Raw genomic sequence first — 57671 nt, 5'->3', positions numbered from 1 at the left:
GCGCTTCTTGAATGCCGAGGAATTGATGGGCGCGCGAGCGCAGCATCGTGATCGCCTCGCGGGCGATCACCTGCTCGGCCCGCCATGCCTTTGCTTCAGCCGGAACGCTCTTCTCGTTGACCCAATAGCTTTGCGTGTATCCCCCCGCTGGTCCGCGCGCCTCGCATTGCGCCATGAGTGCTGAGTCGCGCGCCGCATCCGGCAGCATGACTTTCCCGTGTGGAAGCGTGGTGCGCGAGCAGGGAACATCATGAACGAGTATTTCGTACGTGCTGGGCTCGAGGGTCTCCAGCGCCCACATCGTGATGCCTGGAAACGGTAGCCCGAGCTCGTCTTGCAGCGAAGCGCGCTCCGTATCGAACGCCTTGTCCAAATGCGGCGTGGACAACCGCGCGATCAAATCGGGCGCGACGCGTACGCCGACCGGCGCCGTGAACTGCGGTGCGCGCGGCAAAATGGACGGGGCGTCGCCCTTGGCCCCGGCGCGCTGAAACGCACCGACGGGTGCGCCTTTCGTGCCCGTCGTGCGCGCGCCCGTGCCTTTCTTGCTCAACCGATAGCCGGCGAAGGCCAAAACCCCTGCGAGCAAAACGAACAACGGCGCGGGAAAGCCCGGCACCACAGCGAAGCCGAGCAGCAGCATCGCGGCGAAGAACAACGGGCGCGCATTGCCCGCGAGCTGACCGAAGATGTCGGAACCGAGCGAGCGTTCGGCGTCTTGCTTGCCGTCCTCGACGCGCGTGATGATGACGCCCGCCGCAACCGAAATGAACAACGAAGGGATTTGCGACACCATCGCGTCGCCGATCGAAAGAATCGAGAAGCGATTCGCGGCCTCGCCGGCTGTCATGCCGTGGTACGCCACGCCCACGGCGATGCCCCCCAGGATGTTGATCAGCGTGATGATGAGCCCCGCGATGGCATCGCCCTTGACGAACTTCATCGCGCCGTCCATACCGCCGTGCAACTGGCTTTCCATAGCCAGTTGAAGACGTTTCTTGCGTGCGTCCTCGGGAGAGAGCACGTTTGCGCGCAGTTCGGCGTCGATGCTCATTTGCTTGCCGGGCATGGCGTCCAGCGTGAAGCGCGCGCCCACCTCGGCGACGCGTTCGGAGCCTTTGGCGATGACGATGAATTGCACCGTGGAAATGATGATGAAGACGACCAGCCCGACGACGAGATTGCCGCCGACGACGAGTTCGCCGAAGCTCTCGATGATGTGCCCCGCATCGGCATGCAGCAGAATAGACTTGGTCGATGCGATGTTCAGCGAGAGCCGATAGAGCGTCGTGAACAGCAGCATCGACGGAAAAGCGGACAGCGACACGATGCTGCCGACATACATCGTCACCATCAGCAGCGTGACGCTCAACGTGATGTTGAGCGCAAGCAGGACGTCGATGATTTCGGGCGGAAGCGGGAGAATCATCAGCGACACGATCGCGACGACGAGCATCGCGATGCCGATTTCTCCCGCACCCGGAATGCGCAGCGATTTGAACATGGTCAGGCTCCTAGGCGTGGCGCGCCGACGCTGTCGACCCAACGCAGGATCGCCGCAACCACTTCGAACATCGCTTCGGGAATGGGCGCGTCGTGCTCGACGCGGTAGAGCGCGCGCGCAACCGGCGGATTGGCGACAACGGGTATGCCGGCCTCGGTCGCATAGCGGCGCACGAGCGCCGCTTGCTGATCGACGCCCTTGGCGACGACGACAGGCAGCGGGTCTGCGCCGGGGCGGTAACGAATCGCGACCGCGTAGTGGGTCGGATTCGTGACGACGACGTTGGCGCCTTCCACGGCCGGTTTGTCCGGCCCCTTGTTGATCAGTTCGCGGCCCAGTTTTCGGCGCTCACGTTTGATGCGAGGGTCGCCGTCTTGCTGCTTGCGCTCGCGCTTGATTTCGTCTTTCGTCATGCGCAGTTGCCGCGTCATGAGCCACTTTTGGATCTTGAAGTCGGCGAAGCCGATGATGAGGTAGGCGACGAAAGCCGTCGTCAGCAGACTGAGCAAGGCGTGCCAGAGGACCTTCATGAGCGGGCCCAGCGGCTGATAGGCAGCGTTCGACAGCAGCGGCAGCATGTTCTTGATCGACATCCACATCACGGGCACGAGCACGGCGAGCTTGATCACGCGTTTGCCGACATCGATCGCGGCGCGCATCGAAAAGATGCGTTTGAGCCCCGTACCCGGGTTGACAGCCTGAAGCTTGGGCATGACGGGATCGAAGGACACAGCCAGGCCCGCTTGCGCGGCGGCGCCGACCGCGGCCGCCAAGGCGCCCGCGCCGGCGATGGGCAGCAGCACGATGACGGCGGCGGCAAGCACGTGATATAGCGTGTGCAACAAGTTCTGCAGCGAGTGATCGCCGGCGACGAACGTGATCGTCTGCATGACGATGCTGCGCAGGGTATCGGAGAACATCCGTTCACCCATCATCAGCACGCCGACGACACCGAGCATGCAGACGGTCTCCGTCAAGTCGGGGCTCTTGGCGACCTGACCTTTCTCGCGGGCATCCTCGAGCCGTTTCTGGGTGGGCTTTTCGGTCTTATCGCTCATCGGGTTCGTCCATCCGGTGCGCCGACGCGGACGCGATCGACGATGCTGCGCACGATAGACGCGGCGCACCGGCGCGCACCCGAGCGGGGCGAAGGCGAGGGATGAATTCCGAAGGAGGCGGTTGAGCCGACCGACGTACCGCTTGCCGGCGATGCGGCGCGGATGCCGATTCACACGCGAAGCCCAATGCCGCCGACACGCGGCACCTTCGTAAATGTACGGTTCGCTTCGCGTCGAACGGCGGTAGATCTAACCTTGCTTGCTAATTTTCGTTGCGTGGACCGCTACCGGTCACGCATCTTGGGGAATCGACATGAGCGAATTGGCGGATTACGTGGATTGTGGCGACGAGGTCTTGCGCGGCCTCGTCGAAGTGCTGAACCTGGCGTTGATCGACAAATTCCCGCGCACGCGTGTCGATCACGACGAGCTGGATCATTTGTTCGCGGCGCTGCGGCTACTGTGTAAGCCTGCGCCCGAGCTCGACATGATCGCCGGCCGCATGCTGATCGTGCGCGGCGATTGGATTGCGGCCGCGCAAGCGTTCGGCGCGATCGCCGAGAACGGTCATTGCCTGCCGAATAGCCGCGCAATGCAGATCTATTGCATGAGCGAGAACAACGACCGCGATTGGCGGGTGGAAGCGCATCGGCTGCTTCAGGATGCCGTGTCCCCCGATGCAATGCGCCTCGTTCGAGCGGTTGTTGCGCGCAACGACTTGAACAGCGCGCTTGCGGCTTTCAAGGCAAGCGGAGAGTTCGAACTTCCGGAATCGTTGAAGGCGCTCATCGCCGAAAGGCAGCAGCGTCAAACGAAGGAAGCGGCCGAGGCGCAGCCCGTGCCGACGGCCATCGATCCGTCGCTGATGATGAGCAATCAATACATGCGCTTATAAGGCGGGGTCATCATGATGCACGTATCGATGCAACTGCAGCAGGTGCTGGCGAACGAAGCCGCGGGCAACATGGGCGGCGCGCAATCGACGCAGCAATTGGCCGACAAGTTTCAAGCGTTGTACGAGCGCGGGCATATGACGGCGCCGGCGGCGCAGGGAATGGACACCGAGACGATGATCTCGAAGATCGTTCGCGATCAGGATCTCGCCACGCAAGCGGTCAGCAACGACGCGCTGCACATGATCCGATCGATTCCGGAGCTGACCACGCAGCAAGCCTTCGCCGCGGAGACGCAAGTGATGATGGAGACGGCGGGATTGCAGTGCGATCTGCAGGTGAAGCTGGCCGTCGTGACTTCGTCGAAGGACGCCATCGGCACGCTGATGAGGAATCAATGATGAAAACCGCAGGGTGGCTGGCGCCGTTCGTTTTCGTGCGTCGCAGGCGCTGGATGAGGCTTGCTTGCGTGGCGCTCCTGCTCACGCTGACCGCGTGTCACAAGGAGCTGTACGGCGGCTTGAGCGAGCGCGACGCGAACGAGATCGACGTCGCGCTGCTGGAGGAGGGGGTCGATGCACAAAAGAGCAGCGCCGATGGCGGCAAGACCTGGTCCGTCGAGGTCGACGAAAAGCAGATGGTCCGCGCGATGCAAGTGCTGCGCGCGCGCGGATTGCCGGAGCGCAAGTACGACGATCTCGGCGACTTGTTCAAGAAGGACGGGCTGGTGTCGACGCCCACCGAAGAGCGTGTTCGGTTCATCTACGGCGTCTCGCAAGAGCTGTCCGACACGTTGTCGAAAATCGACGGCGTCGTCGTCGCCCGCGTGCATATCGTGTTGCCGAACAACGACCCGCTCGCGGCGACGATCAAGCCCTCGTCCGCCTCGGTGTTCATCAAGTATCGGCCGAACGCGAACCTCGAGACGCTCACGCCGCAAATCAAGAACCTCGTCGTGCATAGCGTGGAGGGCCTAACGTACGACCAGGTCAGCGTGGCGTCGGTGCCCGCGGACCCGGTCGACTTCGCCCAGACGCAGACGCAAAGGAGCAATTGGCTCGTGATCGCGGCACTATGCGCGTTCTTCCTTTGCGGCGGGGCCTTGCTGGTTTTGCTCAAGCGTCAAGCGTTGCTCGAGGGGCCAGCGGGTCAATGGATCGCTCGCTTGAAAGCGCGGCGCGGTGACGACCATGCGCGCGCGGCAGCGGATGCGTAGTGAAATGCAGATGCCGATGTCGACGCCGGTGCAATGAGTGGACGGCAGCGGCATCGGTGGGCTGGAGAACGCGATGCAGCGCGATATGACTGAGCAAGGCCCGGCGGCCCGCGCGGCGGCTTGGCTGGCGCAATACGAGCGCAATCGAGCCGCGGCGAGCGCATGGATTGACCGGTCTTGGTTGCCTTCGTGGTGGCCGCAGGCCGCATCGACGTGCGACGCGTTGTCGGCGCCCGATAGCGTGGAAGCTCTGATGCGCACGCTGTCGGTACCGGCGCCCGACATGGAGCTCGTGTTCGACTGCGCCGAGCGGCAGCAAGGGACAAGCCCTGATTGCCGCGGCAGCGGCAAAGCGGCGATGCCGGCGCTGGCGTTGACATGGCTCTCGGTGCCCGAGCAACTTCGGATGCTGCGTTTGCGCGCATTCGTGTTTCGACGCGGCGAGGTGCGCCGCGTGGTCGACTTAGAGCGGCGAGCCCGGCTGGCCGCGTGGCTCGGCGATCAAGGCGGCGCGCAGCTGCGTTGGCTGCAAGGGCTGGAAGGTGCGCCCGAGATGTCCGTCCTGACGCGCATGTACGGCGCGCCGCACCTCGATGCGCTCGACGCGACGGCGCTCGCTTGGGAGGGGTATTGCTTGTTCCAGCGTGACGGCGTGTTGCGGGCGGGCGATGCGACCGCGCAGCTGTTGCGCTTAGGGTTGCCGCGCGCGCTCGACACGCCCGCATGGCTCGCCCGGTGCCCGCGCGACACCGATGCCGATGGCAGCGAGCGTGTCCTTAGGCGCTTGCCTATCTTGTTTCCGGAGCATGCATGGTCATTTGGCTGCGAAATCCCACCATCGAACTGAGCGGCGACGCGCGTTCGTCGGCCGATCTCGGTATAGACGCGGAAGGCGACATCCTTCGACGCGAAGGCTACGCGCATGTGGTCTCGCTCGATGAAGCGGCCGAGGCGTGCCGTATTCGACATCGCGAGATTCTCGCCGATGCCGAGCGGCGCGCCCAGGCCATCATTGCGCGCGCCGAAGAGCAAGCGGTGATGCTGGCCGAGCAGGCCCGGCAAAGCTACGCCGAAGCCGAACAACGCGGGTACGAAGCGGGCAAGACCCAGGCGATCGGCGAGTGGTACGCGCGTTTCGCGCAGCATGCCGCCGAACAGCGCGACGTGCACGAGCGGTTGCGCGAGCGGCTGGCCGAGCTCGTCGTCGTCGCGGTCGAGCAGATCGTGCGTAGCGAGGATAGCAGCGCGTTGTTCGCACGCTCGGCCAGTGCACTCGATCGCATTGCCGAAGGATGCAGCTATCTGAAAGTCCGCGTGCATCCGGGTGACTACGAGGCCGCGTCGCGGGCGTTCGATCGCTTCGCCGAGGACATGCGCGAGCGCGGCCGTAGCGCGCCGATCACCGTGACGGCCGATCGGGAACTGGCACCGGGCGCATGCGTGTGCGAATCGGATCTCGGGATGGTCGACGCCAGCCTAGCCACGCAGCTCGCGGCGATACGCGCCGCCGTCGAGCGCGCGTTGGCGCCGATCGAGATGGCTGAGGAGGCGACATGAGCGAAGTCATCGCCCCTGCGACGCAGACCTTGGCCACGATCGACGGGCTGTACGACTTGACCGAGGCCATCGAGCGGGAACTGCGCGCACGCCCCCGGTTGGAAACGCGCGGGAAGGTGCTCGAAGTGATCGGCACGCTCGTGCGCGTGACGGGCCTCGAGGTCAAGCTCGGCGAGCTTTGCGAACTGCGCAGCCCGGCGGGTGCATTGCTGCAGAACGCGGAAGTCGTCGGATTTTCGCGGGGCGTCGCCATTCTCTCGCCGTTTGGGCGGCTGAGCGACATCTCGCGCGAGACGCAGGTGATCGGCTTGAAACGGCCGCTGTCGGTGCCGGTCGGCGATGCGCTGTTGGGGCGTGTCATCGATAGCTTGGGCGCGCCGATCGACGACGGCGGACCGCTCGAATGCCACGACTACCGCCCGATCTTCGCCGATCCTCCGAACCCGATGAGCCGCCCGCTGCTCGACAAGAGCCTGCCGACAGGCGTACGGATCGTCGACGGCTTGATGACGCTGGGCGAGGGGCAGCGCATGGGCATCTTCGCGCCGGCGGGCGTCGGTAAAAGTACGCTGATGGGCATGTTCGCCCGAGGCGCCCGCTGCGACATCAACGTCATCGCCTTGATCGGCGAGCGCGGCCGCGAAGTGCGCGAATTCGTCGAGCAGATTCTCGGCCCGGACGGAATGGCGCGCTCGGTCGTGGTGTGCGCGACATCCGACCGTTCCTCGATCGAACGCGCGAAAGCCGCCTATGTCGCCACGGCCGTGGCGGAGTATTTTCGCGATCGTGGGATGAGCGTGCTGTTGATGATGGATTCTCTGACGCGGTTCGCCCGCGCCCAGCGCGAGATCGGCCTTGCCGCGGGCGAGCCGCCGACGCGGCGTGGCTTTCCACCGTCGATCTTCGCCGAGTTGCCGCGCCTGCTCGAACGTGCCGGCTTGTCGAAGGACGGATCCATCACGGCGCTGTACACGGTGCTGGCCGAAGACGAATCGAACGGCGATCCGATCGCCGAGGAAGTGAGGGGGATTCTCGACGGTCACATGATCCTCTCGCGCGAGATCGCCGCGCGCAATCAATATCCAGCCATCGACGTGCTCGGCAGCTTGTCGCGCGTCATGCCGCAGGTGACGTCGCGCGAGCATATGGATCGCGCGGGCCACGTGAGGCGTCTCTTGGCGAAGTACAAGGAGATCGAGACGTTGTTGCAGGTGGGCGAATACAAGGAAGGCAGCGACCCGTTGGCCGACGAGGCGATCGCGAAGATGGAGGCGATCCGCGCTTTCCTGAATCAACGGACCGACGAGTTCGCCGAACCGTCCGCGACGTTCGCTGCCCTTGCTCAACTTCGTGGTTGATGAACGCTCGATGCCGCTGCCATGAAAGATCGACGCGTAGCAACGTTCGAGGTCATGCTTGGACGCAGGCGTCGGCTGGACGAGGCGCTGCGCGGCGAGCTAGCCGCTCAACGCGAGGCGCACGCGGCGCTGCACGAACAAGAGGCGCAGGCGAAGCGCACCCTCGACGACGAGGCGGCTCAACTCGCCGAATACGATCGACGCATGACGGCGATGCTGTCGAGCCACGCACCGCTGAATATTCCGCTGTTTACGCACTGCGGCGAGTACCGCGGCGTCGTTGCCGAGCGACACGCGGCGGCCCGAACCGAATGGACGAAAGCGCGAAAAGCGACGGAAAAGAAGGAGTCCGAGATGATCGAAACGCGCCGAAAGATCCTTCGCAACGAAGGTCAGATCGAGGTCTACGAGCGCCGCATTGCGCAACTTATGCGCGCGGCCGAGCAAGCGGTCGAAGATGCGCAAGATGAGGAGGTCGAGGAAAGCATGGCCGCGCGCGCATTGCGCGGGCGTCGCGCCGAAGCGGGAACGACGATAACGAAAGCGACGGCGCCAGGGCCCATGGAGAACCGATGAGCGATTTAGGCTTGCAGCTGATCGGCTCGTCGCTCGATCAGCTGGCGATTCTGTTGGGGCTGTGCAGCGTGCGGTTGCTGACCGTCATGATCGTGCTGCCGCCCACCGATCAATCGCTGATCCACGGCCCCATACGCAACGGCCTCGCGCTGCTGTGGAGCAGCGTCGTCGCGTACGGGCAGCAAGCATTGATCCCGCAGCTGCACGGCTTTTTCCTCGTGGAGGTAGCGGTCAAGGAAGCCGTGATCGGCCTGGTGATCGGCTACGCGGCTTCGACCATTTTCTGGACCGCCGAAGCGGTCGGCCAATACGTGGACGACGTGGCGGGCTACAACAACGTGCAGTTGACGAACCCGACGAGCGGCCAACAAACGACGTTGACTTCGACGCTGCTGCTCCAATGCGTGACGGCGGCGTTTTGGCTCCTAGGCGGAATGTCGTTTCTGTTGGGGGCGATCTACGAATCGTATCGATGGTGGCCGCTGGCGAGCGCGACGCCGATCGCCGGCAACGTCTTGGAATCGTTCGTCATGCACGAAACCGATTCGATGATGCAGACTACGGCGAAGCTGATGGCGCCGATCGTGATGATTCTGATCCTCGTGGACATCGGCTTCGGCGTCGTCGGCAAGGCCGCGCAACGGCTCGACATCGCTTCGATCGCGCATGCGGTGAAGGGCGCGCTGGCGGTTTTGCTCGTGGCCGTGCTGATCGGCGTGGTCATCAACCAAGTGCACAGTCAACTGGCCTTAACCGATATCGCGGCGCATATGCGCGGCTTGCTCGGGATTAAACCGTAGTTTTCTTTTGACCGATCGATACGGGTGCGGGTGGAAGTACGGAAACGCATGAAATCAGCGCGGAAAAAGCGGCCTACAATTTCCGGTTCGCCCACCACCGAACCGGAGGCGCCATGAGCGCGACCCACGTCAAGGCTATTCCCGAGGGCTTTCATACCGTCACGCCGTATATCACGGCATCCGACGCGAATGCCGTGATCGAATTTTTGCAACGCGCATTCGACGCGACGCTCGTCGAACGGATCGACGACGAGAAGGGCCGCATTCGCCATGCGCAAGTGAAGGTTGGCGATTCGTTCGTCATGCTGACCGACGGCAACGACGACTGCACACCCGCGCCGGCGTCGTTCTATCTTTATCTGAACGATGTGGATGCCGCTTACGCGCGCGCGCTGCGCGCCGGCGGCGAATCGATCATGGAGCCGGCCGACCAGTTTTACGGCGATCGCAACGCCGGCGTGCGCGATGCGAGCGGCAATACATGGTGGCTCGCGACGCATATCGAGGACGTCCCTAGCGAGGAAATCGCTCGACGTGCGCGGGCCGCCGGCAACACGTAGGTAGCGCATGGCGAGCGCCGCGCTCGCAATCCGCGGGCGGGCCCGGCGCGGCGCGGCGTTGCGAGATGCGAAGAGGGATGCTAGTTTAGGCGGTCACACGTACGCACCCTCGTAGGGGCATCACAGCGCTATGGATACGGTCCAACGGGTCGTCCTGATGGTCGACAGAATTCGGGTATTGATGAGGCAGCAAGGCCTCTCCGATGCCGACCTGGCCCGTAGAACCGGCATCTCGCCGGCCACGTTGAGCCGCGTACTGTCGATGGCCACCGAGGATCCTCGTATCAGCACGGTATTGGCTATCGCGGAGGCACTCGGTTCGACGGTCGGCTATCTCCTGCATAGCGAGCGCGCCTACCCCGTGCCGATTCTCGAGTGGGACGAGATGATGGAATTCGCCCGTGGCAAGCGCCATGTGGCGGGCAAGACGCAGTGGCTGTCGGTCGACACGCCGCGCAGGCCCGGTGCGTTCGCCGCGCGTACGACGCCGGCGATGGCGCCTCGCTTCCGCGAAGGCTCGGTCGTGCTGATCGAACCGGGTATCGCCTTGCGCGACGCCCAGGTGGTGGCGGCAGCCGTGGACCGCGCTCGCCCGACGTTGATGCGTGTCCTCATGGACGGCGAGGTGGCCTGGCTCAAGCCGCTCAAGCCGCTCACCCCGCACCACCCGTCACGGGTGGACATGATCAATGCGCAGGCGCGTGGCGTGACGATCCTGGGCGTCGTGACCGAGTCGCGCCTCGTCAATCCCTGAACGAGAACGGATTGAAGTTCGTGTGGTAATCGTAGTAGTCGATCTTGTCTATTTGCTTCAGATGCTTGGACACCGTAGTGACGAGCGGCAACAGCAAGAGCTCATAGATGAGTTTGACCGTAATTTGAATGCCGATCATCGTCAGCACCACGGGCTTGGGCAGCCTGCCCCAAAACAAGATCGTGCAAAACAGGACGCTGTCGATCACGATGGCGACGAACGTGCTCGATATCACACGCGCCCATAAGTGGTGGCCCGCGGTGGCGATCTTGAGCTTTGCCAGAAACGTCGTGTTGATGAATTCGCCGCAGAAGTAGGCGACGGTCGATGCGACGAACGTGCGCGCGAATTCGAGTGCGAGCGCCGGGTACGCCGCGGCCAGCGTGGGATTGCGCGCTTCCCAGCTGGGCAGGCCAGGCGGAAGCGACAGCAGCCAGGTGCCGATCACGAACATCAGATTCACGGCCAAGCCGCCCCAGATGACCATGCGGCTGACGCGATACCCGTAGACTTCCGTGATGATCGTGCTGAACGCGTACGTCATGGGAAACGCGATCAACGCAGCGGGAATGCCGACTGTAACGCCCGACAGAAACGGAAGCCAATCGAGCTTCAGCTCGATGACGCGCGCGCCCGTGACGTTCGACAGCATCAAAAAGCCGACGTAGACGATCGCCAACAGCAAGACGGCCGGCGTCAGCTGATGCTTGCGCGTGGGGAAGTACGAAAGCGGCACGAGCTGGTCCGTGTAAGTGGCGGCATTGAGAAAGCCGATATGCGCGACGTCTTCCCGCGAAAATTTGTCGAGCCAGGTTTTCTTGTTCAACTCGCGCGGCGACATTCTGAACGTTGCGCCGGAATCGCGCACGCGCACCAGCACGAGCGGTTCGTTGTTTTCGATCGAAGGCTCGATGACGGCTTCGATTTCATGAGAAGCGTGTTCCATGATCGATGGCCCGTGTCCTGTCATTGACGCACCAAGCGCGTGTTCGGCGTGATTTGCAGCGGCTCGCTGCTGCGAATCGGATTGATGTCGAGGCCTCCGCGGCGCGTATAGCGCGCGGAAACGGTGAGCCGGGTGGGGGCGCACCGATCTTGGATATCCTTGAAGATCCGCTCGACGCACTGCTCGTGAAACTCTTCGTGATTGCGAAACGATACGACGTATCGAAGCAGCGCTTCGCGGTCGATACGCTTGCCCTCGTATGAGACGCAAACGGTGCCCCAGTCGGGCTGGCCGGTCACGAGGCAGTTCGATTTCAACAGGTTTGAATAGAGCGTTTCGCTAGCGGTTTCTTCATGCGTCGCCAACAGGGTTCGATCCACGCTGAACGTATCGATCGCGATGTCCTGCTCGTCGATCGAGATGCCCTCCGGCGCCGCTATCGTCGTGACCGATGCGCGTTCGAGCGGTTCGAGCGTGACAGAAACAGGCGCTCCGGCACAGCGCGACAAGTCGCGTGCGGTGGTTCGTTCGACTTCGCCCCGATCGGCAAAGGACGTGTTGTTGAACGTGTTGAAGTACAGCTTCATCGACTTGGACTCGATCACGTTGGCCGAGGCGCAAGGCACGACGATCGTCGCGACGGCCACGCGAGGCAGGCCGCGCGGCGTCAACCAAGACACTTCATAGTGATTCCAGACGTCGACCCCGTGGAAAGGCAGCGGATAGGCGATGCCGATTTCATCGCGCTTGATCGAGCGTGGAATGGGGAATAGTTTGTCGGGATTGTAGGTCGACTCGTATTTGGATTGTTTCCCGAGTTCCATGAGGCTATCGTTTACCGTCGCATGGGTCATATGTCGAATTCATCGATATTCGGCTAGGTTGGCATGATACCGCATGGCGAAGGTATGCATGTGATCGAGAAAGGACTGCATAGTTAAAGCGCATAGGTCTGCGCACCGCATTCTCTAAATTTAAAGATGAAAATGATGATCCGCCGCAACTTGGCCTATCAGATCTGGTAGTTTTACATCTCGCTCGATTTTGGCATTCTGATTATTCGACATCGGTCTTGCATTCTTGCAACGATTAAATCGGATTTAAGACACTCCGCGCGGATTTTCCGGGCATCCCCTCTCTCGAGACGCGGAGCGTTAGAGCCGTGTCCCGCCTGCGCCGCACATGCCCGTTCGGCCCAGCATGCAGGCGGTCTTGCCGCGCCCCTCGTTCCCTTCGACGGGGCGCGGCGTCTTTTATTTCGGCGCGGCGTCGCCGGATGGCCGGCCACGCTTGATAAGCGTTCGCGCCGAGCGACGTGTCTTCGCGTCGCGTGCGTTGCCGAAGGCGGCGCGGGTTAACGTGTCGTCCAAGGGCCGTCCTCGAACGGCAAGACAAGTGGGGCGCGGGAGGCACGCATGAACGTGGCAGCGATCGCGGCGCGCGATTGCATCGACGAGATTTCCTGTGCGCTCGACCGGCTTGCGGCGCGGGCGGCGCAGTATTATTCGCCGCGCGCGCAAGCCGCGCGGATTCTCGTGGTAGTGAAAGATTCACTAGGCGAGCACGCGCGCATGGTCTGGCTCGGGGCGAGTGTCGAAGCGCAGGCGAGTGCCGATGCAGGAGCGGCCGCGGACGCCGTCATCACGGTGACGCACGAGACGCTGGAGGCGATACTCGCATCGCCGACGACCTTCGATGCACGGAGCCGGCAGTTCGACGGCCTGATCGCCATGACCGGCGATACGCAAGCGGCGCAGCATCTGCTGCAACTGCTCAAGCGTCCATCGGAAGGGGCGATGGCTCGACTTGCTCGCGCCAGAGCGCATGCGCCCGAACGGTTGCCGCGGGTGCCTGAGCTCTCCGGGGCGAATGTCGATGCCCGTACCGTGCTCGACGCTGTTCTCGCCAGCCGGCCGCTGGTGGTTCGAAGCGCTCTGGATTGGCCCGCGTGCGGTTGGTCACTCGACGAATTCGCGTCTCGCTATGGCGATGCGCAGCTCGCGGGCGGCGACGACGGGCGTGTCGTGTCGATGCGCGGCTTCATCGCGTCCCTGCAGGCCGCCTGCGCGTCGACTGCCGTATCCGGCGGCGAATCGTCGGCGCCGTATACGCATGGGTGCTTGCTGCCGCCGATGCTCGAGCCGCTCTTCCCGTTTCCGTATTTCAAGCTGGCGGCGTTCAGCTCCGCGCAGATCTGGGCGGGCGCACGCCGCGACGATGCGCTCGTGACGCGCTTGCATTGCGACGTCACGACCTCGTTCCTCGCGCAAGTCCACGGGCGAAAGCGGGTGCGGCTATTCTCGCCGACCGAGCACGACCGGCTCTACGCCATGCCGTCGTTCAATTTTTATCAACCCTGCTGTGTCGATGCGGGCCGGCCCGACTTTGCGCGTTTTCCTGAATTTGCGAAAGCACGCTATGTCGACGTCGTCGTCGGCCCCGGCGACTTGCTGATCGTGCCCACCGGCTGGTACCACTGCGTCTGGGCGCTCGACCACGTTCTTTCAGTCAGTCGTTTTCTCGTCGACGAACTCGCCGCGTACTTTTTCGCATAGGCTTACAACGCTTCGCTACCCGCTTCGGGGGGTCACATTCGCCCTTGACATTGCATGGACGTCAACCGCTCGGAGAGCGAACGCCATGGTCAGGACGACGCAAGCGGACGGCACGCCGTTGCCGGAAGAGCGTTTTGAGTTACAGCCGGTCGGGCAACGGCGGAGCGATCCGCACGCCCAGCAAGCACAGAGCGCACCTTCCCGCCCGATACCGGCGCATTTCGGCGAAGGGCTCAAACGATTGCCCGATAAATTGCGCGACCTCGGCGCCCACGACTTCGAGGTGAACAGCTTCGTCTACAGCGGACGTCGTTTCGGCAAGACGTTTACCACGCCGAATTCGAAAATCGAGCAAATGGGGCCGACGCCGCCCGCGCTAACGGCGGCGCCTCGCAGGCTCGACACAGTTCAAAGCGCGGCCACCTCCTCGAGCCGGTCCGATGCCGACATGCGGCGTGTAGTCGAAGCCTTTGCCTCGACCTCGACGACGGCCACCGCGGACGCCGCGCACGCACGAGCCAGGTCCGCGCTGTCGCACGAAGACGCGTATCTAGCGGAGGTGATCCGTCAGTTCCCCGACGGCAGCCGGAACGCGACCGCCAATCCTGCCCAGACCTGCATCGTCCGCGCATTGGGCATGCGCATCGCCAATGTCTTCGCCGCGCCGCCGCCGGCGCCTACCGCGCAACGAGGCGAGATGGCCTACACGGAAGCGCTGACCGGCGCGGAGGCGCTCGCGTTGGCGACCGGGGGCGACATGCGGTTGGCACATCAGGTGCTCGACCGGCTCGAGCGGGGGCTCGATTTAAACGCGCTCGGTACGCCGGACGCTTCCGCTTCATCGTCGGCACCTCAACCAAGCGATCCCGCCGAGGTACGTGCGCAGGCCGTCGAACGCGCCGCTTGGCGAACGGCGCAATGGATGGCGCAGACCACGAACGGCTACGAGGCGTTGCGGCGCGTGGCCGGGCAAGGGTGGCCGCAGGGCGAAGGCGTGCGCCACGCGCCGCGCGTCCTGCTTCGCGCCGGTGACGCAATCGCGTGTACAGGGCGGGCCGAAGCGAGGCCCTCCGACGTACTGCGGCTCGCGCGCCAGTGGTGCAACGATCCCGCGGCCGATGCAACCGAACGGCATGTCGGAACGATGGCGCTGGCGGCGGCCAAGCTGTGGCAAAGCGGCGACATGGCTTCGCTCAGCCCGGTCGAAACCGGCGCCGTATTCGCCGGACGGCACAACTTCATGACGGATGGACCGGGTACCGCGTTCGCGAAAGTGAAGTCGCGTTTGTTCAAGACGATCGACACGTCGATCCCGCGCGCATCCGCTTCACGCTGGAAGACGGCCTTGCCGCGCGTGGTGGGGAAACGCAAGACGGCCTTTGCTGTCATGGAGAAAGGCATCCGCAGCGCCCACCTCGACATCGTGGAAAAGGAGCGCGCTGCATTGCGCGCGTCGACGGACAACGCGCTAGAAGCGTTGGCGGCGCATAGCGGCGCGGACGGTTCGACGCTGGACGCCACGCGCTCCCTGGCGGCGATCGTCGCGCGTATGACGCTGACGGGCGGCGATGCGGTATCGGTGCTTGTCGAGCGAGCGGAAATCGCCCGATGGACGAGCCGCGCAAGCCATGCCTACGGCGACACGCTGAACGATGAGGACTACGAAGCGATTGCCGAGCACGTTAGGCGCGCATTCGCGCGGTTGCCGGTTCCGCCGGCATCGGCGCCGCTCGCGGAGCACGCGGCCTGGTGGGAACTGAGACGATACGCGGCCACCTTGCGGGCGGCTCCCCAGTCGGACGGAAAAAACGCCTGGAAGCCGCTGCGCACGCGCCTGGCCGGCAGAAGCGCGACGCTCGACATCGACAAGCTCGACGCCATGGCGAAGCATTTTCCCGCGGCGAAGGCGGCTGCGGAGGCGGATTGGAAAACGATCACGCGCATCGCGCGCGCCAAGGCGATCGAGCCGAACGATTTGTCCGCGCAAGGCATCAAGGAGGCGCTCGACGAGCTTGCCGATACGATGAAGTCGGGCGGCAAGCTCGTACTGGTCGACGGTGGGCAAGTGGGCTTCAGTACGGCGGGGCTGTCCGCGAACCTTGGCAAACTCCTGCACGCGGGCGGTATCGTGCTGTCTCCACGGTTGAACCTGCGCGTGCGCGGCGGCCGCCAGGCCTTCGCGGAATACGGACGGCGCACCGCATGCTTTTATTTTTCGGCAGGCTCGCAAGACCGCCTCGCGTTCGATGCGGGCGCGGGCCTACAGGTGGGCGGCGATTATCTGATCGTGCGGGCCGGCGTGACGGTGAACGTCGTTGCCTACCAAACCGATCGATTGAACCGCAACGCCTTCTCGCTGATCGTCGCGCGGCGCATGAAGGCCGACGGAAGCGGCTTCGACGACGTACGGCTGCAACGCGGCATGTTCGCGGTCAACGCCTTCGTCTTCGATCACGCGCGCGACCGCGATCTGGCTGACGGCGAAGCGGCCTGGCAAGCGCTTGCGCAAACGTTTCTCGGCAACGACGACTTTTCCGTCGTATGGAACGAACAGCATCAACGCGAACGACGCCACGGTGTGAACATATCGGGCGGCGTCAGCGTGAAAGCGTCGGTGGGCGAGATGTCGGCGCGCATCGGACCACAGTTCGGCTATGCGTACGACTATGCGACTCAAAATATCGGCGACAGCAAGGATGCCGGCGGGACGACGGCCGTGGAGAGCCACCGAAGCGGCCGTGGCGGACGGCATGTCGCCAGCGCGGGGTTGTCGACGAGCCTTGGCAATTCGCCCAATTCGACGAAGGACGTGGTCAACTTCGGTATCCTGTCGAGCGATTTTCCGATGGTGCGCTATCGCGTGCGCGATCGCCAGCATGTCGCCAAGATGTCGCTCGTGCGCGAGGAAGGGCGCATCGTGCATCGCGTCTCGTACGCGGACACGGAATTCGCGCATTTCGACGACTATGCCCATGCAATTCGCAACGACGAGCGATGGGCGCTCATGTTCGGGCTCGATCCCGACCACCCGGTCATGCCGACCGATGCGCAGCGCGAAGCGGTGCTGGCGCGTGGCCGCGCACGGATCGAAACGCATTTGGCCGAAGCGAAGCGCGATCATAAGGACAACCAAATATTGTTTTATCGCTTCCGTTTACGCGAGCATGCCGCGAAACAGCTCGACGCCTATGCCGATCGCGCTGCCGCCGTGCGCATGAACGGCGGCAGCGAGGAAGACGTCGCGCGCTGGGAGCACGATTACGCGGAAGTGCTCGCGCGCCCCGATTCGTGGTTGCCCGTGGAATTCAAGGTGTACGAGCGCGTGGGGCGGCAGAGCAGCCCGGGGTTGAATTTCGGCGTACGGGCCACGCTCGATCAAAGCGCTACGGGCGAACGCGAACTGGTGTCGATGATCAACAAGCCCGCGCAGATCGATGCGATCGATCGCGTTTGGCCGCGGCAGTAGACAGGGGCTGTGCGCTCGCGTTGCGCCATCGGAAGATACACCCGTTAAGCGTACGCTTTACAGCGTGACGCCACATTCTTGAGGTGGATGTCGATTTTCGATGCGCCGGAACGTCGTGGAAGTGCGCATGGCGCAAGCGCGACCTACTTTCAATGAAAGTAAAATGTCAGGTTGATGCGCTTGAGCTGCGACTGCCCGTGCCCGCGGGCCTCTCAAAACATGGAGTCGAGCCGACATGAAGCTGTATGCCCATCCGTTTTCCGCCTATTGCCAAAAGGTCCTCATCGCGTTTTACGAGCACGGGGCGCCGTTCGAGTTCGCGATGCTCTCGCCCGAGAATCCCCAAACCGGAGCCGAATTCGCGGCGCTCTGGCCGCTTAGGCGCTTTCCCGTGCTGGTCGATGCCGGGCGCACGGTGCTGGAGTCGACCGTCATCATCGAATACCTCGATGTTCATCACCGCGGGGCTTCGCCGATGATTCCGGCCGAGCCGTCGGCCGCGCTCGACGTTCGCATGATGGACCGCTTCTTCGACAACTACGTCATGACGCCCACGCAGAAGATCGTCGGCGATAGCCTACGGCCGGAAACCTCGCGTGACCCGTACGGTGTGCAAGAGGCGAGGGAAATGCTGGATCGGGCGTATCGTTGGCTCGATCAAAGAATGCAGGACCGAGAATGGGCCGGCGACGAGGCTTTCAGTCTCGCGGATTGCGCGGCGGGGCCGTCGCTTTTCTACGCCGACTGGGCGCATCCAATCGATCCTTCATTGAAACGCGTGCGCGCCTATCGTCAGCGGTTGCTGGCCCGGCCGTCTTTCGCGCGCGCCGTCGAAGAGGCGCGTCCTTTCAGGCATTTGTTCCCGCTGGGTGCGCCTGATCGGGATTGATCTCGTCATCGTCGTCGCGTTCGAAGCGCAGGAAGCCTAGGGCGAGGGTCGGCAAGACGATCAGATTCAACGTGGTCGACGTCACGAGGCCGCCGAGAATCACGATGGCCATCGGCCCTTCGATCTCGTTGCCGGCCGCGCCGCTCGTGAGCGCGAGCGGCAGCAGCGCGAGCGCTGTCACCAGCGCGGTCATGAGGATCGGTACGAGCCGCTCCGACGCGCCGCGCAGCATCGTCTCCGCATTCCAGTGCAAGCCGTCGACCCGCACAAGATGGTCGTAGTGGCTCACGAGCATGATCGAATTGCGCAGCGAGATGCCGAACAGCGTCACGAATCCGACCATGCTGCCGAGCGTCAAGTCGCCGCCCGTAGCCACGACGCCGATTACGCCGCCCACCAGAGCGAACGGCAAATTGAGCATGACGAGCGTGACGGCGCGCCGGTTTCGCAAGGCCAGCGAAAGGAGCAGGACGATCCCGATCACGGCGATCGCGCCATACGCCAACAGATCTCGCTGAGATTGGCGGCGCGCTTCGCTTTCGCCGCCGAACACCGCGTAGACGCCGGCCGGCATCGCCACTTCGCGGTTCACTCTCGCTTGCGCCTCCTTCACGAAGTCGGAGACGGCGCGGCTGCCTAGCGTGACGGCCACCGTCTGGACACGCTGGCCGCCGTCATGCGTGATTTGATAGCGTCCGGCGGTTTGCCGAATCGTTGCTAGCGTGTCGAGCGGGACCGCCAATCCATCGGGCGCCCTGATCGATAACGCGGCCACGTCGCTCAGCTTGCTTCGTGCATTCGGCGCGAGTTGCACCGAGACGTCGTAGGAACGCGTGCCCTCATGCACCTGCGCGACGGTTACGCCGTCGAACGCCGCTTGAATCGTATCGAGCACATCGACGGGGCGCAAGCCCGACCGGCTCAGCGCGACGGGCTTGAGCCTGACGGACAGTTCGGGAATGCCGGGCGGAGATTCCACGTTCACGCCCGCTACGCCATGAATCGTGGCAAGGATGCGCGCGATTTGTTGGGCTTTGCGATCGATGAGGTCGAGGTCGTTGCCGAACACGTTGACGACGACGGGGGCGGTGACGCCGGACAGCGTTTCATCGATCCGTTCCACCAAAAAGGTATTGATCGACGTCGTGAGACCTGGAAAGCGCGCAAGCGCCTTGTGCATTGCGTTGATCGCCGCATCTTGCCGGTCGGGGCTCATCGGCGCGAGGTCGACTTCGAATTCCGACAACTGCACGCCTGTCGGATCGACGACGTCGTTGGCCCGGCCGGCGCGTTGCGCCACCAACCGCACGCCCGGTACATGCATGAGTGCGTTGGATACGCGCGTGCCGATGTCGATCGATTCGGCCAATGACGTGCCGGGCGCGAGGCCCATGTGCACGATGTAGTGTCCTTCTCGCAATTGCGGAATGAAGTTGCCGTTCATGAACGGCAGCGTGGCCAGCGCCGCGACGCAAGCAAGCGCGACCACGATGATCGCGCGCCGTCTGTGACGCTCGACCGCCGATAGGAGGCGGGCATAGCGTGACTTGAGACCGACGATCGTTCGTGGTTCGTGGGCGGGCAGTTCACCGCGCGACAGCAGCGCGAGCGACATGGCTGGCGTGACGATAAGCGCCACGGCGAGCGACGCCAGCACAGCCAGGATGTAGGCCACGCCCAGCGGCGCGAACAGTCGCCCGGCCACCCCGGACAGCGTCAGTACCGGCAAGAAGATCAGCGCGACGACGAATGTCGCGAACACGACCGCGCTGCGCACTTCGAGCGACGCCTTCAGCACGACGCGAGCCGGGGGCAACGGCGCGTGGCGGAGCAGGTTTTCGCGTAGGCGGCGATAGATGTTCTCCACGTCGATGATCGCATCGTCGACCACCTCGCCGAGTGCGATCGCCAAGCCGCCCAGCGTCATTGTGTTCAGACTCGCGCCGAGCGAGGTCAGAACGACGATGGCGGTCAGTAGCGACAAGGGGATGGCGACGGCGGAAATCAGCGCGGTCCTCGCATTGAGCAAAAACAAGAACAGCACAGCGATCACGAGCAGCGCGCCGACAAGCAGCGCCGTGCGCAGATGGTCGATGGCGGTCGCGATGAAGTTCGCGGGACGAAATACGTTCGGTTCGAGTTCGACGCCTTGCCGCGCGAGCTCGGGCTTTAGCGACGCGAGCCGGGTCTCGATGCCTCGGGTCACCGACATTGTGTTCGTGCCATATTGATTTTCCATGACGAGCATGACGCCGGGCTTGCCCATGATCGTGGAGGACCCGACCTGCGTGGCTTCGCCCCATTCGACCTTCGCCACGTCGGATAGATGCACCGCCGCGCTGTTGCTCCATCGCAGCACGACGTCGCCCAGCGTCTTCGGATCGGAGATTTGTCCGTCGACATGGATGGCGATGCGCTGGTTTTGGCTTTCGATGAAACCGGCGCCGCGCACGCCGCTCGCTTGGCGCGCCGCCGCGATGACGTCTTGCAGCGAGAGCCCGTAGCGAATCAGGGCTTGCGGATCGACTTCGATTTGCAACTGTCGCGCCGCGCCGCCGAAGACGATCGCATCGGCCACGCCGGGCACGCTGAGCATGTGCGGCCGAAGCGTCCACTGCGCCACATCGTAGAGCGCGGTGGGCGAGAGCGTCTTCGATGTGAGGCCGATGGTGCGCACGACGCTCGTGGTCGTCGTGAGCGGCAGAAGCGTGGGCGGATCGACGCCGGCAGGCAGCGTGGCGGCGAGCGCGGTGAGACGCTCGGCCACCAGTTGCCTTGCTTGCAGCACGTTCGCGTGGTCGTCGAACACCACCGTGATCGAGGATAGGCCCTGCATCGACCGGGACCGGATCGATCGAAGGCCGGCCAAGCCGGCGAGCGCGTCCTCGACCGGCTGTGTGACGAGCGTCTCGACTTGCTCGCTCGTCAGGCCCGGCGCCGCCGCTTGCACGATGCTCATCGGCGGCGCGAATTCCGGAAACACGTCGAGGTCTGCCCGCGTCGTCGAATAGACGCCGTAACCGGCCGCGACGACCGCCAACGCAAAGACGACGCCGCGAAAGCGCAGGGAGAATCGGATAAGGGTTTCGAGCATGGATGGACCAGGTCGCGGATGGACGGGGGGCGCGGCGCGCGTTCTCTCTGCGTGGCGTTCAGTCGTCGCATTCGGGCGGGTCCTTGCAGGCCGTAGCGATCCCCTGGGGTTTCAATTCCTCCGACAGCAGCAACTGCGCACCGTGCGTGACGACCGAGTCGCCTTCGCGGAAGCCGGAAGTGACGGCGAACCCCGCATCGCTCTCCTCGGTCGACACGACGGCGCGGCGCGCGAACCGATCGGGCGCAACTCGGACATAGGCCCATGTTTGACCGCCGTACCAAACGACGGCGTTTGCCGGAACGAGCAAGGCGGCGGAGCGGCGCGGCGACGTCGGCACGGTGGCGCTAGTACGTGTGCCGATGGGTAGCGCGCGGAGCGTCGTATAGAACCAGGGGACGCCTGGCACGGCAGGATCGGCGGCGGGTGAAGGGGAGAGCTTGTCGGCGTCGATCGATTCTTGGTCGGAGGATCGCACGGCGATATGGTCGGGAATGACGGCGCCTTGGGTCGTCGGCATCACGACGCGCAGGATCGCCCCGCGGCCTGCTTGCAGACGAGCGAGCAGCGCCGACTCGGGCGCGAGCGCGGCCGACGCGAGTGCTTCGCCGAATTGCGCGCGGGCGGTCGCCGTCAGTCCGTTCAGCGTGGCTTGGGCCGCTTGCACTTTCGCGTCGTCCGCTTCCATGGCCGCACGTGCATCTTGCAACGCTTTCAACGAGACGTTTCTATCGTCACGATAGAGACCGAGGCTGCGCTGATACTGTGCGCTCGAATTGCGCGCCTGTGCCGAGAGCGCGGCGATATCGGCGCGCGCGCCGGCTAGCCGAACGCGAAGGTCGAACAGAGGCTGCGGGTCGATCACGGTGACGTAGGCATCGCGCCGAGGTTGCACGGTCGCAACGGCAAGCGGAGCGACCGTCATACCACTCGCGCGCTGTGCATCCGGTGCGACCACGACTACGGTCTCGCCGCCGACGGTCTGCACGGGTTGCGCGGGCGTCGCGGGTGATGCAGGCTGTGCGGCGGTTGACGAGGCCGAAACGGAAGGCTGCGTCACGGTTCGCGCAGCGTACCAGCCGCCGGCTGCCGCGATCGCGAGCGATGCCGCCGAAATCAGTATGAAACGAGTTTTCATTGTTCTTCTTCCTGCCGGTGCGACTGCCCATATATCGCGCTCGCGCCTCGGTCGAGCGGGCGCTGCATGGCATCTTCGACGGCCGCGGCCGATTGCTGAACGGCGGCGAGCGCATCCATATGCGCGAGTTCGATCGTTTCGTCATCGGCCATCGCGCGGGTATAGGCCAGGCGGTCGATGTCGCCGGCCGAGAACGCGGCGGCCTGATCCTCGAGTTGTTTGCGCGCCGTCCGCCTTTGGCCGTCCGCTAGATGCAGCGCGTCGAGCGTCGCTCGATAGTGAGCCAGCGCGTGATCGAGATCGCCGAGGATCTGGTCTTGGATGGCCTCGGTTCGGACGGCGGCCTCTTTGCGCTTGCGTTCGGCTTCGCGTATGCCGCCTTGATTCTGGTCGAAGATCGGCAGCGTGATGCCGGCCAGCCCGAATGCGAAGCGCCGCGTCCCCGTGTCGTAGGTGTACCCAGGACCGAGATGGATGTCGGGATATTGCTTGGCCATTTCCAGTTGCAGCGCCGATTCGCAGGCCGCGTAATCGGCCAGGGATGCAAGCAGATCCGTTCGATGAAAGATCGCGTCGCGCTGAGCGTCGAGCTCGGGCGGGGCGGGCGGCGCGCTCGCCAGCGACGACCAATCGATGCGAATGCCGTCCATGGCGGAGGGCGGTACGCCGATCGCCGCGGCAAGCTGAGCCCGCGCGTCGCTTTTCGCGGCGCTGGCCGATGTGCGATCCTGCTGCGCTTGCTGCATAGCGAGGTCGGCGGCTTGCACATCCGCGCTCGAGATTGCACCCGCCATCCGCCGCTTTTTCAGCATCGCGACGATGTTCGCATCGTCGGAAGCGCGGCGCGCCGAGGCTTCCTCTCGCATTTGAGCGCCGTATAGCGATATGAGCGCATCACGCACCCGCGCGCCCGTCTTCCACGCTTGCGTATCGAGGTCGAACTTGGCAGCTTGCGCCGCATGGGTGGCTTGATCGACACGATAGCCGCGTTTGCCGGCCGTTTCGATCGGGATGTCCAGCGCAGGGCCCGTAGTGAACGGCAACCCGGGGCCCGGGTTGGGGCTCGAGTACTCGAATGGAAGCGAAAGCGTGGGGTTCGGGACCGCCGAAGCCACGCCGATTCCTGCGTGAACTGTATCCGCGTGCGCACGCGCCAGACGCAGCGTGGGGTTGTAATACCACGCTGCCAACGTGAGAAGCGGGCGATCCCACGTCGCCGGCGGCCATGAGGAAACGTCGTGACCTAGCGTCTGCGCAACGTAGCGATGCAGTTTCTCGCTCGCCAGCGAGCGCTGCTCGAATCGACGCGCCAAGTCCTCCGGCGCGATCGGCTGCGGGTGGTAGGTCGTACAGCCGGCCAGAACGGCTAGAAGCAGCGACATCAAACGGCGCATATCGGCATTCATTCGTCGATGGGCCGCTCGATGCGAGCCGCCCCGAGTGTCGATGCTATCGAACCGCTTGTGAAGTTTTCGTCAAGAGCTCAACTGTTCCGCGCGGCCCGGCCCGGATCGGTGCGCGGGAGCGACAACGACACACAGGTGCCGCGCGACGGTTCGCTGTCGAGGGTGATCCGCCAGCCGTAGCGGTCGGCGATTTTTTTCACGATCGACAGCCCGATTCCGACACCGTAGGTCGGCAGGCGATTAGGACTCGCTTGATAAAACCGGTCGAACACGTGCGGCGCCGCGTCGGGGGCGATGCCGCTGCCGGTGTCTTCGATCTGAAGCCACCCGTCGATATAGGTGAAGCGCAGATGACCGCCCGCCGTATGACGCTCGGCATTGTCGATCAGATTGGAAAGCACGATGGTCAGCGCCGCTGGGTTGGCGGTTACGCAAAGATCGGGCTCGATGTCCACGACCGCATCGATGCCCTTCGCCGCGAGGCGCTCCGTAAATGGCGTCAAGGCGCCGGCAATCGCGGCGGGAAGGGGCACCGCCGTGGTGTCTCGCGCGTTCCGTTCCCTGGCGAGTGTCAGCAACGCATTGACCAGATCGCGCATGGTATCGGCGGCGCGATCGATCTGTGCCAGGCGCACGCGTGATTTTTCGCCGATCGCCGGATCTTGTTCGATGAGCTCGCAACTGGTCTTGATCGCCGTCAGCGGCGTGCGCAATTCGTGGCTCACGTTGCCCGTAAATTCCTTCTCGCGCTCGATCATGTCGGCCATGCGGCGGTGATAGTCGTTGAACGCTTCCACCAGTGCGACGATCTCGGTCTCATCGTATTTTCCGGTCTGAATCGGCGCGGAAGGTTCTGATCCAAGCGCCTTCACCTGCTTGGCGAAACCGGCCACCTGCCGCACGAGCAGCCCCGACAGCGCGAACGCCAGCCAAATCGTCAGGACTGCGAATAAACCGGTCACGGCCATCAAGGCATCGACGACATTCTTGAAGCGCCGCTCGTACGCGCTGAAGTTGTAGACGCGATAAAGGCGCGCCGCACCGAACGGAACGGCGGCGATATGGATTTCGCGGCCGTCCAAGATGATTTCGTGAACGCCGTCGGGCAGCGCGGCGACCGAGGCGGGCAGTGCGACGGGCACGCGATCGGCGGCCGAGACGTAGCCTCTCATGTTCGCATCGAATGCAGGCACGAGCACTGGATCGGACCGGTAAGCCTTCACGACGCTCGCCACGTCGTCGTCGATCAGCGCAGAAATAAGCCGCTCCTCTTGCGCCTCCGCGAGCGCGCGCACGCCCAGCGCCTGGGCGACGAGCAGCGCGATCGTCAGCAGCGAGAAAACGACCGCGACCTTGAAGCGAAGACTACGATGGGCGCGCATGAGGAGCGACGAGCCGATACCCGATGCCGTGCACCGTTTCGATGAGATCGGCCTCGCCGTTCGCGGTCAAGGTTCGGCGCAGCGTATAGATGTGGGAGCGCAGCGAATCGCTGTCGGGCAGCGCATCGCCCCATATTTCGGCTTCGAGTTCGGCGCGGCCGAAGACGCGGCTGGGCGATTGCATCATGATTCGCAGCAACTGCAGGCACTTGGGCGGTAGATGCAGGGCGCGTCCGGCGCGTTCGACGACGAGCGTGGCCGGGTCGAGCGTGACATCGGCGAATTGGATGTCCCGCGTCACGACGCGCCCGCGATAACGCTTGATCAATGCTTCGAGGCGGGCGCCGACTTCCTTCAACGAAAACGGTTTGACGAGATAGTCGTCAGCGCCATGATCGAAACCTTTCAGCTTGTCCTCGAGGGTTTCGCGTGCGGTCAGCATGAGCACCGGCGTGTCTCGGTGCGCATGCTCGCGCAATTGCCGGCATAAGGCGAGGCCGTCCATGCCGGGTAGCGAAAGATCGAGCAAAATCGCATCCCATGTGTCGGCGAGCGCGAAACGCAGCCCGGATGTCCCGTTGGTTGCGAGATCGGTTTCGTAGCCGAGCGCTTGCAGGTAATCGTAGAGGTTGGCCGCAATCGCGGCGTCGTCTTCGACGATGAGCACTTTCATGAGAAGTCGTGTCGACGGCGCCGCGGGGCCGTGGCGGCGAGCGTTAGTGGCCGCCGTACATCGAGCGCCAGTGGGCGTTCGATGTCATGCGCGAGCCCGATTGCACCGTTTCGCCAGCGGAGCCGCCCATGCCTGCGTTCGACATGGCGCCCCCGCCGCGCGACGCGTTCACGCGCGCTTCGGCTGCCTGAATATCGGAAGGATAGTGGATATTGCTCGGCACATAGCCGTCGTTTCGCAGCTGCGTCAGCTGGTCCATGAGCTGCGCGTGCGTAACCGGCTGCGCGGAAGTCTGGGCAAAGGCCGCGGCCGGGGCGAGCGCCAAGGCGATTGCCAGTGTTCGGATCGAGAATTTCATGATCGGTACCTCCTTTCGTGGTGTTACCGCGGACAGTCATTGCCCGCGGCCTCCGATTGAAGTCTCGTCGATCAAGCTTAAGACGCGGTTAAGTGCACTCGCGCGGTTAGGCCGCGGCCAGCGAATCGCCGGCTACGCGCACATGTTGGCCAGGTTGGAAGGGCGGCTGGGTCGAATAGCTGAAGTTGCGATAGCTGCCGTCTTGCATGCGCACTTGCACTTGATAAGACGTGGCCTTGCGCACTTCATGTTCGATGCCGTTGCCGGCAAGGCCGCCGCCTACCGCGCCCGCGATCGTCGCGAGCGTACGGCCGCGACCGTTGCCGATCTGCGTGCCGAGCAGTCCGCCCGCGATCGCGCCGCCTACGGCGCCGATGCCGGTCGTCGGTTCGGGGGTTTGCACTGCGTTGATCGAAACCACTTCACCCGCATTCGGGTCGTACGCGGCGGCGCGAGGCGCCGGCGAACCGTACGTTCCGGCGTTTTGATAGCCGCCGCTGCCCTCGCCGTACGCCGAGGTAGGCGCGACCTTCACGACGTGATGATGGCGACGCGCCTCGGCGGCGGCTTCGCCCACCGTCGTGCGCGGCGTGTTGTACGCAGGGGCGCTCGTTACCGGCGCGCTGGCTGTTTGAGCGCTTTGCATGACGGCCGAGGCGCTTTGCTCAGGCGGGGCCGAGACGGCGCGCGAAGTGGGCAGCCAGCCTGCGATGGCGGCGATGCCCGTCCCGCTGACGAGGATGACCGCGACCGCGGCAGCGGCGATCAAAGGATGGATGCGGCTGCTTTGCGAATTCGAGGGCATGTTGGCGTTCATGACAGACTCCGTGGAAGGATGTCTGCAAAAACGCCGGATGGTGCGTGGCGGTGGACCACGCAATGGTGACATCTGTAAGCAGTTGTTGCTTCGGCGCTTAGTCCACGAGACGGATGCCGAACACCGTCGATTGCGCGATGCGCACGCGCTCGGCTTCGCGGTGACGCGCGGCGAACGAGTAGTCGGCATCGAGCGGCAGATGCGGCGAAGCGAAGAGATCGCTGATCTTTTGAATGAGGGCGAAAACGAAGCTCATGGCGACTCCAGGGGGTGAATGCGTCTAGGGGTTATCCCTTAAGAATGAATTCTAGGGTTTTCCCTAGGAAAAATCTAGTGCGCTGCACAAATTTTTCCCAAAAAGCCCCGCTTGGTCGCCCGATTGCCGATCTGGCGTCGCACAATAACAACGGTTGGCGCGCACCCCGCCGGTCAGAGACCCCGCCCCCAAACTTGCCCGATCAAGTCCTTTCCGAAGCTGTGATGAGGCGCCTCTTCCATCAGTTCAAAGCCAGCTTTCTCGTAGATCTTGCGCGCATCGGCCAGGACGCTGTTGGTCCATAGGACGATGCGTTCATAGCCGGCCGATTTAGCGAAGCGCAGGCACTCGTCGACGAGACGACGCCCGATCCCCAGACCGCGCGCGCTCGGTTCGACATAGAGCAAGCGCAGTTTCGCGGTGGATTCGTCCTGACGCACGATGAACACCGACCCAACGACCTTGCCGTCTTTTTCCGCGATCCAGCAGCGTTCCCACTTCGGGTCGAACTCGCGGATGAACTTAGCGACGATCTCGGCGACGAGGGCTTCGTACTCCGCATTCCACCCGTATTCCTGCGCGTAGAGCACCGACTGACGATGCACGATCCAGCCCATCTCACCCGGCCGAGGATCGCGCAGGACATAGCTCGGTTCACGCTCGCCCAGCAACGCTTCGATCTGCGCCATGGCGTCGACCAACTGATGCTGCGCAGGCTCGCTCAACTGCTCGAGCATGGCGCCGACCTCGCGTCGCGAGGCGTCGTTCAAGGGCTGGAACGTGGCGCGGCCGAGTTCCGTTAATTCGAGCTGCGCCACGCGCGCATCGGCGGCCGAGCGCGTCTTGACGAGCAAGCCCTGTTTCTCGAATCCGGCAATGACGCGGCTGACGTATCCGGCGTTCAGACCCAGTTCGCGGCATAGATCCGAAGCGGTCAACGCCGGCCGATGGGCGAGTTCATAGAGGATTCGCACCTCCGTCAGCGAGAACTCGCTGTCGAGCAGATGTTCGTGCAACACGCCGATCTGCCGCGTATAGAAGCGGTTGAAACGGCGAACGGCTTCGGCACGTTCGTCGAGGGCGACGTTGGTCATGAGGGGAGGTCTCCAATAGTTGCTCTAGGAATATTATTAGTTGCCAAAAGCAAATAAGTCAATCCCATCCTACCTTTCGCCCGATGGATCGGGCCTGGACCGAAAACCCCGAATTGTTGGCCGATTACGCTGACATTCCCCAGCAAGGATGCCGGTTGCGCCCGCTATCGTTCTGATCGAACTGCCTTGACGAGCACCGGGGCGGTCCTAAGCGTGATTCCAATCATCGATCCATCGAGGGCAACGGAGACGGCCATGCATATCGGACAAGCAACTGAGGGGAGTGCTCGCAATCGGCGTTGGACCCAAACCGGCTGGCCCGGGCGGGCGGTGCGCCGCAGACCGCTCGCCGGCCTCGTGCCGATCGCCGTGGCACTGCTGGGCGCAGCCGGCGTCCAAGCCCCGGCCCATGCCGCCGGCCCCTTGCCCAGCGGCGGCCATTTCATCGCCGGTTCGGGCTCGATCAACGGCAACGCCACCTCGCTGACGATCGATCAAACGACAAGCCGTGGCGTGATCGACTGGTCCCACTTTTCGATCGGCAGCGGTAACCGCGTCACGTTCGCGAACGGCAACGGCGCAACGTTGAACCGCGTGACGGGCGGCGATCCGTCGGCGATCTACGGCACGTTGTCGGCCACCGGCAGCGTGTACCTCATCAATCCGCAAGGCATTCTGATCGGCCCGAGCGGCGTCGTCAGCACAGGCGGGCGGTTCGTCGCCTCGACGCTCGACACCTGCTACTGCGGCTTCATGAAAGGCCACCCGCTGACATTCAAGGGCAATTCGAACGCAAGCATCGTCAATCTCGGCACGATCGGATCGACGGGCGGCGACGTGATGCTCATCGCGCGCAACAGCGTGGTCAACGCGGGGCGCATCGTGGCGCCGCATGGCACGGCGGAGCTGGCCGTGGGGCAGAGCGTTCTGCTGCAGGATTCGTCGACGGGAAGACAGGTGTTCGTGCAATCGGGCAGCGGCGGCGATATCGAAAACGCCGGGCCCATCGACGCGGCGCAGGTGAGCTTGCAGGCCGCGGACGGCAACATCTTCGCCTTGGCCGGCGACCACACGACGATTCGCGCAACCGGTACGGCCAAGCGTGACGGCCATGTCTGGCTCGTGGCCGATACGGGCTCGGTCGCGTTGGGCGGCACCATTGAATCGCACAACGCGGACGGCAGCGGCGGCGTGGTCGATACGAACGCCGCGATGCTCGAACTTGGCGCGGACGGCATCAAGCCGCTCGTCAAGGCGGGACAATGGAACATCACGACGCCCGACTTTACGGTGGACGACGCGGCGGCCGCCACGCTCGGCCGAAGTCTCGATGCGGGCACGTCCATCAACGCGCAGGCGAGCGGCGCGCAAGGCGGGATCGGCGACATCGACGTCATGTCCTCGATAGCGTGGAGCGGTGCGGCGTCGCTTACGCTAGGCGCCTATCATTCGCTGACGATCGAAGAAGGGGCGAAGATCGCGAACAGGGGCGCCGGCAATTTGATGCTCCGTGCGGATGCCTCGTCGATCGACAACGGCGGCAGCGTGACCAATGGCGGCATCGTCGATTGGTCCAAGAGCACGGGCATCGCCACGGCGCTCTACGACATGAATGGCAGCTACACGCCGGGCACGATGCTCGCCAATCCGGCATGGGCGGCCTCGCCTTACAGCGGCCTCGTCACGCAGATCACCGGCTATCGGCTCGTGAACACCTTGGCCGATTTGAAGAACGTCGCGGCCGACCCGACGGCCAACTATGCGCTCGGCAAAGATATCGATGCAAGCGCGACGTCCGACGGGTCGTACGTCCCGATCGGCGACTACAACCATCCGTTCACTGGGCAGTTCGACGGCTTCGGGCACCAGATCAGCGCGTTGGACCTCGTTCAAATGGTGCAAGGCGGCCCCGTCGATCCGAACGAGACAAGGCTGGCGCAGGGCCTATTCGGCGTGATCGGCACGCAAGGCGTCGTGCGCAACATCGATGTGAGCGGTGGATCGGTGGGCGCGGGCGGCTATTTCGCCATCGGTCTGCTGGCCGGCGTCAACAACGGGACGATCGTGCATGGCAGCTCGGCGGGGAATGTCGCGCAATCCGGTGATCTGGCCTCGTTCCTGACTGTATCGGGAGGCCTCGTCGGCTCGAACGTCGGCACGTTGTTGCGCTCGTCGAGCAGCGCCGGCATCGATTCGGCGGGGACGATGGGCGGCCTTGCCGGCGAGAACGACGGCACCATCGCGCAGTCGTTCGCGACAGGAGCGGTGACGGCCGAAGCTTATGCGGGCGGGGCGGCCGGGCTCGTGGGCGGCAACGGCGGTTTGATCACGCAATCGTATTCGACAGGGGCGACGACCGCCGCGTTCGAGTATTGTCCGGGCCCCGGTTGCACGTCGGGTTCGGGGGGCCTCGTTTGGAATAATCTCGGCACGATCACGCAATCGTTCGCGACGGGCCCGATCACCAACAATAACGGCATCCCGCCCGCGGGCATTGCATCGATCAACAGCGGCACGATCGGCAGCGACGTGTATTGGAACAAGGATACGACGGGCGCGACGTCCGGGGTCTACTCCGGTAAGCCGGTGCCGGCCGCGAACGGTTTGACGAGCGCACAGATGCAGCAGACGTCTTCCTTCGCGGGCTACGATTTCGGGCCGGGTGGCGTGTGGGCGATGCCGGCGGGGGCCACGCATCCGGTATTGCAGTGGCAGCAGCAATAGTAGGGGGACGCACAAACCGGTAGCGCGGCAGCGCCCGAGACGAGTACGATGCCGACATCGAGTCCTGATCAAGCGCGAATCGGGCTGTATCGTGCACGGACTCGCGACGTCGATAAAAACAGAAAGAGGCAAGAATGAACGAGCTTCCAAAGCTGCTGCCCACCAGTGCGACCGATGAAACCTACGGGGGCGTCACCTACCATATCGGCGGCGAGCTCGTGCCCGTGCTGTCGATCGACGTGTCCCGCCAACCCGTCTACTTCGAGCATCACATCCTGCTGTGGAAGAATTCGACGGTCAGGATCGGGCTCAAGCCGCTCAAGGGCGCCGTCAAACGCATGATGGCAGGCATGCAGGTGTTCGTCACCGAAGCGAGCGGGCCCGGCGTCATCGCGTTCAGCCGCGACGGCGCCGGCCATATCGTGCCGATCCACCTCGCCGTGGGCGAAGAGCTGCACGTGCGCGAGCATCAGTTTCTGGCCGCGACCGCCAGCGTCGATTACACGTTCGAACGCGTGCGCGGCATCAGCAACATGCTGTTCGGGCAAAGCGGGTTTTTCATCGACAAGTTCCGCAGCCATACCGCGGAGGGCGTACTGTGGGTGCACGGGTACGGCAACGTGTTCGAGAAGGTGCTCGCGGCCGGCGAAACGATCGATGTCGAACCCGGAGGGTGGCTGTATAAAACGCCCGACGTTCGTATGGAAACCGTGGTCGACCGGCTCACGAGCGGGTTATTCGGCGCGGGTGTGAACTTCATCGTCAATCGCTTCACGGGGCCCGGGCGTGTCGGCATTCAGTCGATGTACCTGAATTACGCGAGCGCCGAAACGTAAAGCCGCAGAAGCAATAACACGGGGCCTGCGATCTCCGCCTTCGGCCGTTCCTCGTTGCGAGCGGATCGATCGTATGCGCTCGAGGGCGGACCACCCTATTGGGCGGCCCGTCCTGCCTTGGGCCGGCTTACCGGCTCGCCCGTCCGCCGTCCAGCTTGAACGCCGCGACAGCGCCATTGAGGCCGGCCGCCTGGGCCTCCAAGGTGCGGGCCACGTCGGCGGCCTCTTCGACGAGCGTCGCGTTCTGCTGCGTCGCTTCGCCGATTTGCGTGACGGCGATGCCGACCTGCTCGATGCCGGCCGATTGCTGACGCGACGCCACGGCGATATCGGCGATGATGGCGCGTACTTCACCAACACGCGACACGATCCCTTGCATGGCGGCGCTCGCCTCTTCAGCCACCCGATAACCGCCGTGAATGGTCGACGTCGATTCGGCGATGACCGCGGCGATCTCCTTCGCGGCGGCCGCGCTACGCTGCGCGAGCGCTCGCACTTCGGAAGCGACGACAGCGAAACCTCGGCCATGTTCGCCTGCCCGGGCCGCTTCCACGGCTGCATTGAGCGCGAGGATGTTGGTCTGGAATGCGATGCCTTCGATCACGGTCGTGATGTCGGCGATCTTTTGCGACGAACCGCTGATGGCGCTCATGGTCGATACGACGCGTTCGACGGCGTGCCCGCCGTCCATGGCGGCGTCGGCGGCGCTGCCCACGACTTCGTTTGCACGCGCGGTATGTTCGGCGTTCTGCTGCACCGTCGACGTGATTTCTTCCATGCTCGCCGCTGTTTGCTCGACGCTGGCGGCCTGCGTCGCGATGCGCGCGGCGATATCGCCGCTGCTGGCCGAAATGCGTGACGTGCCGTCCGCCACGCCGGCCGATGCTTCGCGCACTTGGGCGACGATACGGGCGAGTCCTTCGCCCACGCCGTCGATGGCGGACATGAGCCGGCCGATCTCATCGTCTTGCCGCTGCGCGCCGCCGCGCGCGACGGGCGATCCGCGCAGCCGCACCGTCAAGTCGCCCGCCGCGAGCTGACCTGCCGCGGCCGCTACCGCGTCGAGCGGACGGCTCACGAGCCGGCGCACGACGACTAGGAAGAGGCCGCCGAATGCGATCAGCAGCACGAGCGCAATGGCCGCGAAGCGATTGCGGATCGAGGTGACCTCGGCCATGACCTCGTCGCGCATCGCGACACCGCCGATCAGCCATTGCCATTCCGGCACCGTCATGAACGATACGGTCTTTTCGCGCGCGCTGCTTTCTCCTAGCGTGGCGTCGGCCGACGCGTAGTCGATACGGCCTTGCTTTGCATCGAGCATCTGCGAATAGGGGCCGTCCTTGTCGTCGAACATCTTGCCCGCGGCGCTCGGGTGGACGATGAACTTGCCTCGGTCCGCGCCCGGCGACGCATTCATGACGAAGTAGTACCCGCTGTCTCCCACCTTTAACGTTCGGATCTGGTCTTCGAGCGCTTGGATCTGCGCATCGATGTCGACACCGACGAAAAGCGCGCCGATCACGCGTCCCGAAGCATCGGAAACAGGCTTGTACTGCGTGATATAGCGCTTGCCGAAGAGGGCGGCCAGCCCGGTGTAGGTACGCCCGGAAAGCACGAGGGCGTACGCCGGACCTTTACGGTCGAGCAGCGTGCCGATCGCGCGAGAGCCGTCTTGCTTCTTCAGCGATGTGGTCACACGCACGAAGTCGTCGCCGGTGCGCACGAACAGCGTCGCGATCGCGCCGCTGCGCTCCAGAAACTGATCGGGGATCGAAAAGTCCAGATTCAACACGCGATCGCCGGCCTTGAACGTGGGCGCGCTCGTGCCGTTGATATCGACCTTGGTGTTCTCATCGACCGTGAAGCCCCCGGGCAGGAAGCTTTCGAACAGCGACATCGTGCGGCCGACCTCGGCCGTCAACGCATGATCGAACAGGCCGATCATCTCCGAGATCGAACGGTTCTTCTCGTCGATCCGCTTCATGACTTGTTCGCGCACTTGCGAACCGGCCGCTTGGGTCAGCGCCCAGGCAAACGCAATGAAAATCACGGTGACGAGCACGCAGGAAAAAGCGACGAGTCTCGCACCGATACTAAGGCCGCGCCGATGGGGTACGGTCATTTGATTTCCCAAATAGTGAACATGTTGTTCTGGTTTTGTTTCGGAAAGGCGTGATCTGGCCCTGCGGCCATGCCTCTACCGGCTCTCGGAGGTTCGAGCTTCGAACGGCACCGTTCATTAACGGCAGCGCCACCTCAAAACTTGAGGTATTTTTCCCGCGCGGCGCATTACATCACGTTGTGATATAAATGGGGTTTCGACTGCGGCCGGCGGCATGCCGGTTGCGTAGTCGGTCATCCAGCGTCAGTCAGAGGAATTACATGAGCGAGCACAAGGGCGATTTCGCGACCGATGTCAGGCTTTTGCCGATCAGCGCGATCGCAGCCGTAGGAGGGGCGCTGAGTACGGTGGCGGCCGATTTTCTGCTGCATCTGATTCGTTTTTTCACCAACCTGTTTTTCTTCCAGCAGGCCTCCACGGCGAACCACTCGCCCTCGGAAAACACGCTCGGATGGCTCGTCATCTTGGCGCCCGTGATCGGCGGGCTACTTGTCGGCTTGATCGCCCGATTCGGCTCGGAGCAGATTCGCGGACACGGGATCCCCGAGGCGATCGAAGCGATCCTGTTCGGCAAAAGCAAGATGTCGCCGAAAGTGGCTGTCCTCAAGCCGCTGGCGTCGGCCATTGCGATCGGCAGCGGCGGCCCGTTCGGCGCGGAAGGCCCGATCATCATGACGGGCGGCGCGATCGGCTCGCTCGTCGCGCAGTATTTTCATTTGTCGAGCGCCGAGCGAAAGTCGCTGCTCGTGGCCGGCGCGGTGGCCGGCATGACGGCGGTGTTCGGCACGCCGGTCGCGGCCGTGCTGCTCGCGATCGAACTGCTGCTGTTCGAATTGCGGCCGCGTAGTTTGCTGCCCGTGGCGATCGCTTGTGCCGTGGCGGGGTTCACGCGTCCGCTGCTGCTCGGCAGCGGGCCGCTGTTTCCGCTGCACACGTTGCCGCTGGGCCCGCTCGGGCTCGTCTCGTCGGCTGTCGCGGGGCTGATCGCGGGGGCGTTGTCGTGGGGATTGTCGACGTGCCTCTACAAAGTCGAAGATGCGTTCGGCAAGTTGCCGATTCACTGGATGTGGTGGCCCGCGCTGGGCGCTGTTGCGGTCGGTATCGGCGGCTATTTTCAACCGAGGACGCTCGGTGTCGGGTATGACGTCATCGGCGATCTGCTGCAAAACCATCTCGCGCTGAAGGTTGTCGTCGCCATCGTCTTGGTCAAGGCCATCATCTGGGTCATCGCGCTTGCATCGGGCACGTCGGGCGGCGTGCTGGCGCCGTTGCTGATGATGGGGGCGGGCGTGGGCGCAGTCGCAGGCCCGTACATGCCCGGCGGCGAGCCGGCGGTTTGGCCGCTGATTTTCATGGCGGCGGCGCTCGGCGGAATGATGCGTGCGCCCGTGATGGCGGCGGTGTTCGCGTTTGAATTGACGGGCGATGCAAATGCGCTGTTGCCGTTGCTGGCTTCAGCTGCGGTGGCTTATGGATTCACCGTGCTGTTCATGCGCCGTTCGATCCTAACGGAAAAGATCGCGCGGCGCGGCTACCACATCTATCGCGAATACAGCATCGACCCGCTCGAGCGGCATTATGTCGAGGAAGTCATGACGCGCGGTGTGACGACGATCGAAGCGCAAACGACTATCGCGACGGTGTTGAGCGACTACTTCGGCCCGGGGCAGAAGTTCCGCGCCTACCCGGTCGTGGCATCGGGGCGGTTAGTCGGCATGGTCGACCGCGCGCTGCTCGACAGCGCGTCGGCCGACGACGCCGGGGTAGCCGTTGGGGCGTTGTTCTCGCAGTCCGAGCCCGATGTGGCGTTGCCCGGAGAAACGTGCCGCGACGTCGCCGCACGGCTGGCGGTGAGAGGGCTTGATCGCGTGCCGGTCATCCAGAACGAAAAAACCTGTCAATTGATCGGCATCGTCTCGCGGCACGATTTGCTCAAGCCCTCGATGTCGGTCTTCGCCGAGGAGCGCGAACGCGAGCAATTCCGCAGTGTGTGGACGCCCGACGTCTCGCGCGTTCGACCGGTCGAGGCCGACGACGATGCGCCGGACGGTCACGTGAACGTAGTTCGGCAGAAGATCACGGTCGAACAGCGGGACAGGTAGTGGGTCGTAGATGGTGCAAGGCGCGGGCTACGATCATGCGCGGTCGAGGAGGCTTCTCAACAACTCGGCGCCTTGCTTTCCTTTGGCCGCATCGTGCCAAAGCCGGTCGATCATCGTGCGGTACATGGCCACCGCATCCGCTGCGGTGGTGATGGTTGCGATACCCGTGCGAATATTCGGCATCTCGCCAAGCCGAAACGGCGAGGTCGCGACGTACGTCTCGTCTGGGCCCGTGAAGATCTGGAACGTCTCGTTCGGCATGTTGTCGCTGACGATGCCGATTTGAATTCCCCGGGTATCGCGATCGAGCATCTCGACAATGCGCATGACTTCTCGGCGCGCGGCTAGCTTGCGTTCGAGCTGCACGCCGGGGGACAGCCCCAGATGGCCCACGAGCCCGTGATGCAGGAATTGCTCGATCTGCCGCAAGCCGATGAGGCTGGTCACGTTGGGGCGCGTCTGCTTGAACGCCGCCTTGCGCTCCGCAAGGATCGCCGTGGTTCGACTAAGTACCTGCTGCCAGGATGCGCTGTTCAGCGACGAGGGAACGCTTTCGTCGAGCATCTGCCTGAGCCAGCCGTCGTATTCGTCGGAGGTCAGCAGGAACGAGAACGGGTCGAAATGGGCGACGATGCGCGTCGAACGGCTTTCCAATTGACGCATCCGCTCGAAGTAGCTGATCGCCGAGTCGTGATATTCCACTTCCACACCGAGCAGATTGGCGAGTGATACGCCAAATAGCGCCGCGAGACGCTCGAGCGTTTCCACCTTGACGATTTCACCGCGTTCGAGCTTGTACACGGCGGCGCGCGAGATGTTCAGCCGGTCGGCGAGATCTTCGCTGCGCAACTCGGCTGCCATCCGGTAAGCACGCAGACGTTCACCGATGCTTTCATAGTCGAAGCTCGCGCCGCGAGGGCGCTTCTTCCGTGTGCCGGACACTGTCACTTTAGGAGCCTTTGCCGTTTGCTCAAAGATGGCCGGGTGGCCGCGGACCGGTTAGGTCATGGACAACCGGTTATTTCGAGTGCTTTTTTGATCCTGCATTTTAGCTTGGACAGCGCCGCGCAAGATGACGCCGGACAGGAATTTCGAGATGGAATGGGATTTGCCACGACGTCCGACGACCTGACTTGCGGTCCGGTTTCAGTTCGTGCCGCCCTTTCGAGCCGATGCGTCAGCCCAAGCTTGCATTCGATCGTCAGCACTAGTAGTCTAAATATTTAGACGAGAAGAAATGATGAATCTTTCTATAGCTAACGCGTGGCTGGACCAAGACATGGTCGGCTTTTCCCCAACTGATCGACAGCAGTTTCATACTGACGTTCGGCGAACGTCGCTGCGGCTTGCCCAACCGTTCAGCGTCTTAGTGACGCGAGAGGAGAATCAGACGCGGCCTTTTTGGCGGCGCTGAACCGCTTCGCCGCGATACTTTCGAAGGAACTGTTTGTGTGACGGTCTCGGCCGCTTAATGGCGCGGTAGCGTCAAGCGCCTATCAGTGACAGCCGCTTCGCCGCAGGCGCTATCTCTGTATGCAAAAAAAAATCTGCGTTGGAGCGCACGCGGCGGCAGAATCGTCGACCGGTCACATATACTGCGGACCCATCGCACGACCGAATAATCATGACAACAAATGTTCAATCCTCGGAAGTCATCCATACGCTGCAGTCGCCGACAAGGGTGTCGGGTTATGCGCGGAAAGTGATGGTTGGCGCAGCAATTGGCTACGCGATGGATGGCTTCGATCTGCTGATTCTCGGTTTCATGTTGCCTGCCATTTCGGTTGGGCTTCAGCTAGGCGCGCAGCAGGCCGGCGCGTTGGTGACGTGCACCCTCTTAGGTGCGGTGGCAGGCGGTATTGTTTTCGGTGCATTGAGCGACCGCTTCGGCCGTGTTCGAGTGCTGACATGGACCATCATGCTATTCGCCATATTCACGGGCCTATGTGCGTTCGCCCAGGGGTTCTGGGACCTGTTGGCGTACCGCACGATCGCCGGCATTGGACTGGGTGGCGAATTCGGCATCGGCATGGCATTGGCTGCGGAAGCGTGGCCAGCTAGCAAACGTGCACGCGTCTCGTCCTATGTAGCGCTAGGCTGGCAAAGCAGCGTTCTGCTCGCGGCGCTGGTGACGCCGTTTTTACTTAAGAGTATCGGGTGGCGCGGCATGTTCGCAGTCGGCGTCCTGCCGGCGCTGGTGGCCTGGGTACTTCGCAATAAACTGCACGAACCTGAACTGTTCGTGCAAAGCAGAAAGCCGGTGCGCACAACTCGACGCTTCCGTCTGCTGGTGGCCGACGGCCGCACTGCGCGCACAAGCCTCGGCATCGTCATCCTATGTTCGGTGCAGAACTTCGGTTACTACGGGATCATGATTTGGATGCCGACCCGTTCTATGGAACGTGGGCCGCGCGATCGGCGGACTCCGGCCGTTAGTGGTCGGCGCACTTGCGACACGTTATTCGTTTCAAAGCGCGATTGCTCTGCTTGCCGCACTGTACGTGCTCGACGTGGTGGTGACCCTCGTGCTGATTCCCGAATTGAAAGGAGCGCAGCTCGAATAGTTGATGCGATGGGATGAGGTCGGACTCTGCTGTCGTATGCGCTACTGGTTCGCTGCGGTGTTGCAGCGAATAAACGCAAAGACCTCGTCCAGTTCGGAGGCGATACGCGTCCCGTCAGGCACGCTTTCAAACGCGTCTATAGGGCCGATGCATATCAGAGGCTTAGCGAACCGCGTGGCGAGCCGAATTTCGTCGAGCGTGCCTTTTCCGCCCGGCAACGCGATCACCACATCGCTAGTCAGCACATTCACGTAGTTGCGGCTGAGTGCCGACTCCAAATCATCGGTTTCCTTGCGCGGCAGCGGCGTGAGGACGGGAAGATCGACGAAGGGGTTGGGATACCCAGCGATCGGAGCGAACCCGAATAGAGGGTGCGCTTTGCTCGGCATGATGCCGATCGAGCGGCCTGTGCGTTCGGGTACAGAGGCAAACGCCCTTGCGGTTGAAAGCATTACGCCGCGCCCTGCTCCTGTCAGAAGGTCGAAGCCGTGAAAGGCGATCCACGCGCCAAGCGGTTCTGCGAGGTCCGGCCATTCGCTGCTGCCCGAACCCATCACTCCGATGATTGGCATCTTTCCCCCTGTCTTCTCAAAAACCCGATGGCCGCTTGCGCGTCTGAACGTCTATTTAATTATACGATCGAAACGATGCTCAACATGTGATGCGTATGAAATGATCAGAAAATTCGCTGAATGCGGAGGTTGCTTACTCCATGAAATGTCGACAGTCTAAAAAAATAGATTTATGACGAGCTGAAGGCGATGCCTGTCGCCCCCAGCATAGGAACGTTCCGGGGTTGCCGCCCGCTGTCAGCTGAGAGAGGAAAACGATGCTTGATCACGCAACCAACGAAATGCTCACGCGTGTAGGACCGAATACTCCATGTGGTGATCTCCTGCGACGCTCGGACGTTATATCCGGGCCTTTGATATCGCATGTCATGCTATGCTAACGATAGCATTCATCAAAGCAAGGAGAAGCCGATGCCCAAGTCGTATCAGGTTGCCGTACTGGTCGGAAGCCTACGTAAGAAATCGTTCAATCGCATGCTCGCGCATGCCTTGTCTACACTCGCGCCGTCGACGCTTTCGCTGCACATCGTCGAGATCGGCGCGCTCCCTTTCTACAACGATGATCTCGAGGCGGACGCGCCCTCATCATGGCAAGAGGTCAGGCGGCGCATCGCCGCAGCGGACGCCGTTCTATGCGTCACGCCGGAATACAACCGTTCGGTGCCCGCGGTGTTGAAGAACGCGATCGACGTGCTGTCGCGGCCTTTCGGCGCCGGCGCATTGAACGGCAAGCCGGCGGCCATCGTCAGCGCGTCGCCGGGGGCCATGGGCGGCTTCGGGGCGAATCATCACCTTCGGCAAACGCTGGTTGCGCTCGGGGTCAACGTCATGGCGAGCCCGGAGGTGTATCTAGGCAACGTCAGCGCCCTGTTCGACGATGAAGGCGCCTTGACGCACGCCGGCACGACCGAATTCTTGCAAAGGTTCACGTTCGCGTTCTCCGCGTGGATCGAGATGCTTTCAGCGCACTGAAGCACGTCATTCGCGCGCTCGGGCCGCATGGCCGTGCAAGCTCGGCCCGCGGCGCGCGGTGCGATAGGGCCAATGATCATGGACACACTTCAATGCATGCGCGTCTTCGTCAAAGTCGCCGCCGAGGGAGGCTTCGCGGCGGCGGCGCGCAAGCTCAATCTGACGACGTCCGTAACGTCGCGCGCCGTATCGTCGCTCGAGAACCATCTTGGGTCCCGCCTGCTGCATCGAACCACGAGACATACCGCGCTGACGGAAGCGGGTGAGCGGTACTTGCATCGATGCAGGCGGATCTTGGCCCAGATCGAGGAAGCGGAGGCGGAGGCCGACGCCGCGAGGCAGCACCCGTCGGGCTGTCTTCGCATCCATGCCTTGTCGAGCTTTGGGCATCATCTCGTCGTGCCCGCGGTGCTGCGGTACCAAGAGCAGTTTTCGTCGCTGCGCATCGAGCTCACGTTGTCCGGCACCGTGCCCGACATGCTCTCCGACGGCTACGACGTATCGATCGTCGTCGCGCCCGAGCTGCCGGATTCGGGGCTCATCAGCATCCGGCTCGGAAGCATTGCCGGCGTGGTGTGCGCCTCGCCCCGCTACCTTGCCGCGCACGGCGAGCCCAAGACGCCGGCCGATTTGCGCAATCATCATTGTCTGCAGCTTGCGACTCCGGTATTTCCGTTCAACAAGTGGATGTTCAATGGTGAGGGCTCGCCTGTTGCGGTGGAGATCGGCGGGCCGCGTTACGCCGTCAATGTCATGGAGGCGCTCGAGCCCGCGGTGAGAAGCGGGCTTGGAATCGGCATTCTGCCGGCCGGCGTCGCGCTGCCCGGGTTGAGATCGGGGGCGATCGTCAGAGTGTTGCGCGGTTATGAGGTTCAACCGGTGCTCGTGCATGCGCTCTATCCATCGCGGCGTTTCGTCGATGCGAAGATTCGCACGTGGATCTCTTTCCTGCGTGAGGAGTTGCCGGCGACCTTCGAGGCGGACCACCGGGCGCTCGCCATGATCGATGGCGCCCGGTGACGATCGGGCTGCCGAGTCGGCGCTTAGCGGCGCATCAGTCGCCCACATACAGCGAATTGGCATTCTCGAGGTAGAGCGACTTCGGCGAAGCGGGGGCCCGCGAGCCCGACGCGGTGGAGCCTGCCGCCTTGCCGCCGTACGTCGTCGTCACGGCCTCCCGCGTTTGTTCTGCTGTTCGTGCTTCGGCTGCCTGCACAGCACCCGGATAATCGATGTTGCTGCCGGCGGGGGAATATCCGGCGCCCTCCAGTCTAATGATGTCGTTCTTCACTTGTGCACGCGTAGCCGGTACAGGTGCGCTTTGTTGCGCGAGGGCGATGATCGGCGCCGCGGCGGCGGCGATAACGATGGTGTGTGTCAGGTATTTTTTCAAGGTTCACCTCTGGGTTCGACTGGGGCATCCGCTATTGCAATCGGTTGAAACTCGAGAACCGATGTATGCAGTTTAGGGAGACCGACGGCTAGGGTGAATACCTACGCCTTGGAACGCACCGTTGTTGACGATGCGGGTAATCGGCGATCGGATTGACTTGCGCTCAGCGCAAAAAAAAGCCAGCTCGAAAGCTGGCCAATGGGTGCATCGTCACCCGGAGCTCGGTTGCGGCGCCCAATGGGCGCTCGCTCGATTCGAGATTAAGGAATGACGACGTAATTGCTGAACCCGCCGTCGCGATCCTTGAGACCGGAGATCGCTTCGTTCACCCGCGACAGCGGGAATTTGCGATGCTCGAGATACGACAGGTCGAGGGCGCCGGTACTCACCATATCCGCCATCTCTTGTCCTTGCGCCGTCGTGAACCAGTTCGACCCGATCAGGTGAACTTGCTCGTCCATCAGCCACTTGACGTCGATGGGAAGATCCTCCGCCACGCCGCCCACGTTGACGACCTTGCCGCCGCGCCGCACGCCTTTCATCGAGTCGAGCATGGTCGCGGCAGGCGCCTTTGCGCCGAGCGCGCTGATCACGAAATCGACGCCTTCGCCACCGGTGAGCGATTTGGCCCAGTCACCCACCGATCCATCGCCGAGCTTCATCACTTCGATACGATCGGGTGCGAGCGCCTTGATGCGCTGGAGCAGATCTTCGTCGCGGCCCGTGCCGAGGATGCGCGTGAGACCCATCGCGAGACCGAGCATCGTCGACGCCACGCCGAGCGTGCCCGTGATCCCGTCGATCAACGCGACTTGCCCCGAGCCTGCCTGCGCATTCTTCAACGCACCATAGGATGTGCCCAGATAACCGAAACGCCCCGCTTGCTCGAAGCTCAAATTGTCGGGGATGTTGACGAGGGCGTATTCCGGCGCGGTCATGTATTCGCTGAAGCCGCCATACGGATACAAGTCGAAAATGCGCTGTCCGTCGCGGCTCGTGCTGAAGTAGCCGTTCAGCGTGTAGTAGCGGCATTCGCTGCGGCGGCCCGAGCGGCACGCCTTGCAGGAACCGCAAGAACGCAGCGGGCTCACGTACACCCGATCGCCGGGCTTCGCGTTGATGACCGCTTCGCCGACCTCTTCGACCACGCCGGCCGGGTCAAGCCCAAAAATCGCCGGAAATTTCGGTAGCGGCTGATGCGGAAACCACGTCGGCCAGTTGTTGATGACGTTGGCCATGTTCGGCACGATGCCGCATGCCTTGACCCGCACGAGCACATCCGTCGGCCGTGGCTTTGGAATAGGGATCGTGTCGAGCGTCATCGGGGTGCCCAGCGCGTGCAGCCGCGCTGCAACCATCGTTCTTTCCATGTCTACCTCGTTGCTAGTCAATTCGCCACGCTTGTTTGTTCGCCGCCGCCTATCGGCGATAGCTGTCCTCGAGTTCGATGCCGAGGGCGCCCATGATGCGAACGCCGGAGTTGTACCAGGCTACGTTCAGCGCCAGTTCGACGAGTTGGCGTTCGTCGAGAAAGGCGGCGACCCGCCGCCACGCGGCGTCGCTGACTTCGACCGTCAACGTCGATTCCTTGGCGAACGCCATGACGGCGCGCTCCTCTTCGCTAAAGAGCGGCGAGGTCTCGAATTCAGCGATGCTCTTCAATTGCTCCGGCGAAATACCCGCCTTCAATCCGTGTGACTGATGATGCGCGATTTCGTATTCGGAGCGCGTGCAGTGGCCCACGGTGAGGATCGCCATTTCACGAAGTTTGGGGCTGATCGACGAACCGCGGATCGCGTTCGCATACGAGAGGAACTGATCGAGGATAGCGGGTGCGTGCGCGAGCGCACGGAAGATGTTCGCGGTGGGTACCTTGCGCTCGCGTTCGAGGCGATCGAAGAGGGTGTCGTCGATGCCGACGAGATCGGATCGTTGAAGATATTTGACGCGTGCCATTTGATCGTTACCGGTTGTGGGTCAGTCGAGAGTCGATTGCTTTTTGACGTAAGTCTCGAGCGTTTCGGGGTTGGGTTTGCTCGGCGTTTCGACGATTGCGGCGCCTTCGAATCGAGAGGCTTCGAAGTACCACCGGCGGGGCGCCGGCAGACCCCAGCGCACGCTCGTGCTGAGCGATGCGGCGTCCCAGCGGACGGGTTCGACTTCGACGTCGATCGTTTGATAGTGACCGTCGCACAACTCGACACGGTGTCCGTTCGGATCGCGCAAATAGACGAACAGCATGCCCCCCGGACCATGTCGCCCGGGGCCGCGCTCGACTTCATGCGCATAGCCGTGTATGCCCGCCAGGTCGCAGGCGGTAAAGATGTTGTGCGACTCGGGCACGATGTACGCGAAGTGGTGCATGCACGGCCCGTCGTTCTGCACGATAGCCAAATCGAGGCACGTTCCCTTGCGGTACATGAACGCGCCGAGCAGCGTTTCGCCATGCGCGAGGTACTCTGAGTTGCGAAAGCCGAGCTGGCTGTAGAACTCGCACGACTTGTACGTGTCGGGGGAAAAAATCTGGTAGTGATCGATGCGCTGGGCATGGGCGCCCTTGAACTTGTCGCGGTCGAGATACAAGCGCGGTCGCGTTTCCATTTTTGCGCACAGCTCGAGCTTCGTACCGAATGGGTCCTCCGCGTGCAGCGTTCGCCCTTGATGCGCGACTTCGACCCATTGCACCGGAAGCCCTTGCTCGGTGAAGAATGCATAAGCCAGATCGAGGTCCTCGTCGAGGAACACGCGAAAGCCGATGCGCTTGCAGGTGGAGGCGGCGTCCTTCGACTGAACCAGCACGAGACTGTGATGGCACGCTTCGGAGAGCCCGCGCAAATAACAGGTGTCGCCGGTTTCCTCGGTGACGACGAGGCCGACGATGTCGACGTAGAAGGCGCGGCTCTTCTCCAGATCGGCGACGTTCAATACGATATGGCTCGCGCGCGTGATGTTGAACGGCGGCTTCAGATTGACTGTGGGTAGCATAGGCACCTCGGAGAATAGTCGTGCAAGCAGATCGTGCAATGAATAGCGAACGTTAGCATTAAGGTCGAATTCGCCCGGATACCGCTGTGTTCGATTGATGGAACGGCAGCGCGGCCCATCCGCTGAAAAGCGCGTGTTTCCCAAGCGATTCTTCGATGCGCAGCACTTCGTTCCATTTCGCCATGCGCTCGGATCGCGAGAACGAACCGACCTTGAGTTGGCCCGCGTTCCAGCCTACGGCGAGATGCGCGATCGTCACGTCTTCGGTTTCGCCCGAGCGTGCGGACACGATCGTGCCGAATCCGGCGTTTTTTCCCGCCCGCAGCGCGGCATGCGCTTCGCTGATCGTCCCTGCTTGATTGGGCTTGATCAGCACAGCGTTGACGGCGCCCGATAATGCGGCTGCCTCGACGCGTGCGGCGTTCGTGACGAGAAAGTCGTCGCCGATGATCTGACAACGCGACCCATAGGCTTCGGTGAACCGACGAAAACCCATCTCGTCGTCCTCGGCCAGGGGGTCCTCGATCGATACGATCGGATAGGCGTCGAGCCAGTGTCCGAGCATGTCGATCATCTGCGCGGTGTCGAGTGTGCGGCCGTCGAGTGCAAGCGTATAGCGGCCGTCGCGGCCGAATTCCGATGCGGCGATGTCGAGTGAAATACCGACATCCTTGCCCGGTTTGAGACCTGTGTCTCCAATGGCGCGCGTCAATGTCTCGAGGGCTTCTTCGTTACTGTCGAAGGCCGGCCAGTAACCGCCTTCGTCGGCGACGCCTTGCAGCTTGTCAGCCTGCTTCATCAGCGCCCCCGCCGCACGATAGACCTCGGCGGTCCATTCGAGCGCTTCGCTGAAGCTGCTTGCCGACGGACACATCACCATGAAATCCTGCACATCCACCCGACGCGCGGCATGTGCGCCCCCGCCGAAGATTTGAATTTCGGGAAGCGGCATGCGCACGGGGCCGTCGCCGGCCAGGTAGCGCCATAGCGGCTGGCCGCTGCTTGCCGCGGCGGCGTGCAATACGGCCATCGAAGTCGCGACGATCGCGTTGCCCCCGAGCCGGCTCAAATTGGGGGTGCCGTCGAGCTGCACGAGCGCCGCGTCGATGCCCGATTGATCGTAGGCATCCTTCGCGCGCAGCGCGCTGGCGATCGGTCCGTTGACGCCGGCGAGCGCGTTCGTGACGTCGAGGCCACCGAATGCGTCGCCTCCGTCGCGCAGATCGAGCGCTTCGCCGGTGCCCATGGATGCGCCCGCGGGAGCGATGGCCCGGCCGCTGGCACCGTTGGCCAGCCCGACTTCGACCTCGACGGTTGGGCGGCCGCGTGAATCCCAGACGCGGCGCCCGCGTACGTTTGCGATCGTTGCATCAGTCATATGTGTTTTCATTGTCGATTACGTCTTACGTGTTGCTTCTAAAGCGGGATGTGGGGTGCCCGCCATGCGGCGGATTCCTGTTCATGCTTCTCGTGCGGCGCCGATCAGCACGAACGCGAGCGTGGCGGAACGCTCGCTCTTGTTACGCCAGGCATGTCGGGTTCCGTTCTGAACGACAACGTCATGTTGGCGCAGCAATTCGGCGCGTCCGTCGTCGAGTTCGAGCCAGATTTCGCCGTCCAGCACGATGCCGTAATCGATGGTTGGCGTCGTATGCATGCCGTCAGCTTCGAAAAGCTCGGCAAGGCCGGGGCTGATCGCCAGGTTTTCCGCCGCGGCGGCAGCGGGATCGAATCCCGGCGCACCGAACACGCTGTCGGGCGGAAACGTCACAACCAGAAAGCGAGTGCCGGCGCGTGGCGGGACGATGCTCGTCACTGACAAAGTCGGGTCCGCGCTGTCGCGCGATAGGGAGGGCGTGGGATCCGTGGCCCAGACGAGCCTGGACATCATGCCCGGAATATGCCGATATGCATCGGAGCGGGGTGCGGCTCCATCGTGCGCCACCATCGACGCACCGGTTTCGTCGTGACCTGTGACGACACGACGTATCGCCAGCGGCACGCCGCCGAATGGAACAAGATTCGATCCGCTCATAGCCATTCCTCTGATGTAAGAGGGAGACGACCCGAAGGCTGCGTTCGACGCGACGGATAGGGCGCATCGCGATCGTCTCCTGAATTGCTAACGTTTGCACAAATTCTGGCAGAGCGTCGTTCGGTCTGTCAATAGAGAGAATGCTGATGGGCGCTTGCATCATACCGATTGACCGTGGGCGTGTGAAATGCTAACGTTAGCAACATAATGCGCAATTGGAGGTCGTCAGTGTCGTCTCATCATATTGTTCGATACGAGGCCGATGGAGCCTCGCACTACGGTGTCTTGGACGGCGCCGAAGCCGTTGCTCGCTTGGCCGGCTCTCCATTCGACGGCCTTCATCTCAGCGGCGAGCGCGATCTGTTGAATGACGTTCGTCTGTTGGCGCCGGTCGAGCGGCCTCGAATATTCGGTCTCGGCTACAACTATAAGGCCCATTCGAACGAAGTCGGCAAGCCGGTTCCCGACCTGCCGGTGCTGTTCATGAAGCCGAGCACGGCGGTCATTGGTCCGAACGAGACGATCGTTTATCCGTCGGACGGAGAGATCGTGCACTTCGAGGGCGAACTTTGCGTGGTGATCGGCAAGGCGGGGCGACACGTGTCCGAATCCCAGGCGCTTGACTACGTTCTAGGCTACACCTGCGGCAACGACGTCAGCGACAGGGTCCTGCAACGGCGGGAAAGCGCTTTCGGATGCCTGTTCGCTGGCAAGGGCTATGACACGTTCGCGCCGCTCGGGCCGGCCATCGTCACCGGACTCGACCCGTCGAACCTGACCATCGTCACGCGCGTGAATGGCGAGGTGCGGCAAAACGGCAATTCGGCGGACCTGTTGTTTTCGGTGCCTTACCTCATTGCGTACTTGAGTCGATATCTCACGTTGCTGCCGGGCGATGTCATCATGACCGGTACGCCGGCCGGCGTGGGGCCGATCCATGTCGGCGACACGGTCGAGGTCGAGATTGCGCCTATCGGCGTGCTGCGCAATGGCGTGGTGGCTGAGGCGTCGACGCTCGGCGCGAAGGTCTGAAGCGATCTGGCGCGCTCACTGCTCGCATCGGGCGCTGCGGCTCGCCGCGCTCGAAAGCCTGAATGATTCGACCAGTTTCGCCAATTTGCGGGCTTCTTCCTGCATTCGACGAGACTCGAGCCCCGCTCGATCCACGAGTTTGGCATTGCGTTCGGTCGTGTGCTCCACTTGAGCTAGGGCTTCGTTGACCTGTGCGATGCCGTCGCTCTGCGAGCTGCTTGCCGTCGATATGTCGCTCAGCACCACGGCCACGCGCTCGACCGCGGCGACGATGTCCGTCATCGTCTCGCCGGCGTCGCTCACGTGCCGAGCTCCGGCGTCCACCCTCGCGCCGGAATCGCCGATCAACGATTTGATTTCCTTCGCGGCATCGGCGCATCGGCGGGCCAAATTACGAACTTCCCCCGCGACGACGGCGAAGCCGCGGCCCTGCACGCCGGCCCGCGCGGCTTCGACGGCCGCGTTCAGCGCGAGAATATTCGTCTGAAACGCAATGCTGTCGATGACGCCGATGATGTCGACGATACGGTGAGAACTGTCTTCGATCGACATCATCGTGTCGATGACTTTGCCCACGGCGTGCCTCCCCTTTGCCGCGACGCTCGAAGTCGTCGTCGACAGCGCTTTCGCTTCGCGTGCGCTTTCCGAGTTCTCCGCCACCGTGGCGGTGAGCTTCGCCATCGACGCCGCGATTTGCGTCAAGGAAGCCGCTTGCGCTTCGGTCCTGGCGGCAAGATCAGCGTTGCCCGAAGCAATCTGCGTAACGCCGTTGCCGACGAGGGCGGTCGTTTCCTTGATCTGCGAGACGAGCAGCTTGAGATTGATCTGCAGGATGCGCAGCGCGTGCCGAATGCGTGTGGCCTCATCGGCGCCTGGCGCTTCGATCGTTTGGGACAAATCGCCTTCGCCTAGCGCGTCGATATGATCCAAAACGCGCGCAAACGGGGCGGCCACGCCGCGGCGAAAGAGCAACGAAGCCAGCAGAGCGCAGACGATTCCGCAGGACGACGACCCCACGAGCCAGCGGGCCGCGTGAGCGTCGGCGTGCGCGAGGATGGCCACGTCGCTCGCGAATAGCGCGGCCATCAATCCCGTGAGGGCATTCATTTTCGCTTCGACGGGAAACTGCCCAAATCTATTCAAGCCCCGGAAAATGGTGCGCTTTACGATGATGCCCTCTCGCATGCCCACATCGGTGCGGCCGCTTTTCATCCCCGCATACGCCTGTTCGGCCAAGCGAATTTTCTCCGCGGAGGCTTTGGCGCGAATCGTGATGTAACCGGCGATGCGGCGGTTCGCATAGATCGGCGCCGCGGTCATTTCCACCCAGAAATGGTCACCGTTCTTGCGAAGCCCTTTGGCCACACCGGTCCATGTGCGATTCGACCTGACCGTGCGAAGAAAGTCCTCGAACACCTGATGCGGCGTGTCGGGATGTGCAAGCAAGCTTTGCGGCGCACCGATCAGTTCGGTTTCGGCGTAGCCGCTCACCCGAATGAAATCTCGATTGGCATAGGTGATCTTACCGTCGAGATCGCCTTTTGAAATCATGGCGATCGAATCGTCGAGTACGTATTCGATGCCGCTAGCCGTCCTTTCAGCGTTCATGGCCGCCGGTCTCCGTGGTTCTTTTTCGTCGCGTCGCCGTTCGCCGGCGACGACGCTTACTGTGACGTCGTATAGCGGTGGATGCCTTCGGCCCATGCCGTGGCGACTTGGCAAAGATGCTCGACGGGTTCATGCAAAAGCGGCACGGCAATCCAACGAATCTGGTCGCGCATCCTGTCGTCGGTCACATATTCCACCGGCGACTTGCCGTCCACGCGGGCCAGCAGCAAGGCAGGGAGCAACGCGGCCGCCCGCGCTTCGAGACTGGCGCGCAGTTCCCAATCCGCTTCGTCGAAGTAGGCTTCGACCAGCGCCTTGAAGCACATGATCAACTCGTCGGTCCGGTCCGGGCGCACGAGACACTTGAGCAGCAAGTGATTGAGGCAGAACGCCAGATCGAAGGCGGGGTCGCCGAACCAGGCGCATTCCGCGTCGAGCAATACAGGGCCTTCCGGGCCGACGAGGATGTTCTTCGGGCTCACATCGCCATGCACGACAGCGGTGCGGACGGATGCCGTTCGACGCGCGAGCGTCTCCAGAAGGTGCGCGAGGTCCGGGTGCCGCGCGGTCATGGCCATGAGATACGGATCGAGGCGCAGCGCATGGAAATTCTCTCCGGTGTCGAACGCCTCGGCCAGTTCACTGCTCTCCGCGCTGGCGCAATGCAAGGCGCCGACGAGACGGCCGACCGCTTTCGCCGTCTCGAGCTCGACTTTCCCCGCCATGAGTTGCTGTTTCCAAACCGGATGATCGGCCGGCGCCAGGAACGACATCGCAAATACCCCAAGCTTCGGATCATGGGCAAGCGGCGCCGGCACATTGGCGGGGCAATGCCGCGCGGCGAATTGTATCCAGGCCCACTCGTAGGCGTTGCGCGAAACCGGGGCTTCCCACCGGGCGGACACTTTCAGCGTGGAAAGCGCACGTTTGACGCATAGCGAGCGCCCAGGCAGATCCACGCGCCAAATGTCGGACGATACGCCGCCCGTCAAGGCATGCCAGGACGCAATTTCGTTCGGGGCCGCGAGTCGATGCTCGATGAGAAAGGTGTCGAGTCGGGGGTCAGGGCTGTTTCGTTCGTTCATCGTAAGACGGCAGAAGGTGGAAATCGAAGCAACGAACTCGTCGTCACATTACGCGCAAGTTGCACGGGTTGCGCGGCGTGTCGCCGCGCAATACGCGTACGACTTCGTGCGCGGCGCGCTCTCGCAATTCCAGCAGCGAGGCGTCGGAGGAGAACGCGACGTGAGGCGTCAACATGGCGCCAGGCTGGGCGAGCAAGTCCGCCGGAACCGCGGGCTCCGATTCGAGGACATCCAGAGCGGCCGCCGACAAACGGCCGCTTTGGAGCGCTTCCACGACAGCTGCCGTATCCACGATTCCACCGCGGCTGACGTTGATCAATAAGCTGCCGGGCTTCATCGACGCTATTCGCTCACGATTGACGAGGTGATGGGTGCTCTCGATCAGCGGCGCATGCACTACGACGATATCGCTTTTTGCGAGAAGCTCGTCGAGGCCGACAGCCTGCACCCCTTCGGCCTGCGCCGGCATGAACGGGTCGTGCGCCAGCACGCGGCAGCCGAAGGCGGCAAATTTGCGCGCAGTCGCGCGTCCGATGCGGCCATAGCCGATCAGTCCGCACGTAAGCTTCGACAGGCGGCGCAGCTGTGCATCGGCCGGCATCCATCGTCCGGCGCGCACCTCGCGGTCGAATACGATCAGCCCGCGCGTCCAGGCCAGCGCGAAACCGATCGCGTGGTCGGAGACTTCCTCGACGCAGTAATCGGGCACGTTCGTGACGAGCACGCGCCGCGCCGTGGCCGCTTCGACGGCGATATTGTCGAGCCCGACGCCAAGTCGAGCGACGATTCTGAGGCGTGGCGCGGCCGCGATCGCTTCCGCCGATACCGGCGCCCAGCAGGTCAAGATGCCGGCCGGATCGTGTTCGCGTACGAGCGCCTCGATCGATGCGGCCGGGCCGGGCGAGGCGGGGCCGCTGACGAGGCGCAAGCCTGCCGCTTCGATGATGCCGCGCTCCACGCTGTCGTCGGGCCACGCATAGTCGGTTAGAAGAACGGTGTCGCTCATGTAAGTACTGGCTCGTCGAAATGGGTTGAGTTGTTCAAACGTTAGCACGATCGGCGACATATTCCAAGCTGGTGCGTGGGCCGTTAGAATCGACGATCAGCGTTACGTACGCCATGTAAAGGCTCTGGCGTTGCTATCGAAAACCCCAATATTGCTGGTGCACGCGAAGAAATATGCTGACTTCAGTGCTAACGTTAGCGCGCACATGGCAGCCATGCATGCGCATACGAATCGCACCCGACGACACGGAAAACAACCAGGAGACATAGAATGAAGCGGCAACTCGCACTCGCGATCGGAGGCTGTCTTTGCGCAGCGGCTCACGCTCAGAGCTCGGTCACGCTGTACGGCCTGATCGACAACGGCATTTCGTATGTAAGCAACCAGCGAGGACATAGCGCCGTGTTCGCGTCCACGGGCAACATCGTCGGCGATCGTTGGGGCTTGACCGGCAGCGAGGATCTGGGCGGCGGCCTGAAGGCGATCTTCAAACTGGAAAACGGCTTTACGGGCACTAACGGTACGTTCCAGCAGGGCGGGCGGTTGTTTGGCCGACAAGCCTGGGTGGGTATGTCCAACGCGTGGGGCGCTGTGACCCTGGGGCGACAGTACGACTCGGTGGTCGACTATCTGGCGCCACGGAGTTTGGCGCAAAGCTTCGTGGGAGGGCTCGAGTTCATGCACCCCATGGACAACGACAACTTCGGCGATTTTTTTCGACTCGACAATGCCGTCAAATTCGCGAGCACGGATTACAAAGGCCTGAAGTTCGGCGGGCTTTATGCATTTTCCAATAAGGCCGGCGGTTTTGCCGACAATCGCGCGTTCAGTGCGGGAGCGACCTATGACAGAGGACCTCTCACGGTCAGCGCGGCCTATATGCGCATCGACAACCCGGGCGACGGCGCGGCCGGCGCCCTCGACGGGTCGTCGACCTCGGGCGACGCGACGTTCCACGCCGCGACGCAGCAGGTGTGGGGCGTCGGCGCCGGATATGCGATCGGCCCGGCGACGCTAGGGCTCGTGTGGAGTCACTCGCACTATGGCGCGGCCAGCGCGGTGTATCGCGGCAGTACCCTGGCGCCTGCCGCAACGGGCTCGCCCACCGATCTGACCTTCGACAACTACGAGGCGAATATCCGGTATCTGATCAATCCCGCATGGGTGATCGCGGCGTCCTACACGTTCACCGACGGCAGCTACTCCAATGCATCCGTCCGTGCGAAGCCCCACTGGAATCAGTTCAACCTCATGACCGCCTACTCGCTGTCCAAGCGCACCGACCTCTACTGGATGGCCGAGTACCAAACCGTCGGCGGCGCCGGCGCGACGATATTCAATGGCGCGTTCATAGGCGGCAGCGGAGGCCCCTCGTCGACGAACCATCAATTCCTGACCAGCGTCGGCCTTCGACACAAGTTTTAAGCCGAGGTAACGGCGCCGCCGGCCGCACGGCTGCCGGCTTGCGCCGCGAGCCAGTCGCGGAAGCGGCCGAGCGCCGTGTTTTCCGCTTTCTCTTCCGGAAATATCAGGTAATACGAGCGGCTGCTCGGGTGCTCGTGCAAGGAAGCTTGCACGAGCGAGCCGCGTTCCAATTCGTCTTCCACGAGCAACCGCGGCATAAGCGCGATGCCCATTCCTTGCTTCGCCGCCTCGGCCACCATCGAGAACAGCTCGAGCTTCGGTCCCGCCATGTCGCCCTCGACATCCATGTCCTGCGAAGCGAACCACTCGCGCCATGCATACGGTCGCGTGCTTTGCTGCAGCAAGGGATAGCGTTTCCAATCGCCTCGCCTCAGTGCGCCGCGCGGTGCGATGAGCGCGGGACTGCATACCGCGACAAGCGTCTCGCCCATCAGTCGTAGGCCTTCGGTGCCGGGCCACATGCCCGGCCCCGCATGGATAGCGGCATCGAATTCAGTGCCATCGAACAGGAAAGGGCGGGTCTGCGAAGTCAGGTTGACTGTGATGTCGGGATGCGCCGCAAGGAATTTCGGCAAGCGCGGCAGGAGCCATTTCGTGGCGAATGTCGGCACCACCGCGAGTTCGAGCGTCGCACCTTGTCCGCCGCGCGCCATGAGTTCGATCGTGTCGCGTTCGAAATCGTCGAGGCGCGCGACCACCTTTCGGCTATAGGCCACCCCGGCTTCGGTCAACGCCACGCCGCGACGGCTGCGGCGGAACAACTTCACGCCCAAGAAATCTTCCAGCGTGCCGATCTGGCGGCATATCGCGCTTTGCGTGACAGCCAGTTCGTCCGCCGCTTTGGTGAAGCTCTGGTGACGCGCGGCCGATTCGAAAGCACACAGTGCGCCTGTCGAGGGAATCTTCCTACGCATGACGACGTCTCTCCGATGGTTTTTTACGAGTGAGATTTTCGCATAGATCAGTGAGAACAAATCGTTTGTTTTATGCGAATCGGCTCGATAAAGTGGCGCTCACATCCATTCCTTTTCGAGTTCGAAATGCGTGAACAGCACAAGTCAGCTAGCTTCAAATGGGACGATCCCTTGCTGCTCGACCAGCAACTGACGGACGAGGAGCGCATGGTGCAAGATTCGGCGCGCGCTTATGCTCAAGAACGACTGGCGCCGCGCGTGCTCGATGCGTTTCGTCGTGAGCAAACCGACGTCGAGATCTTTCGCGAAATGGGCGAGCTGGGTTTGCTGGGCGTGACGATTCCGGAGGCATACGGCGGGTCCGGCCTCAACTATGTCAGTTACGGTCTGGTGGCGCGCGAGGTCGAGCGCGTGGACTCCGGCTATCGCTCCGTGATGAGCGTGCAGTCGTCGCTCGTGATGGTCCCGATCCACGAATTCGGCAGTGAAGCGGTCAAAACCCGATATTTGCCGAAGCTCGCACGCGGCGAATGGATCGGATGCTTCGGGCTGACCGAGCCGAATCACGGCTCCGATCCCGGCGGCATGGCCACGCGCGCGAAGCGCGTCGATGGTGGCTATTTGCTGACCGGCGGCAAGATGTGGATTACGAACAGTCCGATCGCGGATGTCTTCGTCGTGTGGGGGAAGGACGATGAGGGCGCGATTCGCGGCTTCGTGCTGGAGAAGGGATGGAAGGGATTGTCCGCGCCCGCTATCCACGGGAAGGTTGGATTGCGCGCGTCGATCACGGGCGAAATCGTCATGGACGACGTTTTTTGCCCCGAAGAGAACGCATTTGAGCACGTGCGAGGGCTCAAAGGGCCGTTTACGTGTTTGAACAGCGCACGATACGGCATTGCCTGGGGGGCGCTCGGCGCCGCGGAGGACTGCTGGCGCCGCGCTCGACAATATGTGCTCGAGCGCAATCAGTTCGGCAAGCCGCTCGCCGCGAACCAACTGATCCAGAAAAAGCTGGCGGATATGCAAACGGAAATCACGCTCGGTTTGCAAGGGTGTTTGCGGCTAGGGCGGATGAAAGACGAGGGCACGGCAGCTGTTGAAATTACGTCGATCATGAAGCGCAATTCGTGCGGCAAGGCGCTCGACATCGCGCGCCATGCACGGGACATGTTGGGCGGGAACGGCATCAGCGACGAGTTCGGCATTGCGCGCCATCTCGTGAATCTGGAAGTGGTCAACACCTACGAAGGTACGCACGACATCCACGCGCTGATTCTCGGGCGCGCCATTACCGGCATCGCGGCGTTTTAATCGAATATGGATCAGTCGATAAGACAAGGCGCGCTGTCGGGCCTGCGTGTGCTCGATCTGTCGCGCGTGCTGGCGGGGCCGTGGGCAAGCCAGTTGTTGGCCGATCTGGGCGCGGACGTCGTCAAGGTCGAACGTCCGCGCGGCGGCGACGATACGCGGGCGTGGGGCCCGCCCTGGCTTGCCGATGTCGATGGCGAACCGACCGGCGAGTCCGCGTACTTTTTGAGCGCCAACCGCAACAAGCGATCGGTGACGATCGACATCGCGCACCCCGACGGCCAGGCGCTGATCCGCCAACTGGCCGGTAAGGCCGATATCGTCATCGAAAATTTCAAGGTCGGAGGCTTGGCGCGTTATGGCCTTGATTACGCGAGTCTGTCGGCAATCAATGAAAGGCTCATCTACTGCTCGATTACAGGCTTCGGGCAAACCGGCCCTTACGCAGCCCGCGCCGGCTACGACTTCCTGATTCAAGGGATGGGCGGCTTGATGAGTTTGACGGGAAGGCCCGACGGTTCGCCCGGAGCGGGGCCCGTGAAGGTTGGCGTGGCGCTCACGGACGTCATGACGGGGCTGTATTCGACGGTGGCTATCCTTGCCGCCTTGGCGCATCGTGAGCGATCCGGGCGAGGCCAGCACATCGATCTTGCGCTGCTCGACGTGCAGATCGCGTCGCTAGCCAACCAGGCGGCCAACTATCTGATCGGCGGCGACGTCCCAGGCCGGATGGGCAATGCGCACCCGAACATCGTGCCGTATCAGGATTTCCCCACGGCCGACGGTTACATGATCGTCGCGGTGGGCAACGACGCGCAATTCAAGAGCCTTTGCGAAGCGTTCGGCCGGCCGCAGTGGGCGCGGGATGATCGCTTCGGCAGCAACCCGCAACGCGTCCGGCACCGGGACGAACTGGTCACGTTGCTGCGAGAGGTCGCCGCCACGCGCACGACGGCGGATTGGGTTCGAACGCTCGAGGCACGCGGTGTGCCGTGCGGCCCGATCAACCGCATGGACGAGGTCTTCGCCGATCCGCATGTTCAATTCCGGGGCATGCGCATCGAAATGGCGCACCCCGAAGCGGGAAGCGTGCCGCTCGTGGCCAATCCGATACGGCTGTCGGACACGCCCGTCTCGTACCGACACGCCCCTCCGATGCTGGGAGAGCACACCGACTCGGTACTCGACGAATGGTTAGCGCTCGGCGCGGAGCAAATCGTCGCCTTGCGCGACAAGCGCGTCGTTTGATCGGCGCAAGATGAGGATGACAAACGTGAAGATTCTCGTACCCGTCAAGCGCGTGGTCGACTACAACGTCAAGGTCCGGGTGAAGTCGGACGGCACGGGCGTCGACTTGGCGAATGTGAAGATGTCGATGAATCCGTTCGACGAAATCGCCGTGGAAGAGGCGGTGCGCCTGAAGGAAGCGGGCGTGGCCACGGAAGTCGTGGCGGTGTCGGCGGGCGTGGCGCAATGCCAAGAGACGCTGCGCACGGCGCTGGCGATCGGCGCGGACCGCGCGATCCTGATCGAATCGACCGAAGACTTGCAGCCGTTGGCGGTAGCGAAGCTGCTGAAGGCGCTGGTCGATAAGGAGCAGCCGCAGCTCGTGATCCTGGGCAAGCAGGCGATCGACGACGATTCGAACCAGACGGGCCAGATGCTGGCCGCGTTGGCCGGTTTGCCGCAAGCGACGTTCGCCTCGAAGGTGACGATCGCCGACGGCAAGGCAACGGTGGCGCGCGAAGTGGACGGCGGCGCGGAAACGCTGACGCTCACCCTGCCCGCGGTGGTGACGACGGATTTGCGCTTGAACGAGCCGCGCTACGTCACGCTGCCGAACATCATGAAGGCCAAGAAGAAGCCGCTGGAAACGGTCAAGCCCGAAGACCTCGGTGTCGATGTCGCTCCCCGTTTGAAGACGCTGAAGGTGGCCGAGCCGCCCAAGCGCAGCGCCGGCGTGATGGTGCCGGACGTGCAGACGCTGGTCGAGAAGCTGAAGACCGAAGCCAAGGTGCTGTGAGGGGGACGAGAGAAAATGACGATTCTGGTTATTGCCGAACATGACAATGCGTCGATCAAGGGCGCGACGCTGAACACCGTTGCCGCCGCGCAGAAAATGGGCGGCGACGTCCACGTGCTGGTCGCCGGCCACAACGCGCAGGCCGCGGCCGACGCCGCCGCGAAGATCGCGGGTGTATCGAAGATATTGCTGGCCGATGCGCCGCAATTGGCCGAAGGCCTGGCGGAAAACGTCGAAGCGACCGTGCTGAACGTGGCGAAGGACTATTCGCACATCGTTCTGCCTGCTACCCCCTACGGCAAGAACGTCGCCCCGCGTGTGGCGGCCAAGCTCGACGTGGCGCAGATCAGCGAAATCACGGCCGTGGTATCGGCCGACACGTTCGAGCGCCCGATTTACGCGGGCAACGCCATTGCCACGGTGCAATCGAGCGATCCGATCAAGGTGATTACCGTGCGCGCGACGGGCTTCGATGCGGTAGCAAGCGAAGGCGGCAGCGCATCGGTCGACAAGATCGATGCGGCAGCTGACGCGGGCGTCTCGCAGTTCGTGAACCGTGAAGTGACGAAGCTGGACCGTCCGGAACTGACGAGCGCGAACATCATCGTG

At 63.1% G+C, this 57671-nt stretch carries 49 protein-coding genes and 2 pseudogenes (1 of these 51 running past the window's edge); 25 read left to right on the top strand and 26 right to left on the bottom strand.

What is annotated here, in order from left to right:
- Positions 1-1504, bottom strand: partial view of a type III secretion system export apparatus subunit SctV gene (gene sctV, locus ACTHNR_RS05610; protein ID WP_440546558.1) — the 5' portion only. The gene continues 554 nt to the left of window position 1, outside the view; the window shows 1504 of its 2058 coding nt (coding positions 1-1504); its start codon is at positions 1502-1504; the stop codon falls past the left edge of the window.
- 2 nt (positions 1505-1506) lie between these two features.
- Positions 1507-2562, bottom strand: coding sequence for a type III secretion system export apparatus subunit SctU (sctU, locus tag ACTHNR_RS05605; RefSeq protein WP_440546557.1), 1056 nt, complete (start codon positions 2560-2562; stop codon positions 1507-1509).
- 313 nt (positions 2563-2875) lie between these two features.
- Here sctU and ACTHNR_RS05600 point away from each other — a divergent pair, with 313 nt between their 5' ends.
- The 10 genes from ACTHNR_RS05600 to ACTHNR_RS05555 all read left to right on the top strand — a co-directional run bounded on the left by ACTHNR_RS05600 (position 2876) and on the right by ACTHNR_RS05555 (position 10276).
- A complete protein-coding gene (locus tag ACTHNR_RS05600) occupies positions 2876-3457 on the top strand; it encodes an HrpB1 family type III secretion system apparatus protein (protein ID WP_440546555.1) in 582 nt (193 codons plus the stop codon).
- 12 nt (positions 3458-3469) lie between these two features.
- The gene (locus ACTHNR_RS05595) at positions 3470-3856 is read left to right on the top strand and encodes a type III secretion protein HrpB2 (protein WP_440546554.1); all 387 of its coding nucleotides are present in this window, start codon (positions 3470-3472) and stop codon (positions 3854-3856) included.
- Positions 3856-4671 carry a type III secretion system inner membrane ring lipoprotein SctJ gene (sctJ, locus tag ACTHNR_RS05590; protein WP_440546571.1) on the top strand — a complete coding sequence of 272 codons (816 nt, stop codon included), beginning with the start codon at positions 3856-3858 and terminating at the stop codon, positions 4669-4671. Before ACTHNR_RS05595 ends, sctJ begins: the two co-directional genes overlap by 1 nt.
- An 85-nt stretch (positions 4672-4756) precedes the next feature.
- On the top strand, positions 4757-5518 hold the full coding sequence (locus ACTHNR_RS05585; RefSeq protein WP_440546552.1) for a type III secretion protein HrpB4: 762 nt from the start codon (positions 4757-4759) through the stop codon (positions 5516-5518).
- Positions 5482-6228, top strand: coding sequence for a type III secretion system stator protein SctL (gene sctL, locus ACTHNR_RS05580; protein ID WP_440546551.1), 747 nt, complete (start codon positions 5482-5484; stop codon positions 6226-6228). The genes ACTHNR_RS05585 and sctL overlap by 37 nt, the downstream gene beginning before the upstream one ends.
- Positions 6229-6266: 38 nt before the next feature.
- Positions 6267-7586 (top strand): type III secretion system ATPase SctN, encoded by a 1320-nt coding sequence (gene sctN, locus ACTHNR_RS05575; RefSeq protein ID WP_440546570.1) that lies wholly within the window; start codon positions 6267-6269, stop codon positions 7584-7586.
- A gap of 21 nt (positions 7587-7607) precedes the next feature.
- On the top strand, positions 7608-8162 hold the full coding sequence (locus ACTHNR_RS05570; RefSeq protein WP_440546550.1) for a type III secretion protein HrpB7: 555 nt from the start codon (positions 7608-7610) through the stop codon (positions 8160-8162).
- Positions 8159-8962 carry a type III secretion system export apparatus subunit SctT gene (gene sctT, locus ACTHNR_RS05565; protein WP_440546549.1) on the top strand — a complete coding sequence of 268 codons (804 nt, stop codon included), beginning with the start codon at positions 8159-8161 and terminating at the stop codon, positions 8960-8962. Before ACTHNR_RS05570 ends, sctT begins: the two co-directional genes overlap by 4 nt.
- A 113-nt stretch (positions 8963-9075) precedes the next feature.
- Complete coding sequence (locus ACTHNR_RS05560; RefSeq protein WP_440546548.1) at positions 9076-9522, top strand: VOC family protein; 447 nt, start codon at positions 9076-9078, stop codon at positions 9520-9522.
- Positions 9523-9652: 130 nt separating this feature from the next.
- The gene (locus tag ACTHNR_RS05555; protein WP_440546546.1) at positions 9653-10276 is read left to right on the top strand and encodes a helix-turn-helix domain-containing protein; all 624 of its coding nucleotides are present in this window, start codon (positions 9653-9655) and stop codon (positions 10274-10276) included.
- Here the strand turns inward: ACTHNR_RS05555 and ACTHNR_RS05550 are convergent.
- Together ACTHNR_RS05550 and queF are read right to left on the bottom strand one after the other, a co-directional pair.
- Positions 10266-11222, bottom strand: a complete 957-nt coding sequence (locus ACTHNR_RS05550) for a queuosine precursor transporter (RefSeq protein ID WP_440546545.1) — start codon at positions 11220-11222, stop codon at positions 10266-10268. The two genes, ACTHNR_RS05555 and ACTHNR_RS05550, sit on opposite strands and share 11 nt — an antisense overlap.
- Positions 11223-11242: 20 nt before the next feature.
- On the bottom strand, positions 11243-12046 hold the full coding sequence (gene queF, locus ACTHNR_RS05545; protein ID WP_440546544.1) for an NADPH-dependent 7-cyano-7-deazaguanine reductase QueF: 804 nt from the start codon (positions 12044-12046) through the stop codon (positions 11243-11245).
- A 591-nt stretch (positions 12047-12637) separates the two neighbouring features.
- On the opposite strand from queF, the gene ACTHNR_RS05540 reads away from it, so the two are divergent.
- From ACTHNR_RS05540 to ACTHNR_RS05530, 3 genes are all read left to right on the top strand, one after another.
- A complete protein-coding gene (locus ACTHNR_RS05540) occupies positions 12638-13777 on the top strand; it encodes a cupin-like domain-containing protein (RefSeq protein WP_440546543.1) in 1140 nt (379 codons plus the stop codon).
- An 85-nt stretch (positions 13778-13862) separates the two neighbouring features.
- Positions 13863-17243, top strand: coding sequence for a hypothetical protein (locus ACTHNR_RS05535; protein ID WP_440546542.1), 3381 nt, complete (start codon positions 13863-13865; stop codon positions 17241-17243).
- A gap of 235 nt (positions 17244-17478) precedes the next feature.
- Complete coding sequence (locus tag ACTHNR_RS05530; protein WP_440546541.1) at positions 17479-18132, top strand: glutathione S-transferase family protein; 654 nt, start codon at positions 17479-17481, stop codon at positions 18130-18132.
- Here the strand turns inward: ACTHNR_RS05530 and ACTHNR_RS05525 are convergent.
- From ACTHNR_RS05525 to ACTHNR_RS05485, 9 genes are all read right to left on the bottom strand, one after another.
- A complete protein-coding gene (locus ACTHNR_RS05525) occupies positions 18092-21226 on the bottom strand; it encodes an efflux RND transporter permease subunit (protein WP_440546540.1) in 3135 nt (1044 codons plus the stop codon). The genes ACTHNR_RS05530 and ACTHNR_RS05525 overlap by 41 nt on opposite strands.
- A gap of 58 nt (positions 21227-21284) precedes the next feature.
- On the bottom strand, positions 21285-22364 hold the full coding sequence (locus ACTHNR_RS05520; RefSeq protein WP_440546539.1) for an efflux RND transporter periplasmic adaptor subunit: 1080 nt from the start codon (positions 22362-22364) through the stop codon (positions 21285-21287).
- Positions 22361-23746 (bottom strand): TolC family protein, encoded by a 1386-nt coding sequence (locus tag ACTHNR_RS05515; RefSeq protein ID WP_440546538.1) that lies wholly within the window; start codon positions 23744-23746, stop codon positions 22361-22363. The genes ACTHNR_RS05520 and ACTHNR_RS05515 overlap by 4 nt, the downstream gene beginning before the upstream one ends.
- Positions 23747-23847: 101 nt before the next feature.
- Positions 23848-25152 carry a sensor histidine kinase gene (locus tag ACTHNR_RS05510; RefSeq protein ID WP_440546537.1) on the bottom strand — a complete coding sequence of 435 codons (1305 nt, stop codon included), beginning with the start codon at positions 25150-25152 and terminating at the stop codon, positions 23848-23850.
- Positions 25136-25825: a response regulator transcription factor gene (locus ACTHNR_RS05505; protein WP_440546535.1), complete on the bottom strand. Its 690-nt coding sequence runs from the start codon at positions 25823-25825 to the stop codon at positions 25136-25138. The genes ACTHNR_RS05510 and ACTHNR_RS05505 overlap by 17 nt, the downstream gene beginning before the upstream one ends.
- Positions 25826-25868: 43 nt before the next feature.
- On the bottom strand, positions 25869-26183 hold the full coding sequence (locus ACTHNR_RS05500; RefSeq protein WP_440546534.1) for a DUF4148 domain-containing protein: 315 nt from the start codon (positions 26181-26183) through the stop codon (positions 25869-25871).
- Positions 26184-26289: 106 nt separating this feature from the next.
- A complete protein-coding gene (locus ACTHNR_RS05495) occupies positions 26290-27000 on the bottom strand; it encodes a glycine zipper 2TM domain-containing protein (protein ID WP_440546533.1) in 711 nt (236 codons plus the stop codon).
- Positions 27001-27097: 97 nt separating this feature from the next.
- On the bottom strand, positions 27098-27256 hold the full coding sequence (locus tag ACTHNR_RS05490) for a hypothetical protein (protein ID WP_440546532.1): 159 nt from the start codon (positions 27254-27256) through the stop codon (positions 27098-27100).
- A gap of 173 nt (positions 27257-27429) precedes the next feature.
- Positions 27430-28350, bottom strand: coding sequence for a bifunctional helix-turn-helix transcriptional regulator/GNAT family N-acetyltransferase (locus ACTHNR_RS05485; RefSeq protein WP_440546530.1), 921 nt, complete (start codon positions 28348-28350; stop codon positions 27430-27432).
- Positions 28351-28605: 255 nt separating this feature from the next.
- On the opposite strand from ACTHNR_RS05485, the gene ACTHNR_RS05480 reads away from it, so the two are divergent.
- Positions 28606-31074, top strand: coding sequence for a two-partner secretion domain-containing protein (locus tag ACTHNR_RS05480; RefSeq protein ID WP_440546529.1), 2469 nt, complete (start codon positions 28606-28608; stop codon positions 31072-31074).
- A gap of 134 nt (positions 31075-31208) precedes the next feature.
- Positions 31209-31910, top strand: a complete 702-nt coding sequence (locus tag ACTHNR_RS05475) for an AIM24 family protein (protein WP_440546528.1) — start codon at positions 31209-31211, stop codon at positions 31908-31910.
- 127 nt (positions 31911-32037) lie between these two features.
- Here ACTHNR_RS05475 and ACTHNR_RS05470 read toward each other — a convergent pair whose 3' ends face one another.
- Positions 32038-34035 (bottom strand): methyl-accepting chemotaxis protein, encoded by a 1998-nt coding sequence (locus ACTHNR_RS05470; protein ID WP_440546527.1) that lies wholly within the window; start codon positions 34033-34035, stop codon positions 32038-32040.
- Positions 34036-34295: 260 nt separating this feature from the next.
- Between ACTHNR_RS05470 and ACTHNR_RS05465 the strand changes: the two genes are divergently transcribed.
- Positions 34296-36137: a chloride channel protein gene (locus ACTHNR_RS05465; protein ID WP_440546526.1), complete on the top strand. Its 1842-nt coding sequence runs from the start codon at positions 34296-34298 to the stop codon at positions 36135-36137.
- 33 nt (positions 36138-36170) lie between these two features.
- On the opposite strand, the gene ACTHNR_RS05460 is transcribed toward ACTHNR_RS05465, so the two are convergent.
- A complete protein-coding gene (locus tag ACTHNR_RS05460; RefSeq protein WP_440546525.1) occupies positions 36171-37079 on the bottom strand; it encodes a helix-turn-helix domain-containing protein in 909 nt (302 codons plus the stop codon).
- 682 nt (positions 37080-37761) lie between these two features.
- Here ACTHNR_RS05460 and ACTHNR_RS05455 point away from each other — a divergent pair.
- A pseudogene (locus ACTHNR_RS05455) lies at positions 37762-38701 on the top strand (MFS transporter).
- 41 nt (positions 38702-38742) lie between these two features.
- On the opposite strand, the gene ACTHNR_RS05450 reads toward ACTHNR_RS05455, so the two are convergent.
- Positions 38743-39273 (bottom strand): DNA-binding protein, encoded by a 531-nt coding sequence (locus ACTHNR_RS05450; protein ID WP_440546524.1) that lies wholly within the window; start codon positions 39271-39273, stop codon positions 38743-38745.
- A 411-nt stretch (positions 39274-39684) separates the two neighbouring features.
- Between ACTHNR_RS05450 and ACTHNR_RS05445 the strand changes: the two genes are divergently transcribed.
- Complete coding sequence (locus ACTHNR_RS05445) at positions 39685-40245, top strand: NADPH-dependent FMN reductase (RefSeq protein WP_440546522.1); 561 nt, start codon at positions 39685-39687, stop codon at positions 40243-40245.
- 78 nt (positions 40246-40323) lie between these two features.
- Positions 40324-41265 carry a LysR family transcriptional regulator gene (locus tag ACTHNR_RS05440; RefSeq protein WP_440546520.1) on the top strand — a complete coding sequence of 314 codons (942 nt, stop codon included), beginning with the start codon at positions 40324-40326 and terminating at the stop codon, positions 41263-41265.
- Between the two features lie 34 nt (positions 41266-41299).
- On the opposite strand, the gene ACTHNR_RS05435 is transcribed toward ACTHNR_RS05440, so the two are convergent.
- The 6 genes from ACTHNR_RS05435 to ACTHNR_RS05410 all read right to left on the bottom strand — a co-directional run bounded on the left by ACTHNR_RS05435 (position 41300) and on the right by ACTHNR_RS05410 (position 46658).
- Positions 41300-41638, bottom strand: a complete 339-nt coding sequence (locus ACTHNR_RS05435; protein ID WP_440546519.1) for a DUF4148 domain-containing protein — start codon at positions 41636-41638, stop codon at positions 41300-41302.
- Between the two features lie 260 nt (positions 41639-41898).
- Positions 41899-43008 carry an alcohol dehydrogenase catalytic domain-containing protein gene (locus ACTHNR_RS05430; RefSeq protein WP_440546517.1) on the bottom strand — a complete coding sequence of 370 codons (1110 nt, stop codon included), beginning with the start codon at positions 43006-43008 and terminating at the stop codon, positions 41899-41901.
- Between the two features lie 49 nt (positions 43009-43057).
- Positions 43058-43594, bottom strand: coding sequence for a carboxymuconolactone decarboxylase family protein (locus tag ACTHNR_RS05425; protein ID WP_440546516.1), 537 nt, complete (start codon positions 43592-43594; stop codon positions 43058-43060).
- A gap of 21 nt (positions 43595-43615) precedes the next feature.
- The gene (locus ACTHNR_RS05420; RefSeq protein WP_440546515.1) at positions 43616-44623 is read right to left on the bottom strand and encodes a VOC family protein; all 1008 of its coding nucleotides are present in this window, start codon (positions 44621-44623) and stop codon (positions 43616-43618) included.
- A 58-nt stretch (positions 44624-44681) separates the two neighbouring features.
- On the bottom strand, positions 44682-46001 hold the full coding sequence (gene eno / locus ACTHNR_RS05415) for a phosphopyruvate hydratase (protein WP_440546514.1): 1320 nt from the start codon (positions 45999-46001) through the stop codon (positions 44682-44684).
- 81 nt (positions 46002-46082) lie between these two features.
- Positions 46083-46658 (bottom strand): cupin domain-containing protein, encoded by a 576-nt coding sequence (locus ACTHNR_RS05410; RefSeq protein WP_440546512.1) that lies wholly within the window; start codon positions 46656-46658, stop codon positions 46083-46085.
- 228 nt (positions 46659-46886) lie between these two features.
- On the opposite strand from ACTHNR_RS05410, the gene ACTHNR_RS05405 reads away from it, so the two are divergent.
- Positions 46887-47690 carry a fumarylacetoacetate hydrolase family protein gene (locus tag ACTHNR_RS05405; protein WP_440546511.1) on the top strand — a complete coding sequence of 268 codons (804 nt, stop codon included), beginning with the start codon at positions 46887-46889 and terminating at the stop codon, positions 47688-47690.
- A gap of 15 nt (positions 47691-47705) precedes the next feature.
- On the opposite strand, the gene ACTHNR_RS05400 is transcribed toward ACTHNR_RS05405, so the two are convergent.
- From ACTHNR_RS05400 to ACTHNR_RS05390, 3 genes are read right to left on the bottom strand one after another with little or no spacing between them, the layout of a single operon-like run.
- Positions 47706-49298, bottom strand: a complete 1593-nt coding sequence (locus ACTHNR_RS05400; protein WP_440546510.1) for a methyl-accepting chemotaxis protein — start codon at positions 49296-49298, stop codon at positions 47706-47708.
- Positions 49299-49354: 56 nt separating this feature from the next.
- Entirely contained in the window at positions 49355-50383 is a 1029-nt protein-coding gene (locus ACTHNR_RS05395) for a phosphotransferase family protein (RefSeq protein WP_440546509.1), read from the bottom strand.
- A gap of 43 nt (positions 50384-50426) precedes the next feature.
- Entirely contained in the window at positions 50427-51389 is a 963-nt protein-coding gene (locus ACTHNR_RS05390; RefSeq protein WP_440546508.1) for a C-terminal binding protein, read from the bottom strand.
- A 270-nt stretch (positions 51390-51659) separates the two neighbouring features.
- Here ACTHNR_RS05390 and ACTHNR_RS05385 point away from each other — a divergent pair, with 270 nt between their 5' ends.
- Positions 51660-52814, top strand: coding sequence for a porin (locus ACTHNR_RS05385; protein ID WP_440546507.1), 1155 nt, complete (start codon positions 51660-51662; stop codon positions 52812-52814).
- Here the strand turns inward: ACTHNR_RS05385 and ACTHNR_RS05380 are convergent.
- The gene (locus tag ACTHNR_RS05380; RefSeq protein ID WP_440546506.1) at positions 52811-53728 is read right to left on the bottom strand and encodes a LysR family transcriptional regulator; all 918 of its coding nucleotides are present in this window, start codon (positions 53726-53728) and stop codon (positions 52811-52813) included. The genes ACTHNR_RS05385 and ACTHNR_RS05380 overlap by 4 nt on opposite strands.
- Positions 53729-53854: 126 nt before the next feature.
- Between ACTHNR_RS05380 and ACTHNR_RS05375 the strand changes: the two genes are divergently transcribed.
- The 4 genes and pseudogenes from ACTHNR_RS05375 to ACTHNR_RS05360 form a co-directional block, all read left to right on the top strand.
- The gene (locus ACTHNR_RS05375) at positions 53855-55042 is read left to right on the top strand and encodes an acyl-CoA dehydrogenase (RefSeq protein WP_440546505.1); all 1188 of its coding nucleotides are present in this window, start codon (positions 53855-53857) and stop codon (positions 55040-55042) included.
- 6 nt (positions 55043-55048) lie between these two features.
- On the top strand, positions 55049-56287 hold the full coding sequence (locus ACTHNR_RS05370) for a CaiB/BaiF CoA transferase family protein (protein WP_440546504.1): 1239 nt from the start codon (positions 55049-55051) through the stop codon (positions 56285-56287).
- 25 nt (positions 56288-56312) lie between these two features.
- On the top strand, positions 56313-57062 hold the full coding sequence (locus ACTHNR_RS05365; RefSeq protein WP_440546503.1) for an electron transfer flavoprotein subunit beta/FixA family protein: 750 nt from the start codon (positions 56313-56315) through the stop codon (positions 57060-57062).
- A gap of 15 nt (positions 57063-57077) precedes the next feature.
- A pseudogene (locus ACTHNR_RS05360) lies at positions 57078-57671 on the top strand (electron transfer flavoprotein subunit alpha/FixB family protein); the annotation flags it as partial.

The organism is Trinickia sp. (genome assembly GCF_051954495.1).
Lineage (GTDB): Bacteria > Pseudomonadota > Gammaproteobacteria > Burkholderiales > Burkholderiaceae > Trinickia.
This window is presented reverse-complemented; position numbering and strand designations above follow the sequence as displayed.

What these genes read in the sequence shown, in the direction of transcription:
- sctU (WP_440546557.1), bottom strand. Translation starts at nt 2,562, where the DNA reads ATGAGCGATAAGACCGAAAAGCCCACCCAGAAACGGCTCGAGGATGCC.
- ACTHNR_RS05600 (WP_440546555.1), top strand. Translation starts at nt 2,876, where the DNA reads ATGAGCGAATTGGCGGATTACGTGGATTGTGGCGACGAGGTCTTGCGC.
- ACTHNR_RS05595 (WP_440546554.1), top strand. Translation starts at nt 3,470, where the DNA reads ATGATGCACGTATCGATGCAACTGCAGCAGGTGCTGGCGAACGAAGCC.
- sctJ (WP_440546571.1), top strand. Translation starts at nt 3,856, where the DNA reads ATGAAAACCGCAGGGTGGCTGGCGCCGTTCGTTTTCGTGCGTCGCAGG.
- ACTHNR_RS05585 (WP_440546552.1), top strand. Translation starts at nt 4,757, where the DNA reads ATGACTGAGCAAGGCCCGGCGGCCCGCGCGGCGGCTTGGCTGGCGCAA.
- sctL (WP_440546551.1), top strand. Translation starts at nt 5,482, where the DNA reads ATGGTCATTTGGCTGCGAAATCCCACCATCGAACTGAGCGGCGACGCG.
- ACTHNR_RS05570 (WP_440546550.1), top strand. Translation starts at nt 7,608, where the DNA reads ATGAAAGATCGACGCGTAGCAACGTTCGAGGTCATGCTTGGACGCAGG.
- sctT (WP_440546549.1), top strand. Translation starts at nt 8,159, where the DNA reads ATGAGCGATTTAGGCTTGCAGCTGATCGGCTCGTCGCTCGATCAGCTG.
- ACTHNR_RS05560 (WP_440546548.1), top strand. Translation starts at nt 9,076, where the DNA reads ATGAGCGCGACCCACGTCAAGGCTATTCCCGAGGGCTTTCATACCGTC.
- ACTHNR_RS05555 (WP_440546546.1), top strand. Translation starts at nt 9,653, where the DNA reads ATGGATACGGTCCAACGGGTCGTCCTGATGGTCGACAGAATTCGGGTA.
- ACTHNR_RS05550 (WP_440546545.1), bottom strand. Translation starts at nt 11,222, where the DNA reads ATGGAACACGCTTCTCATGAAATCGAAGCCGTCATCGAGCCTTCGATC.
- queF (WP_440546544.1), bottom strand. Translation starts at nt 12,046, where the DNA reads ATGGAACTCGGGAAACAATCCAAATACGAGTCGACCTACAATCCCGAC.
- ACTHNR_RS05540 (WP_440546543.1), top strand. Translation starts at nt 12,638, where the DNA reads ATGAACGTGGCAGCGATCGCGGCGCGCGATTGCATCGACGAGATTTCC.
- ACTHNR_RS05535 (WP_440546542.1), top strand. Translation starts at nt 13,863, where the DNA reads ATGGTCAGGACGACGCAAGCGGACGGCACGCCGTTGCCGGAAGAGCGT.
- ACTHNR_RS05530 (WP_440546541.1), top strand. Translation starts at nt 17,479, where the DNA reads ATGAAGCTGTATGCCCATCCGTTTTCCGCCTATTGCCAAAAGGTCCTC.
- ACTHNR_RS05525 (WP_440546540.1), bottom strand. Translation starts at nt 21,226, where the DNA reads ATGCTCGAAACCCTTATCCGATTCTCCCTGCGCTTTCGCGGCGTCGTC.
- ACTHNR_RS05520 (WP_440546539.1), bottom strand. Translation starts at nt 22,364, where the DNA reads ATGAAAACTCGTTTCATACTGATTTCGGCGGCATCGCTCGCGATCGCG.
- ACTHNR_RS05515 (WP_440546538.1), bottom strand. Translation starts at nt 23,746, where the DNA reads ATGTCGCTGCTTCTAGCCGTTCTGGCCGGCTGTACGACCTACCACCCG.
- ACTHNR_RS05510 (WP_440546537.1), bottom strand. Translation starts at nt 25,152, where the DNA reads ATGCGCGCCCATCGTAGTCTTCGCTTCAAGGTCGCGGTCGTTTTCTCG.
- ACTHNR_RS05505 (WP_440546535.1), bottom strand. Translation starts at nt 25,825, where the DNA reads ATGAAAGTGCTCATCGTCGAAGACGACGCCGCGATTGCGGCCAACCTC.
- ACTHNR_RS05500 (WP_440546534.1), bottom strand. Translation starts at nt 26,183, where the DNA reads ATGAAATTCTCGATCCGAACACTGGCAATCGCCTTGGCGCTCGCCCCG.
- ACTHNR_RS05495 (WP_440546533.1), bottom strand. Translation starts at nt 27,000, where the DNA reads ATGAACGCCAACATGCCCTCGAATTCGCAAAGCAGCCGCATCCATCCT.
- ACTHNR_RS05490 (WP_440546532.1), bottom strand. Translation starts at nt 27,256, where the DNA reads ATGAGCTTCGTTTTCGCCCTCATTCAAAAGATCAGCGATCTCTTCGCT.
- ACTHNR_RS05485 (WP_440546530.1), bottom strand. Translation starts at nt 28,350, where the DNA reads ATGACCAACGTCGCCCTCGACGAACGTGCCGAAGCCGTTCGCCGTTTC.
- ACTHNR_RS05480 (WP_440546529.1), top strand. Translation starts at nt 28,606, where the DNA reads ATGCATATCGGACAAGCAACTGAGGGGAGTGCTCGCAATCGGCGTTGG.
- ACTHNR_RS05475 (WP_440546528.1), top strand. Translation starts at nt 31,209, where the DNA reads ATGAACGAGCTTCCAAAGCTGCTGCCCACCAGTGCGACCGATGAAACC.
- ACTHNR_RS05470 (WP_440546527.1), bottom strand. Translation starts at nt 34,035, where the DNA reads ATGACCGTACCCCATCGGCGCGGCCTTAGTATCGGTGCGAGACTCGTC.
- ACTHNR_RS05465 (WP_440546526.1), top strand. Translation starts at nt 34,296, where the DNA reads ATGAGCGAGCACAAGGGCGATTTCGCGACCGATGTCAGGCTTTTGCCG.
- ACTHNR_RS05450 (WP_440546524.1), bottom strand. Translation starts at nt 39,273, where the DNA reads ATGCCAATCATCGGAGTGATGGGTTCGGGCAGCAGCGAATGGCCGGAC.
- ACTHNR_RS05445 (WP_440546522.1), top strand. Translation starts at nt 39,685, where the DNA reads ATGCCCAAGTCGTATCAGGTTGCCGTACTGGTCGGAAGCCTACGTAAG.
- ACTHNR_RS05440 (WP_440546520.1), top strand. Translation starts at nt 40,324, where the DNA reads ATGGACACACTTCAATGCATGCGCGTCTTCGTCAAAGTCGCCGCCGAG.
- ACTHNR_RS05430 (WP_440546517.1), bottom strand. Translation starts at nt 43,008, where the DNA reads ATGGAAAGAACGATGGTTGCAGCGCGGCTGCACGCGCTGGGCACCCCG.
- ACTHNR_RS05425 (WP_440546516.1), bottom strand. Translation starts at nt 43,594, where the DNA reads ATGGCACGCGTCAAATATCTTCAACGATCCGATCTCGTCGGCATCGAC.
- ACTHNR_RS05420 (WP_440546515.1), bottom strand. Translation starts at nt 44,623, where the DNA reads ATGCTACCCACAGTCAATCTGAAGCCGCCGTTCAACATCACGCGCGCG.
- eno (WP_440546514.1), bottom strand. Translation starts at nt 46,001, where the DNA reads ATGACTGATGCAACGATCGCAAACGTACGCGGGCGCCGCGTCTGGGAT.
- ACTHNR_RS05410 (WP_440546512.1), bottom strand. Translation starts at nt 46,658, where the DNA reads ATGAGCGGATCGAATCTTGTTCCATTCGGCGGCGTGCCGCTGGCGATA.
- ACTHNR_RS05400 (WP_440546510.1), bottom strand. Translation starts at nt 49,298, where the DNA reads ATGAACGCTGAAAGGACGGCTAGCGGCATCGAATACGTACTCGACGAT.
- ACTHNR_RS05395 (WP_440546509.1), bottom strand. Translation starts at nt 50,383, where the DNA reads ATGAACGAACGAAACAGCCCTGACCCCCGACTCGACACCTTTCTCATC.
- ACTHNR_RS05390 (WP_440546508.1), bottom strand. Translation starts at nt 51,389, where the DNA reads ATGAGCGACACCGTTCTTCTAACCGACTATGCGTGGCCCGACGACAGC.
- ACTHNR_RS05385 (WP_440546507.1), top strand. Translation starts at nt 51,660, where the DNA reads ATGAAGCGGCAACTCGCACTCGCGATCGGAGGCTGTCTTTGCGCAGCG.
- ACTHNR_RS05380 (WP_440546506.1), bottom strand. Translation starts at nt 53,728, where the DNA reads ATGCGTAGGAAGATTCCCTCGACAGGCGCACTGTGTGCTTTCGAATCG.
- ACTHNR_RS05375 (WP_440546505.1), top strand. Translation starts at nt 53,855, where the DNA reads ATGCGTGAACAGCACAAGTCAGCTAGCTTCAAATGGGACGATCCCTTG.
- ACTHNR_RS05370 (WP_440546504.1), top strand. Translation starts at nt 55,049, where the DNA reads ATGGATCAGTCGATAAGACAAGGCGCGCTGTCGGGCCTGCGTGTGCTC.